The organism is Anabaena sphaerica FACHB-251 (genome assembly GCF_014696825.1).
In the GTDB taxonomy this organism is placed as follows: Bacteria; Cyanobacteriota; Cyanobacteriia; order Cyanobacteriales; family Nostocaceae; genus RDYJ01.
Genome location: NZ_JACJQU010000005.1, coordinates 1 through 57,671, shown reverse-complemented (window position 1 = coordinate 57,671; position 57,671 = coordinate 1). Strand labels below are relative to the sequence as shown.

The window sequence follows — 57,671 nt, the reverse complement described above, 5'->3', positions numbered from 1 at the left end:
TTATGGTGGTGGCATGGCTGTATTTCACGATGCTACAATAGATGATCAAAGGCTGGATCTTTATAGTCTAGAAATTAGCCATTGGTGGCAAATCATACCCTTACTCCCAGCCATGCGCCAAGGCAGACATATACATTGGCGGGAAGTCCGCGCTATGCAAGGACAGGAAATTGAAGTATATACTCGCAGAGCTTATCCTATTAATACAGATGGAGAAATCACTACTTATACTCCGGCTGTATTCCGTGTCATACCCAGGGCTATAGGTGTTTTAGTGCCACCAGTGTAATGTTGTAAAGTGGTAATTCTGGAAAATCCCATGAAAATACATTTGAGATTTTCTCAAGAGATTAAGTTTTTACTGCAACGTTTAACCAAACAGCCGCTAACTCTGGGTGATGTTCTAGCGGAAACTTCAGAACGGGGTTTTAGTTTGGTGATCGCATTATTGGTTTTACCATTTTTGTTCCCCATGCCACCTGGGTTAACAGGTCCGTTTGGGGTTGCTTGTTTACTGTTGTCTTTACAAATGCTTTTGGGCAAGCGATCGCCTTGGCTACCCAAAAAAATCGCTACTTATGAATTTCCTCGCCCCTTTGCTGAGGTGATCTTACAAAACCTGCGACGAGTAACCAGATTATTGGAAAAAATCACCCGTCCCCGCTTGACGAAAATAGCTTCTCATGCTCTGACTTGGCGATGCAATGGGCTTTGTATCTCTTGGTTAACAATATTACTAATTTCACCAGTCCCTTTTACCAATCCTATCCCCACCATTGGTATTTTGCTTTTTGCCGTTGCCAGTATTGAATCTGACGGCTTGCTGATATGCTTTTGCTATGTAATTACAGTCTTGATTACCTTCTTATTTGCGTTTATTGGTTATGCAGTCTGGTCAGCCCCCAATTTACTCTCATAAGACCTCGCGGTAAGTGGGAAACGCAGCGAGAATTAGACTCTGGGTAACTCCCTAATCTAATTCTGTCAGCAGAATCTCAGCGGCTTTAGCCCTGAGAGTGTCAATATTCAAAATTTAGGGAAATCTAAAATTTTTCCAAAAAAATATCCCATTCCTCTGCGAGATCCTCTATAATGAAATACCCAGCCTAAAAAGCTGAGGGTTAACAGCTAGTTAGTGTTTTTTGTATCGGAGATGAATCAGTGAAGGTCAAGTTACCATCTCTTGATTCGTCCTAATTCTCACTCAATCCAGATAAAGTTCTATTTGCTAGAGAACTTTTTTACTCACAAAAATACACAATTAAGCAATTAAACAGTGCTAAAATAAAACCCCCAGCCACAGGCTGAGGGTAATGATCTAAATTAAGGTGCATCTACTATTTTCTTATCCGTCTCGGTTCTGGCTATATCCGGAAAGTTTCGGTTATGCAAATATTTTTTTGTATATAATCGAAAAATGTTTTAATGAAACCCCCAGTTCCACCTGAGGGCAGTTAATCAATTAAGGTTTATATATTTCCGCCTGGGTGTCTGTTAAATCAGGAAGAATTTATTTATTAATAGCGATCGCTTTTTTGGAAATAATCTCTAAGAGGATGTTTGAAAAGTTTTTGGCGAATATAATATGGCTGATGCCTCCGGCACGCTACCGCGAACGCCACGCTGGCGCGAACACTACTACACAAACTAAGTCCACCTCCGTGGACTAATGAAAAATAAAGGTTTTGAACCCACGCAGGTGGGTTTTGTCTGTGTAGGCGCGATTTCTAATCGCTCACGGTAGCATGAATTTAGACTTTTCAAACACCCTCTAAGCGATTAGCGGTGTTTAACTGGCTTCTACAGGTATGTGGCAGCTGTCGGTCTACTTTTCCAGTTCCTGCTTCTTTAGCTGACTGGATGCAAAAATGCCATGTCTAGGACTAAACAACAAAGCTAAGACAAATAAACCCGACACTACCAACACAATCGCCGGTCCAGAAGGTAAATTATAAAAATAGCTGAGATACATTCCGCTAATACTAGAAATTACACCAATCACCGCCCCTAAAATCATCACTTCATGTAAGCGTTTTACCAATAAATATGCAGTTGCTCCGGGGGTAATTAAAAGTGATAATACTAAAATCACTCCTACAGCTTTCATGCTGGCAACAATTGTTAAAGCAATCAACAACATTAAGCCAAAGTTTAACCGATTGACTGGTAAACCTGCAGCTTGTGCGCCTAATGGATCAAAGGTGTAAAATAACAGTTCTTTGTATAATAAAAAAACGATTATTAAAACTATAGCAGCAATAATTGCAGTGTCCCGCACTTCGTCAGCAGTTACGCCGAGAATGTTACCAAAAAGAAAGTGATTGAGGTCGATTTTATTATCTTTTTGAATAACTGTAATTAGAGTGACACCAAGGGCAAAAAAGGCAGAGAATACTATCCCCATTGCTGCATCTTCTTTGATGGGGGAACGGGTTTTAATAAATGCTATGGCTATGGTACTCAAGATCCCGGCAATAAAAGCCCCAACAAAAATATTAGCGCCGATCATGAAGGCTATAGCCAGTCCTGGTAATACGGAATGGCTAATAGCATCACCTAGTAATGCTAGGCGTTGTACCATTAAGTAGCTGCCTACTACGGCGCACAATAAGCCTACTAATATGGCGATGATTAAGGAACGTTGCATGAAGCCATATTGCAATGGTTCAATTAGTTGATTAAGCATAGGGGACTAGGGACTGGGGACTGGGGACTGGGGACTGGGGACTGGGGACTGGGGAGGAGATTTTTCTTTCCCTATTGCTTCCAATAACTAATGACTAATGACTAATGACTAATTACTAAGCCGCAAAGTACATAACTTTTCCTCCGTAAGCACGATGCAGGTTTTTTTCTATAAGGACTTGTTGCCGGGAACCTGTGGCTATTAGTTCACAATTGAGTAAAATTAAATCATCGAAATGAGCGATTGATTCGCCTAAGTCGTGATTAACTATTAAGACAATTTTTTTGGCCGCCGCTAGTTCGTGGAAGACTTCAAAAATTATTGTTTGGGTTTTTTGATCTATTCCTACAAAGGGTTCGTCAAAACAGAAAATGTCTGCTTGGTGGGTTAACGCACGGGCTAAAAATACTCTCTGTTGTTGTCCTCCAGAAAGTTCTCCAATGGGGCGATCGCTATATTCTCTCATACCTACTCGTTCTAAGGCCTCTTTTGCTATTTGGCGGCTAACTGTGGAGAAACTACGCAACCAACCTGTTTTTTTTACACGCCCCATCATCACTACATCCCAAACTGTGGCTGGGTAATTCCAGTCAATTTGGCTTCTTTGTGGCACATAGGCAACTTTTTCTAGTTGCTGCATTAAAGGTTTATTCTCGTATAAGACATTACCACTAGTCAAAGGGACTAATCCCAAAATGGCTTTCATTAGTGTACTTTTACCAGCACCATTGGGTCCAAAAATTCCCGTTAGTCTTCCTGGTTTAATTATGCAGTTCACATCCCGCAAAGCTTCTTGTGTGCGATAGTGTACGCCTAAATGGGAGATGCTAATGGCTGCTGAGGAATTCATATCAATAGATATTCTCGCTTGTGCAGGTATCTTCTGTGCATATTTACGTAATAGACTAGGTTTTTGGTAGAAAGAAATATTTTGCATACCCGTAGTTAAAATATCGATTCTTTGAGCTTACTATAAAAATGAGAAAATAATGAAAAAATCTATAATTTGACGTAATCTTTCGGATACATGAAACTAATATTTGGTATCAATAGGTAGCAATGAGATGAAGAAAACCAAGATTTGTCGGTTGTGTCTGGGAATATTTTTACCTTTGGCTTTATTTGCTTGTACTCCTCCAGAGCCTCAACCCCAGGGAAATGGGAAGCCGCAAGTTGTAGCAACTAGCACTATTATTGCTGATTTAGCCCAAGAGGTTGGTGGAGAAGAAATTAATTTAAATGGAATTCTCCAACCTGGTGCAGATCCTCACGTTTATGAACCTGTACCCGCAGATAGTCGAGTTTTGGAAACAGCAGATTTAATTTTATATAACGGTTACAACTTGGAACCGGGTCTTATTAAGTTAATGAATGCTACTGGAGGGAAGGCGCGAAATTTAGCGGTGGGGGAAGTCGTCAAACCTTTAAAGTTAGAAAAAAGTAAAGGGCAAATTGTCCCAGATCCTCACGTTTGGGGAAGTGCGGAAAATGCTATATCTATGGTAAATACAATTAGAGATTCATTAATTGAGTTATCACCAGAAGACAAAGATAAATTTAATCAAAATGCCGCAGAACTGACAAAGGAATTACAGCAATTAAATATCTGGATTAAACAACAAATTCAAACTATTCCTCCAGATAAACGCAAACTGATCACTACCCATGATGCTTTTCAATATTATGCTAATGCCTATGGGATGGAAATTTCCGGAACTTTAATTGGGATTAGCACTGAAGAACAACCAAGCGCCCAAACTGTGAAACAATTAGTTGATGCAATTAAGAAAATAGGTGTCCCGGCAATCTTTGCTGAAACTACAATTAATCCAGCTTTAATTAAAACTGTTGCCCAAGAAGCTGGGGTGAAACTCTCACCAGATCCACTTTACTCGGATTCTATTGGTGCAAAGGGAAGTGCTGGAGATACTTACATGAAAATGATGGAAGCAAACACACGCTCTATTGTTGAAGCTTTAGGTGGGAGATATACACCTTTTCAACCTCAGAAGTAAAGTTCATCCTCAAACTCTCTCCTAAGAAAGAACTACTTACGCCTTTGATTATTTAGATTGATACTAGTGTCAGAATTCATGAATTCTTACATAGTAGTTTTTTATTTGGGATATGACCATGACTGATAATCATCAAGATAATCAAATTAATCAACCAGTAAGCAAAGATAGCTTTTCTAAAGAAGAAGCAAATGTTAAAGAAAGGAACTTAACCGCTAATCCTGGTGATAGAATTGCTGATGAACCGCAATCAATTGAAGAAAAATCCCAACAAGTTGCTGTAGATGTCCCTGATATTACAGGTGATCATATTACAGTTCCCACTTACTTTGTAGTGGAAACTCCTGATGGTGAGAAAAAAGCACTTCATCATGTCAAAGATGCGGAAGAGATTTCTGATGTTATTCGTCAAGCACGAGTGAATGAGAAAGGTGAACGCATTTGGTGGTAAAGCAGGGATGAATCTAAGAGATTTTTGACCAGTCTATTTCTAGCAAATTACCAAGTTATCTGTTTAGACTAAGAGTTGGGCGCGGAGAATTTACAGTACATTTCATGATTGTCATGATTGTCATGTACACCAGGACAGCAGCAACGCCAAATTTTCGATATAAATAGATATGTAATCTATTGTTTCTGTCACCTTGTCTCAACTGCAAGAAACCCATTTAAACCGCGCCCGTGCTAGTCTTAGACAAGCGATATCTTGGTATGGATATCTCCGCAAGTCAGGACAGCTATCATCTAAACCAGAATTAGCTCTTTTGGTAAAACCAGAAATAGAACTTTTAACCGCTACACTCAACAAGCTAGACTCTAATGTGGTGAGAATCGCGGCTTTTGGCTTGGTGAGTCGTGGTAAGTCTGCGGTTTTGAATTCCTTGTTAGGGGAAAAAATTCTCCAAACTGGACCCCTGAATGGTGTAACTCAATGGCCGCGATCACTACGTTGGAAGCCAGGGGGAAAAGTAATAGTAGAATTAATTGACACTCCCGGTTTAGATGAAATTGAGGGGGCATCACGGGCGCAAATGGCGCGAGATGTGGCGCATCAAGCTGATTTAATTTTGTTTGTGGTTTCTGGAGATATCACTAGAACCGAGTATCAAGCGTTGCTAGAGTTGCGTCAAGCTCAAAAACCTTTGATTTTGGTATTTAATAAAATCGATTTGTACCCAGATACAGATAGAACTGCAATTTACAAAAATTTACGACAATTGGGTGCAGGAAATCCCCAAGCTAAACCGTTGTTACCAGATGAAATTGTGATGGTTGCGGCTGAACCTGCACCAATGGAAGTAAGAATAGAATACCCGGATGGGAATGTGAGTTATGAGTGGGAAACACCACCACCGCAGGTTGAGGAACTGAAGCAAACTATTCTGAATATATTGAATAGAGAGGGGCGATCGCTCTTAGCTTTAAATGCACTGATTCAAGCGCGGGAAGCTGAAGAAATTATAGCTGAAAAAACCATAGATTTACGCCAAAAAGAAGCGGAAGATATTATTTGGCAATTTACAAAATATAAAGCTCTCGCTATGGGGTTAAATCCTATCGCTTTTTTAGATATTATTGGTGGTTTAATTACTGATTTAGCTTTAATTCGTTCCTTGGCTAGATTATACTCTTTACCGATGACTAGCTATGAAGCTACAAATTTATTAAAAACTATTTTATTTAGTTCTGGTGGTTTATTATTGGGGGAATTAGGCAGTAGTTTTGTATTAGGTTTAGGTAAAACTACAGCTGCTATAGCTAGTGGTGATAATCCTCTCAATATTACTACTTTTGCTGGGAGTGCGATCGCTCAAGCTGGTATTGCTGGTTATGGGTCTTATACTGTTGGTAAAGCTGCACAGATATATTTAGAAAAAGGCTGTACTTGGGGACAGTTAGGCGCTAGTACGGTTATTCAAGAGATTTTGTCCCAAGTTGATAAAAATACAATTTTATATCGGTTACAGGAAGAATTAGGGGGTAAATAAAGTTTATGCGGAGCCAGTGCGTTCGGTCACCAGACTTGTCCTTGGTTTTACTCCCCCATTTTCCTTAACCGAGCAGTGTTACCTTTTTAACAGGTGATTCCATAACACTAACTTTTAGTTTCCTGTAAATTTTCTATCTTCTGTTGACGTACTTGTTAATATCAATAGTCTGTGGTTTCCAAGTCAGACCCTGACAACGCGGACCATTTGGTGTCCAAGTGAGCTTATCTAAGCAAATTTGCCGTCCATCCTTACCCCAAGCATGATAGGCATATACTCGGTTTGAGTATCAGGTCCCAAAACGATTGAGTTGCGGCCAGGTCCTTTAACATAACCGGGAAGCGATCGCAACACCCGTGGGCCAGCTTCATTACCCGCATCAGAATAGGTCCCCATCACACTATCGGCAACTCCATAATCGACACCGTAATTTTCAGTTTCCCAGCACCCACCGCTATAAAAGCAATAGTAGCGTCCCTCATGTTTGCGGACACAGGGACCTTCCAAAGTATGCCAATCAAAAACTTGACCGTACATCATGCGGTTGTCTAGAAACCGCTGCCAATCACAACGCGATCGCAAAACAACTGTTTCCACACCAGTCAGCTTTGTCATATCTTGGAGTCGGTCTACAACCAGCGCCGTTCCCGCACGCATACCTCCCTCTGTATCTAGGAAATCACGAGCATAAAACAAATACCACTGTCCATCGTCATCGCGGAACGGATGCGGATCAATCGCAAAAGGGCAATTATTCAGGTCTGTCAGTGGTTCACCAACATCCTCATACGGACCTAGCAGCAGTAGTGGGATGAATCCCGTCCCAGAACAAAAATTTGTCAGGATGATCACAGTTATTCAGGCTATATAGGCAAGCATTAGTTACATTAGTAAAACCAAATTTGCTTGGGTTTTGCATCGATTCTTGGTAAAGGGAATGGACATCAAAATTAATGATTTGAGTATCAGAATTTAGCTTCTGTTTCAGTATATTAATTTCCTTAGCCAAGCCCAGGTTATGTGCGTTAGTGACAGAAGTTAGGGTAGTGGAATTTACAGTATTGCGTGTGGCTTGACAGAATCTCAAGCACGGGAAAAATTTGGTGAATCGGTGCAGTGTTACAGTGAGAAATTTAAACCACTTTTTTATAGCCTGAATGGGCAAGATGAAAAAAGTTTGATTAAATTAGTAATAGACGGTAAATCAGATCGCATTTTAGGCGTTCATATGCTGGGTTAATCGGCATCAGAAATTATTCAAAGTATTGCTGTAGCTATAAAATTAGGTGCTACTAAAAAGAACTTGAATAACAATATTGGTATTCATCCATCGAGTGCCGAAGAGATTTTTTCTTTATAAACCGTGTAGAGAAGTTGCATACAACGGCTCTACACTGTGGCCTAATTAACTCAAAACTATTGCAATTCCCCATAAGTATTCATACTTAATTGTGGCAGTATTTACATCTAAAAGTCAAATTAAATGAAAAAAGTAGAATTAAAATCATTTTTAGATACTTTGATCAAAATTGCTAGTTGGCAATAGGTATTACATTAATTATTGAGCAAGTTTAATATAATACATTATTTAGATCAAGGTACATCTGCAAATACCCATGTTTTCGATATACTCATTATAATTAGGTTTCAAAATGTTCTTACATATTTTCTTGTGACTGGACAAATATTGTGTTTATTTGTGTCATAATGTCACGAGCCAGGAGTCCATAAATAATATTTTCATGCCGCCGGCACTAACTGTGATGGAGGTGATTTCCGGCTGCTACTTAAAATTAGTCTAATGCGAGGAAATCACACTCCATTCATTGACGCTAAAAAGAATAAATCAGTCCAGAAATCACAGGATTTCTGCAAATAGACTAGTACAGCACACAAAAATAACTACACAGTTAGAAACTGACAAAAAGTAGATTATATAAGCATTACAGGCTTCTAACTCCTGCCTTGTGCTTTCTAGATTCTTACACTAGTACCGTAGGGTGAAAGTCAAAAGTCATGCATTCAAAATTCAAAACTAATACAGGTAATCTGTTGAGGAATTTGGAATAGCTGGTTTATTTACGCCGACCTGTACTAGTACATCACGGAGGACATCAAAATACCGTTAAAAACAGCGCAAAAGCCCGGAATATAATTCTTTTGACTTTTGGCTTCTGCGAAGCGGTTCTAGGTTGTTTTCAACCAAAAATAGAAAAAAAAAATTTGTTTTTTTGTAGTTAAGGAAGAGGTTTTATATGAAAGCGTTAGCTATCGAGAATTTTGAAGTTAAATTCACCTCTGAGAGTGATAATAAGCAGATTTTGAGTTTCCAAGATCCAGCATATCCACGTCCGCATCTGCGGCGATCGCACTGGCAAAGTCTGGACGGACAGTGGAAATTCGCTTATGACGATGAAGGTAATTGCTCCCAACCCAGCGACCTTAGCCAATGGACTCATCATATCGAAGTCCCCTTTGCTCCTGAATCTACCAAAAGTGGGATTGGTGATACAGGATTTCATGCCAACTGCTGGTATGAGCGAGAATTTGCAACACCAACAGGAGAAGGGCGATTTCTGCTGCATTTTGGTGCTGTAGATTATCGAGCGCGGGTTTGGGTAAACGACCAATATCTGGCTGAACATGAAGGCGGCCATACCCCATTTAGCATTGATATTACCCACGTTTTGAATGACAGTGGCACAACTAAAATCACAGTTTGGGCGCAAGATGATCCTCACGACTTGGCAAAACCCCGTGGTAAGCAAGATTGGCAGTTAGAACCCCACAGTATTTGGTATCCACGCACTACTGGTATTTGGCAGACTGTGTGGGTTGAGCGTGTAGGGACAACATATATAGATCACATCCGCTGGACTCCTGACTTTGAGCGGTGGGAAATCGGCTGTTGTGCGGCGCTGGCAGGGGATATACCTGTTTGTGGCATTCAAATGAAGGTGAAATTGAGCGTTGGCGGTAAGGTGTTAGCTAACGATACCTACGAAGTGTTCGACGGAGAAGTTAGCCGCCGCATTGCTTTAGCTGATCCTGGTATTGATGACTACCGGAATGAATTACTGTGGAGTCCAGAAAGACCAACTTTGATTGATGCGGAAATTCAGTTGGTATATAACAACCAAGTGCTAGATAAAGTAAAATCTTATACGGCATTGCGGACGGTGAGTATTCAGCGCGATCGCTTTATGCTCAATGGTCGTCCTTATTATTTACGACTGGTTTTAGACCAAGGTTACTGGCCTGATTCCCTCATGACCGCCCCCGATGATGATGCTTTGCGGCGTGATGTGGAACTAGCTAAAGCGATGGGTTTCAACGGAGTTCGCAAACATCAAAAAATCGAAGATCCCCGATTTTTATATTGGGCAGATGTTTTAGGCTTGTTAGTATGGGAAGAGATGCCCAGTGCCTATCGCTTTACCCATAAAGCCGTAGAACGTATGACCCATGAGTGGACTGAGGTAATCAACCGTGATATTAACCATCCGTGTATTGTCGCCTGGGTTCCCTTTAATGAATCCTGGGGCGTTCCCAACTTAGTTGAAACTGCTGCCCATAGAAACTACGTTTTGGCAATGTATTATTTGACCAAAACCCTTGATCCTTCCCGTCCGGTAATTGGTAATGATGGCTGGGAAAGTACAGATACAGACATTCTGGCTATTCATGACTACGACACTCAGCCCCAGCAATTGGTTCATCGCTATGGACCAGAAGTAAAATTATCAGATTTGTTTGAGCGTAAGCGTCCTGGTGGACGTATCCTCACCCTGGACAACTATCCGCACCAGGGGCAACCGGTCATGCTGACAGAGTTTGGTGGCATTGCTTATGCACCTGCTACCCAGCCTAAAGCAGATAAAGCTTGGGGATATGAGCGTTGCTGGAATATCTCCGAGCTAGAAATGAAGTACACTGCCCTCCTCGAAACTGTGAATAACATCGAGATGTTCAGTGGCTTCTGTTACACACAATTCACAGATACCTTCCAAGAAGCTAACGGTTTATTGTACGGCGATCGCACTCCCAAATTTCCCATTGCAGCGATCCGTGCTGCTACTCTTTCAGGACAAGGATTATGTACTCCCACAGCTTGTTAAAGCCGGATGGACGGCAGATGACTTTGTATAGTCGTTGCCCCATTTCTGATCAGATTACAGCCACTAGCCCCAGTGATGAGCCAGTGCGGGCAAATCCCCACCTGCGTTGGCATCCCCTCCGGGGTGAATGGGTGGCTTATGCCAGTCATCGTCAAGGACGGACTTTCTTACCACCCCCAGAATATAACCCCCTTGCTCCTAGCCGAAACCCTAATTTTCCCACGGAAATACCTGTTGGTAAGTATGATGTGGCAGTATTTGAGAACCGTTTTCCCTCGATGGTGACAACGGCAAAAAATCCGCCTGATTGCATTGTAGAAACAGCACCAGCCAATGGCGCGTGTGAGGTGGTGGTTTTTACTCAGGATGCCCGTGCTTCCTTGTCATCCTTGACACTGGATCACCTGGATTTAATTTTGCAAGTTTGGGGCGATCGCACGGAGGTTTTGGGCAAAAATCCCCAAATTCAATATGTGTTGCCATTTGAAAATAAAGGTGTGGAAGTAGGTGTGACTTTACACCACCCTCATGGGCAAATTTACGCTTATCCGTTTGTTCCACCTGTGCCAGCGCAGATGTTAGAACAGCAGCAGCGGTATTATCAGGAACATAAACGCGGGTTGTTAGCAGATTTGATTGAGAAAGAAATTGCTGACAAGCAACGAATAATTTATGAAGATGAAGATGCGATCGCATTCGTTCCCGTCTGTGCGCGTTACCCTTATGAAGTTTGGGTAGCACCAAAACAAGCAGTAGCCACTTTTTCAGACTTAAGCTTAGAACAACGTTGGGGACTTGCCAAAGCTTTAAAAACTGTCACTCTCAAATATGACGGCTTGTGGAATCGTCCTTTCCCTTATTTAATGGCTTGGTTTCAAGCACCAACGGATGGTTTACCTCATCCAGAAGCACATTTACACGCCCAGTTTTATCCACCATACCGCACGAGCGATCGCTTGAAGTATTTGGCAGGAACAGAACTTGCAGCGGGGATGTTTGCTAATGATGCTTTACCAGAGGAGAAAGCCAAGGAATTACAAGCAGTGAATGTAAATCTGCGAATGCCAGTTTCGGCATAAACAGACTGGATGTAGGGGTGTAAGGGTGTAGGGGTTCCTCGTTTCCTCGTTCCCAGTCTCTGACTGGGAATGCTCTCACAGAGGCTCTGACTCTGTTGTCACTTTAGATCAGATGGTAGGAAATTTTGATCAAATGTGAGTTGTTAGCATTAGTTATTAAAAAACTAACTAGCTGTTAACCCTGCTAAACCTTACTCTCTATAGCTTCCTGAACCGGGTTGCTTGCAGCCAACTTTCTCCCGTAGGTAATAGCAATAAACCCTGTGACATTCATAAACAAACTGTAAATTGCTGCTGGTACAGCCATATCAGGATTGTTGAGTAGTCCGGCTGTAATTGCTATAGCTAGTGTACCATTTTGAATACCCACCTCAATGGCAATGCAGATTTGCTGAGGAATATTTAGGTTAAATAGTTTGCTAACATAAAACCCCGCCAACATTGCGATAGTATTCAAAAGCACTACACCTACTCCCACTTGGACAATAAAGCCAGGGAGATTATTCCACTCACGAATAATGAGCAAGAGAATAATTATCGCCAGAAAAGCAACTGCTAGGCGGTTAGTCACTTTTTCCAACCGACGCGCAACTTCTGGAAATATCTGTCTTACCCCCATTCCCAACCCGATAGGCAAAAGCGTCATCAGAAAAACTTGTAGTATAGTTGCACCAATGGGTAGAGCGATCGCCGCAGTTTGCCCGATAAAGTGCTGGTATGCAAGGTTGCCGAACAATGGAATTGTAAATACTGTAATTACACTGCTAAAAGCCGTCAGCGTGACTGAGAGTGCAACATCACCTTTAGCGAGGAATGTAATGACATTGGAGGATACTCCACCTGGACACAGCGCCACTATCATTAATCCCATAGCAATGTTTGGCTGCATGGGTACAACTTTAGCAATGATAAAACCAATCACAGGTAAAAAAAACAACTGATTAATCAAGCCAATGGCAACCGCTTTGGGATACTTCTTTACACGCTGGAAATCTTCTGGTGCAAGAGATAACCCCATTCCCAGCATAATGATAGCCAAAGCTACAGGTAAAACAACCGCACTCAAAAAGCTTGCTTGCATAATCTTTGTATTAATTAAACACAAAGATGATATCAGACTGTCTATACAGGAGTTGCAACCGCTACAAAATTGCAGGCTTGAGGGAGCGATCGCTTGTAGTATTTGGCAGCAACAAAACTTGCGGCGCAGATGTTTGCCAAGGAAGCTTTAGGATGCTTACTATTAGCGAAGCGACGCGTTAGCACGGCTAAATTCATTGGAATCCCTTTGAAGCAAAAATCCCCCGGTTTCTTTCTAGCCGTGGGGAGTATCAACAGAGGATAAAGCGAAGGAATTGCAAGCTGTGAATGTCGATCTCCAAGTCTAACTAACGCAAGGTCAAGCCATCTCATCTGGTAGAGGTAGCAAGGAGAAGTGATACTTATGCTAAAGATAGGGATTTTTCCCTAGAGTTGGAAATATCCAGAAGCCAAATTATAAAGATGAAAGTAATTATGACTGAGCTAAACTTAGAGCCAGGAAAGATTTATGAATTTGCTGATATAGACAATTTTCGAGTATTCTTGCGGTTAAAATACCTAAATACAGTTTTTAACCCAGTCAATAAAGAAATACAACTACATTTTGAGAAGTTGGACTCTTCTGTTGATAAACACAAAGATATTTATTTGAGTCAAAGTGATATCTACCAACAGGTAGGCGGCATAAACGAAGCTAGTGAGTATCAGATTAGGTATGAGTATTAATTAATCTGCAAATGAATTTAAAACCGCAGATGGATGTAGACAAATTCGATAACTATCTTGTTCCCAGCCTCAGACTGGAAATACAATCACAGACGCTCTGCCTTTAGTGACAGCAAAGGCAGAGCCTTCTAGAATTCATTCCCATACAGAATGTAGAAGAAAGGGTGAAACCCAGATTAAAGATAGCTATTATGCGACACTGATCTTGAGAATTTGAAACTGGCTTTCGTTCCTAAAGAGACGATAGCTTTAGCGAATGGGATCGTTTTTATTTTCCAGTGTATTCAAAATGGTACACAGTCTAAAGCTCAAAAGTGGGAACTAAAATACGTCCGGTGTTACCTAGATGGTTGTATTCTTCAACGGCTTTTGTGGCAATATCTCTTCCTTCACCTGATGCAACTAAAGCCACGCAAGCTCCACCAAAACCTGCTCCTGTCAGCCTTGCACCAAATACTCCTGGCGTTCTCTGCAAAATTTCTACCAAAGTATCCAGCGCAGGAACGGAAACTTCGTAATCATCCCGTAAACTAGCATGGGATGCGTTCATCAACTCTCCAAACCGCTCAGGTGAGACTCCCTGTAAAGCTTCCAAGACGCGGTTATTTTCTGTAATTACATGACGAGCGCGATCGCATAACGGTTTAGGTAATATTTCGGTTTCCTTAGCATCAGTAATATCTCGCAGTGCTGTCACTCCCAACAAATGGGCAGCCTCTTCACACTCAGCCCGACGTTGGTTATAGCCACTACTAGCAAGGGTACGCGGCACACCGCTATCTATAACTACAATCTCGGCTTCAGATGGAAAAGGTACAAGCTGGCGTTCTAGGGTACGAGTATCTAAAAATAAAATATGTTTGCTATCCGCCAAACTAGCAGCCATTTGATCCATAATGCCGCATTGGACACCAGCATAGTGAATTTCTGCTTGTTGTGCGAGTTGGGCAATTTCCACATCATTGAGAGGGAGATCAAGAAGTTGACGTATTCCTCTCAGTGTTGCTACTTCTAAAGCCGCACTGCTAGATAAACCCGAACCTATAGGCACGGTTGATTTCACATACACCAATAAGGGTGGTATTGTGTATCCTGCTGTTTTCAAAACTTCAATACAACCAAAAATATAGCTGGAAAACCCCGATGGTGAATGGTGCGTATCTAATATAGTGACTCGCTCGTTTAAATTTTCTGAGTAAAAATGGTGTTCGCTATCTCTACTCATGCCCAGTAACACTGTTGTGCTTTGAGGAATGGCAGTTGGCAGCACAAAACCATCATTATAGTCGGTATGTTCACCCAGTAAATTTACCCTACCAGGCGCACTGGCTTCTGTTTCGGGTATTGTATTAAATATTTCTTCAAAATTCATAATCTTTTGTTTGTTTTTGTTTCGCGCAATCTCTCTTAGAGATCCCGCAGGGTAGACGCAAAGGAGCAAAGGAAGAACTAGATTTATTCAGGGTTTGCTATGAACACCGGAAAATTACTGGAATTCTCGGAGATGTCTATTTAACTAAAGGCATAGCCCGCAATCTCCCTTCTACCTCTACACTGGGAAAATTCGGGTCAAAAGTCAAATTCTCTAACTTCCCATCCTCAAGAATTACAAAAGTATCTTCCACTTTTGCCCCGGCTAAACTTGGGTTCCAAGCAACAGCCATCCCTGCTGCTAAAGTTTCAGTAGCAGTTGGAGTCGCAACAATTTCTCTATTTTCAGATAGGGTTTGCCTCATTAGTTCCAGCTTGGCTGAGACTTCTTCGTTCATAGGGGATAAACACAGATAGATACAGATAATTATCAAGTTTCTCTGTGTCTGTCTGCGTCTGTCTGGGGTTGTGAATTGAGGTTTCCTGGTAGCCTTTCAAGTAGAGATATTCCAGCGGAATGTCTCTACTTGTTTCAGAGGTTGTTTGAAAAGTATTAGATGAAACCAATAATCTTCAGCAACCTAACCCCCCTTCCCTACGAGGGAATGGAGGTTTCAAAGCCTCTCCCCGCGTCGGGGAGAGGTTTGGAGAGGGGTTTATTTATACATTCAAAACTTTTAAAACATCCTCTCAGAGTAAGAGTGAATCAAGGAATACAGATCTTTTTATGTGAAAGTAATAAAGTTAATGAGACTGCTACAAAACTCATTTTCAATAATGTTCTTATCATAACATTTTCACTTTATTCAACTCAAATTAACCATTACATCCAATGGAAAATAATCATAAATCTCGACAAAAAACCACCCTTGTCACAGGTTCAGCGCATGGAATTGGCTACCAATTAGCATATATTTTTGCTCGGCATAGTTACAATCTTGTTTTAGTAGATAAAGATGCAGAAACACTGGCGCTAATTGCTGAGGAATTTAGCAAAAAGTTTGGTATTTATGTTAAAACTTTAGTTAAGGATTTATCTATATCAACATCTCCAGAAGAAATATTTACCGAATTACAGCAAGCGGGAATTAAGATTGATGTATTAGTTAATAATGCTGGATTCGGTACTTATGGAGTATTTAGCGAAACTGACCTGACAACAGAACTAAAAATGTTACAGGTAAACATAGTTAGTCTCACGCACTTAACTAAATTATTCCTCAAGGATATGATCAGCCAAGGCTATGGAAAAATATTAAATGTTGCTTCAGTTGCGGCTTTTCAACCTGGTCCGTTAATGGCCGTTTATTTTGCAACTAAAGCTTATGTGTTATCATTTTCTGAAGCGATCGCTAATGAATTAGAAGGTACAGGAGTAACTGTAACTACCCTTTGTCCAGGACCAACAGCATCAGAATTTCAAAAAGCAGCAGCAATGGAAGAAGCCAAAATTGCCCATGTGAATAGAATGATGAAAACTGAAACAGTGGCTAAAATTGGCTATGATAGTTTAATGGCAAATAAAACTATTGCAATTCCTGGTTTGAGAAATAAAATATTAGCTAAATCCGTCAGATTTGCACCCAGAAACATAGTTACCAAAGTCGTGAGAAATATGCACGAACTGAGGAAATAATATCAGGAGTCAGGAGGAAGAATACTTGCTTGTTTCAGAAATATAGAGGAGCAGGTTTTTCAATAAATAATCAAACATTATTTAGATTTTCCTCTTGTAATAACCAAAAACCACTGAAAGTCATCCCCGAATCATCAGGTTGCACCAATAAAAAATGCAAACCTTTACTTAATTGTTTGCGCTGTTCATAGACCTTAGCTGCTGCTGTAACTTCTGCATCTTCAAAAGTTGCCAAAATCCATCTATCCACCAAACCAGCTTCTAAAATCAAACCATTAGGCGCACCTGTGATATAATTTAAACTGACAGGATTGGCTTCTTGTAACCATCTTGCTAAACGCAGAGATTGTCTACCCCCATAAATTATTACACCGGGAACGGGAACAGTTGACGCTAAACCCAGATTAATTGGTAGCAGAAATTCTGGTATTTGCAAAACAGGAATCGGACGTTCTGCAAACTCATCCACAATATCACCTGCGGGAATATTTGCAAAGCGCCATTCTTCACCCCAGAGATTTTCTGGTAAAGGTGTTGGAGGTGGTTTATCAATGACTGTAGGATATTGCTTTTCTTCCAACCATTGTTTTAACGCCAAAGTGTGACGGGTAGCTTCAACATTAATACCTAAGTTATTTCCCGCAGCGGTAATTAAACTCAAAGACTGAGGACGAAAAACCTGAATGACATCAGGTAACTTTTCCTTAGCTGCTAATTTAAACTGTTCTGTCAGCCAATTTGAATTTGCTTGTGACTGGGGACAGGTAGCGACATACTCAAAGCTGCGAATTGCATCACAAATCAACAACTCCCATAATACCTGTCCGGTTGCATCCTTTTGAGGACTGCGATAAAAATCAACTTGCCAAATTAGACTCATTATTAATATTGATGTTTTTTTTGGGTCAATTTAATTTTTACCATAAAACTGGGTAAATTAAGTAATTATAAATCACGTATTTTCATGAATCACAGATCAATTTGGCGATTTTGTCTATTCCTGTAAGTATTAAGTCATGAAATTAAAAACAATACTTAAGACAGATAAATAAATCCACAATAACTAGATTATAGATAGATAAATTTGCACGTCTTAACTGACTAAAATGATGTTTAAATTAATTGGAGTTTACTCATGAGTACAAAAAGTAACAAACAACAAAAAAAATCTGAACAGCAACAAAGTACACCAGCAGCTTCTGGTGGTTATCAAACTCCCCTTGATTCAGATATTCGCAAAACTGGTGATGCAGAACAAAGTGGTGCTAAAGAAACTGCTAAACCAGAAGCACCTGGTGAGGATAATGTAGCGGGTAGTCCTAATCAGGGTAATCCATCTCGTTAAGGTAATCATTTAATTATTGTGTCCCCATCTCTAGCGTTAAGCAGGTGGGGATGCCGTTGTTTGGATTAAATTTAGCATTTATTAAATTGAATTGTGCTTACTATTTTGAATTTAGTTTTTTTCGTTCAGCTAGTCTTTATTTTCTGTCATGATTATTACTTACAATATTGCTAATTTGCGTGCTATATCCAAGAAACTGTTTGTAAATTTTCAACTTCCTGAAAATGAGCATCGCGTGTAACTAAAATTAGATTATATTGAAGACTTATTGCGGCAATCCAAATATCATTTTCAGGTAAGGGACGACCTTTCAAACGTAGCTGATTTTTGATTTCACCGTATATTCGAGATGTTTCTGTATTACATTCAAGCACAGTATTTTTAGCGATAAATTCTTCAATACGTTCTATATTCTCTTTTGAACGTCCCGATTTTCTAGCACCATAAAACAATTCCCCTACTGCAATACTGGGAATGAAAACTTCAGTTGCTTGTGAAAGTTTGTTCTTGACTGCTATTTCATCAGCGAAGAAAGCAATAATGATATTAGTATCGAGCAAGTATCTACCATTCATCAAAGTCAACCTTTTCACAATCTTGTTTTATTGCTTCACTCATTAGCTGTAAATCTTCTTTGGGTATTGAACCTGCAAACTTTAGTAATTCTTTACCGGGAACACCTTTGATGTTTGAATTTGTCAAATTGCGGGCAAATTCTAGGACTTGATATTGCAAGTCTTGAGGCATGATTTTTAATTGTTCAATAATTTGGTCAGTAACAGATACATTCATAATATTTCTTCCTTGAATTTTGAAATACTGTTGGTCTGACTTTTGCGGTGTAACCCAGATCAACAAGCCAAACTTCTCCACGTCTAGGGGTACTCATAATCTGTTTCTTGTTGATCTAATTCTAAAAAAATTTCTTCAGCATTCCACACTAAATCGTCATCGGATAAAGGTGGAAAGTCTAAATTTGTAACCCGTTTCAAAATCTCCATAGCTATTTCTAGTCTTTCTGATTCTGGTAAACTATCAAATGTGCTTAATAATTCTTTCACTAAAGTAGTCATGGATCTTTTCTCCATACACTTTTATAGCATAACATGACTATAATATTTTTGTGATACAATTGTGAATATATTTACTCAATCACATACAACGGGCAAAGCTGTTAAAACCCAAATAGTCAAAATCGGAGATTCGCAAGGTGTTTTTATTCCTAAAACACTGTTAGAACAAAGCGGAACTCCTTCAGAATTAGAAATAGAAGTTCAAGGAAATCATTTCATTATTCGCCCAGTTAAACAAGTAAGAAAGGGTTGGGAAAAAGCATTTATAGAAATGGCAGAAAACGGCGATGATGTTTTATTATGATTGAATAATATTTAATAAGCTGCTTTTACTATGCTCGTCTTCTTTATTCACGGTGTCAGTACAAAAAAGTCTACCTATGCTGATGTACTTATAAAAAATATCAAAAAGGATGTTCGTAAAACAAAAGTTGATACTTCACTATATTTTTATTCAAGTTTTTGGGGAAATTTATTCAACCACAAGAAACATCAACTTATTGATTATATAGATAAAGATTATTCAAGAGCTTGTCAGCAACATCCAGAATATAAATCTTGGCACGATGATATTTACAGATATAGGTCTAGAAGAAAGGAATTAATTAGTAATTTTCTAGGAGATTTTTTAATTTATCAAAATCCTAAACGTGGTCAAATTATTCGTAAACAGATTTTTGAGGAATTTAATCAATTTATCCAAGACCACCTTGAAGAAACTCAAATTCATTTCATTGCTCATTCTTTAGGTAGTTTAATTCTTTGGGATATTCTTTTTTCAGATGTTATTTCTAATGATGACACCGTTTTACAGTTTCGAGATAAACTAAACAAACTAGATTTAGTCAGCATTACTACATTAGGTTCTCCTTTGTTGTTCCTCAAAGAGATGCTAGATATTGATTTTTCTATTATAGATAAATCTAGTAGTAAAAATTATGGTAATGCTTATAAACTCAGATGGGTAAATATTATCCATTCATCTGATTTAATTGCTTATCCTTTAAAAGCTGCTATAGAAAAGGAAATAAGTTGTGATTTATTATTTTGTGACCAGTATGTTTGGCAAGATGCAAATGGAACTGAACTAACTTTAAGAAATATGGGTCAATCAGATATGGCAATGGTTATCGCTGCTGAAGATGCCCATTCTTCATATTTTGCTGATAATTTAGATGGGGCGATAACAGCACGTATTATTAGTTATAATTTAATTGGAGAGACAAACAAACTTTTAGAGAGGTGTGTTACTACAAAATTAAAATAAATATTTACTGAAAGATTTTAAAGTCGCCACTACATTAAAACTTAAAATGTATTATTTTTGTGTAATTTATTAACTGCTAGGTACTGATTAATCAGTTCGGGATTTCTGTAAGAGAATGAATTATTGTCAATTTTAGCTTTCCTCTTTATACTTATAAATGAGGGCATCTTTTTCAGTTTTGTTTGTCGTGTAAAATTAAGAGTTTTATATCTAATTTGTCCTTCTTCAGTCTCTCTATAATCAAAAATAGTATTTTCATGTTTATAAAGTTGAATTTTCTTGTTTCTTTCATACAATTGCTTTAAATGTGATTCAGTGGTTATGGAATTAAATCCTATTATTGAGTACGAATTTATAATTTGAAATGAATTCATAATTGCTATATCATTAACATTGTCAATATGAGTTATTAATTGGTTTTTTTGCCCATATTTATATACATGAGAATCATATAAACACAGTGTAATACTTGGTGACAATGGCAGAAAAATCTGAAACCCTTTTGCAGTAATGCCAGTAACAGATGGATGGTCTAAATCTCTGTATAGCCAATTGTAAGCAAAAACAGGATGGTCTGATATGCAAAATTCTAAGTTGGTTTCATTCTTGATAATTTGAAAGCTTAAATCTTTGATCAGTATAGAATTTATGACTCCTTCTAGAGTAATATCTGAGACTAGCTGAGGAAATTCAAAATAACCGTTATTAGCCTCATTTGGATCATACCCATTTAAGCTAAGTAATTGTCTTACTATTCCCTGATTTAAATTTGTATTAATAAATTCGTTTGCTTTCTCTAATGCGCTTGGTGTTCGTTGCAGTAGAGATGAAATAAATACCATTATTAATGACTTATTATCTTCATTTTCTAAACTCTTAAAGTTTCCATTAATAATTTGCTCAAATAATATTGATGTTGGTGTTTCAATCTCACTTAAAAATTTTTCAATTGAATTATCTTGATCATAGAAGAAATTTTGTGAAAACACTTTTGCAATGTTCTGATTATGTCTAACACTACAGTTTTTTGTATCAAAAATATTGATTCTAAATATTCCTTTCTTTGCCTTCCAGCCAAAGTTCCTTAAAAGGAATTGAGGTACATAATGTTGATTTATAGTTATATTTCCCATATAGTTTAAGAATAAGCTTTAAAAAACTTCATTAGATAATCATAAACTCAAGTTATCCTAACTCAAATCTCTTCCTTCCTTTGCGCCTTTGCGGCTTTGCGTGAGCTTTTCATATCCTCCCCCTAAAACAAAAGACGCAGAAAACGACTCTCTGCGCCTCTGCGTCTCTGCGTGAAAAAAAACCTAAACCATCTCAGAAGTCTGCACAGTAGGCTGAGGTTGAGGCTGGAACATAAATAGCGAATAAACCACATCACGGCGGATATTCACCATCATATCCAAGAACAACTCATAACCCTCACTCTTATACTCAATCAGCGGGTCTTTTTGACCATAACCACGCAAACCAACCGACTCACGCAAAGCATCCATTTGTTGCAGATGTTCTCGCCACAAAGTATCTATGCGTTGAAGAATAAAGAACCGTTCAGCTTGACGCATCAAACCCGGTTGAATTTGGTCGATTTGCGCTTCCTTCATATCATAGGCAATACGCGCTTGTTCATGGAGGAAAGCCTTAATTTCCGGTACTCCCATATCCTCCAACTGACTAGACTGCATATCAGCCAATAGGTAAACAAACTCCTTCACCTTATCCACCAACTTTTCTAACTCCCATTCTTCCGAAGGTAAATCAGGGTTGATGTAATAATCAACGATGTCGTCCATCGTTTTTTCAGCGTATTTAATTACCTGTTCCTTCAAATCTTGACCTTCCAACACCCGCCGACGTTCCGCATAGATAGCACGACGTTGGTTATTCATCACCTCGTCATACTCAAACACCTGTTTACGGATGTCGTAGTAATAAGTCTCGACCTTTTTCTGTGCGCCTTCCAAACTGCGAGTTAACATACCCGACTCAATAGGCATATCTTCCTCTACTTGGAACGCATTCATTAAACCTGCAACGCGATCGCCCCCAAAGATCCGCAATAGGTTATCCTCTAAACTGAGGAAGAACCTTGTCGTTCCGGGGTCGCCTTGTCTTCCCGCCCGTCCGCGTAACTGGTTATCAATCCGCCGTGATTCATGGCGTTCTGTACCAATCACGTGTAAACCGCCTCTGCTTACCACATCATCATGTTCACTGCTGGTAAACTCTTCATACTCCTGCTTAATCCGCTGGTAAGCTGACCGTAACTTCTGAATTACAGGATCATCTGTAGGCGCTTTTTCCGCTGCTACAGCGATCTTGTCTTCCGCTTCCAACTCCGGTAAACTGCGTTCACCGTACTCCTTCACCGCCACTTCCACAGCTTCTTTTAATAGCTGTTCAGTCTCCTTTGACAACTGAGTGGGGAAAATTTCCGGGGAAGCCCGCCAAGTTTTCACCTTTTTACCAGGAACAAAACCCTGTCCACCACCATGACCAGTTGGTAGTCCCGAAGCCCTTTGCATACCAAAGGTATCTTCATCTTCTGGACTAACGATACGGGGCATAAAATATTCCCGCAACTTCAACCGCGCCATATATTCGGAGTTACCACCCAGGATGATGTCTGTACCCCGTCCCGCCATGTTGGTGGCGATAGTTACAGCACCTCTGCGTCCCGCTTGGGCGACAATTTCCGCTTCCCGTTCTACGTTTTCCGGTCTAGCGTTAAGTAACTCGTGGGGAATATTTATTTCCTTGAGGAGTCGGCTAAGAAGTTCGGATTTTTCGACACTGGTTGTACCCACTAACACAGGTCTACCATTTTCGTGCATTTCCGCACATTCTCTAGCGATCGCTTGCCATTTTCCAGGTTCGGTCTTAAACACCATATCAGACAAGTCTTCCCGTCTTCTCACCCGGTTGGTAGGAATAATCGTCACTTCGAGTTTGTAAATCTTCTCAAACTCCACTTCTTCCGTCTTTGCTGTTCCTGTCATCCCCCCCAACTTGGGATACAGCAAAAACAGGTTTTGATAGGTAATAGTTGCCAAAGTTTGAGTTTCTGGCTGAATGTCTACGTGTTCCTTTGCTTCAATAGCTTGGTGTAAACCATCACTCCAGCGTCGTCCCGGTAGTACCCGACCTGTAAATTCATCCACAATCACAACTTCATCATTGCGGACAATATAATTTACATCCTTGAGGAACAACTCCTTAGCCTTAATCGCATTAAAGACAAAATGCGCCCAAGGATTTTCCGGGTCAAATAAATCTGTCACACCCAACAGATTTTCTGCTTCTGCAAAACCTTCATCAGTTAAGAGAACATTACGATCCTTTTCATTAACTTCGTAATGTTCATCTTTTTTGAGTGTGAAGGCAATTTCTGCCGCTTGCAGGTATTTTTCTGTCGGTCTTTCCACCTGACCAGAAATAATTAACGGAGTCCGGGCTTCATCAACTAAAATCGAATCTACTTCGTCAATAACACAATAATTAAACGGACGTTGCACCACCTCAGCCATAGAGGTAGCCATATTATCCCGTAGGTAGTCAAAACCAATTTCACTGTTAGTTACATAAGTAATATCACAGTCATAGTTTTTCTTGCGTTCCGTCGGACTCATGGTGGCTTGAATCAGCCCCACACTTAAACCCAAGAACCGATGCACCTGACCCATCCATTCTGCGTCCCGACGTGCCAGGTAATCATTAACGGTGATAACGTGAACACCTTTACCTGTCAGGGCATTTAAATAACTCGGTAAGGTAGCCACCAAGGTTTTACCTTCACCAGTTTTCATTTCGGCAATTTGTCCAGAGTGGAGAATCACCCCACCTAATAATTGCACATCAAAGTGTCTCAAACCTAACACACGCCGTCCTGATTCCCTGACAACAGCAAAAGCCTCTGGTAAAATATCATCCAGACTTTCACCTTTAGCCAGTCGTTGTCTAAATTCAGCGGTTTTACCTTTTAACTCATCATCAGAGAGTGCTTTAATGTCTTCCTCTAAGAGGTTAATTTCTGTAATGTAAGGCTGGTATTTTTTAAGTTTACGAGCGTTGGGATCGCCCAACAGAAATTTTAGCATGGCAGTTTATGGAACTAAATCAAGGGGGATGGGAATTAAAGGTTTAGCTAATAGCTATATAATTATAGACACTTAACTCAACCCAGCCGTTTTGGTTGTGGATGGGTAGAAAATGAGAATTAACTCAACAACGCAATGAAAATTAACCGATCACCTGAGTATGTGATTGGTTTTAACTTATATTTTAAAGTTAAACTTCCTTAATAGTATCATTTTGCCACCAGAACAGGTGACTGGGGACTGGGGACTAGGGAGATGAGGAGATGGGGAGAAAATTCTTTACCTGTTCCCTGTTCCCTGTTCCCTGTTCCCTTGTTTCCAATTACCAATTTATTTTTCCCACTCTGGTGTCAGGCTGCGGAAATTATAATCATTCGCACCATGATGGCAACTAACACAACTGTCCATTTTCAAAGGGTTTGGTAATTCTACACCAGGATGCAAAGCTCGGAAATAACGGGATCTATTGAGACGATAGGGTGTTTCTTCGTCTTGAAGTTGCACACGGGAGAAGGTAGAAATATAGTTCCACACTAAAATGCGTTGTGGATTGACTAAAGGCTTAATCTGTGTACCATAATGCTGGGAGTCTTCCAGAAGATTTTTCCAAGTTTGGGTGGGAAATACTGCCGGCGGTAAGGCAATATGGCAACTTGAGCAGTTTTCCCTGTATAATTCTTGTCCTAATTGGTATTGTGCGGGTACTACATCAACAGTGCCAACTGAGGAAGAGGGGTTAGCTGCTTGGGTGCTGGTGGCTAAACCTAGTATAAATCCTATAGCTACACTCCAACCGAAAATAATCAGCATGACTATCAGGAGTTGGCGTTTGAGTTTTTTGTGGGATGATTTGTGTTTTAATAAACTAGCCATTAGTTTAATTTCTGAAATTTAGGTATCTGGTATTTCCTATACTTTATATACATTTTATAACAGTTGTTTGCGTAATTGATAATTTATTATCAGTGTTTATTTTTTTAATTTACTTAGCTTAAATTAATTGTTGTTCAATAAGTTCAATTAATTCCAGAATATTACGAGAGTCACTAGCTTCTACATTAGATTCTTCTATTATATGAACATGATGTGGAAAATTAGGTAAATTTGGAAAATGTTGCACATTATCCCAGCGTTTTCTTAAATTTTGCTTTTCTTCATCCATCCACTGATAACGATAACCCAGGGTGACAAAATGTCCGTTAATAATAGTAAAGGATTCTGCTATTTCTAAAAAATCATTATTTACTAAAGTTAATCTAGCTCTAAAATATCCCCGTTCAAATAAAGTTTTTTCTTCCACGATTGAGATTTTGATAATGATGCGACTTGTTGCCAGCTTAATTTTAACCGTATTAATATAATCTTGTAATTCCATCGGTTAACTATGCTATTATTTTAAATTAAATTATTATTGTGAATATGTTGTTGAGCATTTGCCCACATTTCATAAAATACACTCCATTCAAAAAAATCTATTTCATCTCCTAATTTTCCTGCTTGAAATTTTTGATAGAATTCGCTAGAAGGCATTTTATATTTTGTCTCAAATTTCTTTAACCTTTGTTCTAAATCTGAGATATCTTGTTGTGTTGAATTGACCGATAGTGAAGATGATTTGACATGATTAACTTTACTTTCTAAAAGCTGTCTTTCTGCTGGAGATAAAGAGAGGATGATTTGAGCGATAGATTCAACTAATTGGGTATTCATAATGTAATTTTTACTGTTGAGTAATTTACAGCAGGTTAATTTTGAAAACTCTTATTTTACAAAGCTTGTTGGTTATTGTACCTAATAGATATGCAAAGTGCTATATTTCTTCATTATATTTTATTTATCCAAATTTAACTAGCAGTTAGGAAATTAGGTTAATACAGATTTGGGCAATTCTATTTTTTTACACGATGTGTTATTTACAGTTTTTATAATTTCTTTCAAAAAGTTCAATCCCATAATATTCTTCTACAAACTCTATCGCTAATGCTTGCCAACTTGAATCAAATCTAGGGTAAAATTTAGGAGTGCAAACATAAGCTTCTAGAATTAACTCGGCGTAGTTTCTATTTAATTTAAAGTTAAATAAACTAATAGTGTTTGTTAATTGCTTAATAGCTTCTTCCCTGTTCTTATGTATAGCTCTTGCTTCTGTACTGGTTGCATTTAATTTGAACTCTACGAAACAAAAATAACTGTCATCAAAAAATACAAAATCGCAATGAGAAGCACCAAATCCTAGAAGTCCCTGTTTACCATCTATAGGAATAAAAGCAACCCTCGTAGCATTGCTGACAGTAAATAATTTATTGCCATCAAATCCTTCTACAATAGTTTCAGTACCTTTAAATTTAATAGTAAATGTATTATCATCGAAGTCAATACTGGCAATGATAAAAGATTGTCCTTTATAGTCTGTGACTGAAAACTCTTCTCTCAATTCTATTTGTAGAATATCAGGGAACTTATGGAAAGTATTTGATAGAAGTTCTTTAATATCTTCAAATTTGCTCATCTTCTTTTAAAAGTTCTAGCGTGGATACTGTACAAAGTCTGAAAATCACCACCCAACATTTCGGAAACAGTATCCAAGTAATTTTGTTGAATAGTACCTTTCTCAGTATTAAAAATTGATTCACAATAATTCGTTGTTTCTGAAACAGATTGATTACCTAATGAATAAGCTGAAAAATCATTAGCTTTTAACCAACAATCTTTAGGGATTATTTCTGCTACTTCAGCTTCTGCTGCGGGATTTTTTTCAACCACTCTGTTGGCAAATAGGAGATTATTGAAAACTGTAAGTACATAAGGACTATGGGTGGTAATTATAAGTTGATTATCATCATTTTGATTAATCATGAAAGATAATAACTCAATCAGTCGCTTTTGGGCAACAGGAAATAAATGTGCTTCTGGTTCTTCTATTATTCTTAATACCTTGGCATCATTTAGAATATTCAGGAAAATATCTTGTAAAATCCTGATAGACTCTTGCTGTCCTGATGAAGCATTAGCAATATGAACATACTCTCCTTTTTGAGTATTAAATACAATTTTTTCTCCCCAATTATCAATCCTGTATTCACCTTTTAGGATTTCATATATTCGGTTTTTGATTCCATATAATTTTTGTTTTATATTTTCGTCGTCTGCATAAGTTTCAATTAACCCCTCAAAATTGCCATTGCCAAATTTCTTTAATTGCTCTGTAATTTTTCCAACTCTTTCTATAAATTTTAACATTAAGGTTTCATCTATGGTTTGTTCCTTCTGTCGAAACGATTTTTTTCTATTTCCCTCTACACTGTTCTGAAGACTGGCAAATAAATATTTGCCAAATAAATCAGAATAACTTACTGTCGCATTCCTACCAGCAATTACAAATAATTGATCTGTATGATAGCTTTCAAATAATTCATTTAATAATATAGAAAGCCTTTTAGCATAGTAAATTTTATTTTGCTCATAAGTCAATTGATCATAAATATTATTATTTGTATTTAGACCCTGTTGAAAAAGCTTTTTCATCCTACTCGCAGAAGATTTAAAATCTTCATTCAAAAAATTTTGATTCAAAAATTCAGCATAAAGTTTTTTCCGACGATCAAGGCTTAATTTTAAATATTTATCATTTTCAACACTATAATAAAATTCTATTTCAAAATCAGGCAGATGAAATGTAGAACCGAAAAAATCGTAAAATTTTTCTCTTATAGGAAATATCAGGTCAGAAGTAATATCAAAATAATCCTTTTGTGTATCCTGATAAATTTGACTAAACAAATCATCTCTTAGTGATTGAAAAAAGTAAATTAGCTTGGCAATTGTGCTTTTACCGCTTGCTTGTTCACCAATTAAAACTAATACTTTTTTAATTTCAATCTCTGCATATTCAATAGCAGCGAAATTTTTAATAATAATTTTCTGCATGATTATAAACTATCGTTTTATCTAATAAATTTATTATAGTTGTAACAGGCGCAAGATGTGACTATACAAAAACCCACTTTTACCTCTGTCACCTGTCACCTGTCACCTGTCACCTGTCACCTTTAAGGAATAGCAACCGATCGCAATATTCGATCAACTATAGTTTTAGCATTCCTTCCCCCTCTAGGAATTAAACGATGGCTTAAAACATAAGGTGCTAAAAACTTCACATCATCGGGTATAACATAATTTCTACCCAAGATAAAAGCTAATGCTTGAGCAGCTTTTTGTAATGCCACAGTACCACGAGGACTAGCGCCGAGAGTAATTTCCTCATCCTGTCGGGTTGTCCGTACTAATTCCAAAATATATTGTTGTAAAGATGTTTCCACTTTTACCTGTGAGCAGAGTTGGCGTAACTGGGCTATTTCTGCCAAAGTAATACAAGGCTGTAAATCAGTAACTTGCAAACCCTCTTGGAGATTTTGCAGCATTTGTAGTTCTTCTGACTCGGAAGGATAGCCTAAACTCAAGGAGAGCATAAACCGATCCATCTGTGCTTCTGGTAAAGGAAATGTACCTTGGTATTCGATGGGGTTTTGAGTAGCAATTACAAAGAAAGGTTGAGGAACTGAACGCGATACACCATCAACTGTTACCTGATGTTCTTCCATCACTTCCAACAAAGCTGACTGAGTACGGGGGGTAGCGCGGTTAATTTCGTCAGTTAGTAGCACATTGGCAAATACAGGACCCGGCATAAAAGAAAATTCGCCGCTTTTGGGGTTCCAAATGTTAGTACCAGTGATGTCTGTTGGTAGTAAATCGGGGGTACATTGTAACCTTTGAAATTTGCCATCTACAGAGCGTGCTAAAGATTTAGCCAGCAGGGTTTTACCAACACCAGGCACATCTTCTAACAAGGCATGACCACCACCAAGCAAAGCAACTAATACTAAGCGTACTGCTTCATTTTTACCGACAATGGTACGAGCCAGATTTTGTGTTAAAGCGTCAATTTTTTCTCTCATGCTCACTGGGGATTAGGGATTGGGGACTGGGGACTGGGGATTGGGGAGGAAAAGATTTTTCCCAATCACCAATCACCAATATATACAGTGTTCCCAGGTAATCATCCAAATTCAGTATGCACTCTTGAAAAATTCTCTAGCTACGGTGCAGTCAAGTTGAATTTGGGTTTTCAGGGCTTCTAGCTCAGGAAATTTTTGTTCGGGGCGTAAAAATTTTACTAACTGCACAATTAGTTGTTTACCGTACAAATCACCAGACCAATCCAACAAATGCACTTCTACTGCTGCATAAGTCCCGTTGACAGTGGGGCGGTTGCCAATATTCATCACGCCTAAGTTTTGAATAGGAGAAGTATCTGGCGTTCCATTGTGAATGAAAACCCGTACAGCGTAGACCCCTTGACGGGGTAAAAATTTGTCTTTTGCTAGTTGCAGGTTGGCCGTAGGAAAGCCAATAGTTCTACCTAATTTTTGTCCAGGTATAACCACACCAGTAAGGTTGTAAGGCCTTCCTAGTAGGCGGTTGGCTCTAGGAATATCGCCTGCTTCTAAAGTTTGGCGAATCAATGAAGTGCTAATACGACTGTCATCTGTGGGATCAGTGTTGATGCAATCAGTTTTATTAGGTAAACCGCCTGTATCAGTTTCGATGGGAACAATGGTTACGGGTATATTGAACTTGGCAGCGAGTATTTGCAAATCCTTAGCAGTACCCATGCGTTTTTTACCAAAACAGAAATCTTCTCCAACGCTGATTTTTTGACATTGCAGTTGTTGGACAAGAATTTTTTCTACGAAATCTTGGGGTGATAGGGCAGATAGTTCTTTGTCGAAGGGTAATAATACCAGTTGTTCTACCCCAAGCGATCGCAATTGTTCAACCTTTTCATCCAGCGGTGTTAACAAAGCGCGGGGTTGTCCGGTAAAAAACTCCTGTGGATGGGGATCAAAGGTGACAACTGTGGAGTATGTATGTTCTGGGGATGATGGCAAAGTTGATGATTGAGTAGGATGATAAGGAAAGTCTTCTGGTAATCTTTCCCCATTTCCCCATCTCCCCATCTCCCTATCTCCCCGCCCATCTTCACTCCCTGCTGTATGCAAAACTGGTTGAATAACTCTCTGATGACCAAGATGAACACCATCAAATTTGCCAAGAGCAACAGCGGTTGGTGTTAGTAGCCGTTCAGTCGAAGCAGCAACCCACACAGAACATCCATTTTGAGACAAATTGAGCATCTTGGATTTTGGGATTTTAGGTTTATTGTAGCTATCAGCGTTTGCCAACCTCAGTCCTTCAGCCTTCTGAGAGGCTCAGAGAGGCTTTTTTGTCAGCAGGTAAAGTTAAAAAGCTAATTTACCAGTTCCACCTCACCAACAGACAGGCTATGGCGCTGTAAGCTTCTCTGATCACCAATCTAATCTAAAATCACAGATGTCTAGTCACTGGCTTTTAGAAGATAGTCCGGGATGCTAGAAACTGTTAAAGAAACACTTGTCACTTATGTTTCTTGAGAGACTTTTCCGGAAACACCTCTACAATTAAAATAATCAGCGCAACTTCACGGGCGCTTACTCCAAAAATTTATATGCTTTGAAAGCAGTGAGGAATTTTATCTTTTGCGTTGCGGTAGATTTATTCGCATTTTTTCCGGTGTCCAGACGGACGATTGTTATGTCTTAATGACAGGAAAGGATTCGGATACAGGCTCTAAGACAGGAACCTCAAGCACTAATCCCTCCCGTGCCATGATCGCACCAGAAAATTTTTCATAGGCTTGTTTGCCGACATTATCTAAAAAATCATCGTTGTGGGCGGGATCATGGTGGTAAATTGCCAGGGTTTTGACGTTGGCTGCTTGGGCTATTTTGACAGCTTCTTGCCAAGTAGAATGTCCCCAACCAATTTTTGGTGATTTGGCTGAATAGTATTCGTCGTCAGTGTAGGTGGAATCGTAAATCAAGATATCGGCATTGCGTGATAGCCACAGGATATTTTCATCCAACCTATCGGGAAAATGTTCTGTATCGGTGATGTAGACAGCAGAACCACCACGCCAGTTAACTCGATATCCTACGGCTTCACCTGGATGGTTTAAATGTGCCGTTTCTATGATAATGTCGTCGATGTGAATTGGTTGCCCCGCTGCAACAGTGTAAAAACTCAATTTAGCCTGCATAATCTGTAAGGGTACAGGAAAATTGGGATGAAGCATCTGATCATTGAGACGTTGCTCAATAGTTGATCCATCCGGGGCGATCGCACCGTAGATATTAAATTTATTACCTTTGATAAAAGCCGGGGTAAAGAATGGAAACCCCTGCATATGGTCCCAGTGGGAGTGAGTGAAGAAGATATGACCCTCTACAGGCATTTGGGACAATAAAGATTGTCCCAAAACGTGAACTCCCGTACCACAATCAAAAATCAAATGTTTACCGCCCACTTGCATGGCAACGCAAGGGGTATTACCTCCATAACGGACGGTGTGTGGACCTGGACAGGGGATGCTACCCCTAACGCCCCAAAACTGCACTGTAAATTGATTCTCTATCCTAGACATGGGTGTTGGTTGCTGGACTGAGCGGGCGATAAATCAAAAAAAAATGCTGCTTATTTTTCTAGTTTATGCTGTCTTACCATCTTGATTATAAAAGGCAAAATAGTAAAAAAGCATACTTTACTATATTCCGTGTGAAGTAATGGGATGTATAACTCTACAATGCACCATATTTTATGTGTATTCAGTTATCCCAATATAGCTCCTAAATTTATAGCGTAAATTGTGCGGACATGGTTTGAATTTAGACTAAAGTCTTAATAAATACAGAAAAATTTACGGGAATTTAAATTTCCATGTAGACAATTTATGCAGTCCGTTGGCATAAGTAAGATTGTATTGCAAAGGAGTGATACTGATGAAGTTTTTACGGATAACTTCTACGTCGATGGGAATATTTGGGGGTACATTTAACCCTGGCGGTGGTTCCACATCTTCTAAAACTTCTCCAGTTAACCAGTAATAAGTTTTTCCACGGGGGTCAACTCGCTTGTCGAAAACATCAACATAACGACGCACTCCCTGACGGGTAAGAGTGACACCAGCAATTTCTTGCCAGGAAATCGGGGGAATGTTGACGTTAAGTAACATTAACTCTGGTATGGGTTCTGTTGCCAGGTGGTCAACTAGGAGTTTGGCAAATTTTGCAGCTGGTTCAAAGTCTTTGTGAGTATGACTGGTCAGACTGAAGGCAATGCTGGGAATCCCTTCAATCATACCTTCCATTGCGGCTGATACAGTTCCAGAGTAAAGAATTTCTGTCCCTAAATTGGCACCTTGGTTAATTCCAGATAATACCAAGTCAGGAGGAGAATCTAGTAAAGCCCACAAAGCCAATTTTACACAATCGGAGGGTGTACCGTCACAAGCCCAAGCATTGATAGCAGGATGAAAAAGGGCTTCAACCATTTCAGCGCGAATTGGTTGATGTAGTGTTAATCCGTGTCCCGTTGCCGATCGCTCTCGATCTGGACAAACTACACTCACATCATGGCCTGCTTCGGCTAGGGTGTTGGCTAAGGTGCGGATACCCAAAGCGGAAATGCCGTCATCGTTGCTAATTAGTAATTTCATCTGTCATTGGTCATTAGTCTTTGGTCATTAGTTGGTGGTTATTGGTCATTAATAATTAGTTCTGAGTCTGTTGTCAGTGTTTTTGGTCACACAGGCAAGAAAAACATTTGTCATGCTTGATCAGCTTCTAAACTGGTAAACAGAGGAGATGTTTTAACTTTTGCCGTTGACTCGTTAATGGCACATTGCTAAGGTTAATTGTCCTTCGTCAGTTGTTGGTTGTTTGTATTTTGCCACTGACCACTAACCACTGACTACTGACCCCTGACTCATAACTAATAACGAATGACTAGCAATTTAGAGGATCAACTTTTAGCATTGCGGCAGGAAGGAGAAACAGCGATCGCATCTGCTGATACCCTGGAACGCCTGGAAGAACTGCGAGTTAACTATTTGGGCAAAAAAGGGCAATTAGGGGCGCTGTTACGCAGCATGGGACAAATGAGTGCGGAGGAACGTCCCAAAATTGGCGCGATCGCCAATACAGTTAAAGAAGCTTTACAAAACAGTCTTGACCAGCAACGCACCGCTTTAGAATCTGCTCAAATTCAAGCACAGCTAGAGGCTGAAACTTTAGATGTGACAATGCCGGGTATTTATCGCCCCCAAGGTCGTATTCATCCCCTCAATGGTATCATTGATCAAGCTTTAGATATCTTTGTCGGTATGGGCTACACCGTAGCACAAGGGTCAGAGATGGAAACAGATTACTACAATTTTGAGGCTCTTAACACTCCTCAAGACCATCCAGCCCGTGATATGCAGGATACTTTCTATTTACCAGATGGTAATTTGCTGCGGACTCATACCTCCTCGGTGCAAATTCGCTACATGGAGAAAGAAGAACCACCGATTAAAATTGTCGCTCCTGGTCGAGTTTACCGAAGAGATGATGTAGATGCAACTCACTCGGCTGTTTTCCATCAAATTGAATTGTTAGCTGTTGATGAGGGGCTAACTTTTACAGATTTGAAAGGTACTGTGAAGATATTTTTGCAAGCGATGTTTGGTGATTTACCAATTCGTTTCCGCGCTAGTTATTTTCCTTTTACTGAACCTTCTGCTGAGGTAGATTTACAGTGGAATGGACGCTGGTTAGAGGTGATGGGTTGCGGTATGGTTGACCCAAATGTACTTAAATCTGTGGGTTATGATCCAGAGATTTATAGTGGTTTTGCAGCCGGTTTTGGTGTAGAACGTTTTGCGATGGTTTTACATCAAATAGATGATATTCGCCGTTTGTATAATAGCGATTTGCGCTTTTTACAGCAGTTTTAATGTAGGGGCGGGGTTTCCCCGCTCTTGATAATTTTAAATAGACCACAGATGACAAGACAATGTATAGAATTATAATATTTGGTAATTCTGGTTCTGGAAAAAGCACGCTTGCCAAGAAATTGGCAGAAGAGTTAAATATTCCTATTCTTGATTTGGATACTATTGTCTGGGAACCAAATCAAATTGCCATCAGACGTGATCAGGAAGATGTGGCTAATGATCTGCGAGATTTCATAGAAAATAATACTGCTTGGATAATTGAAGGTTGTTACAGTACGCTAATTAAAATTGCTGTTGAATTTGCCTCTGAAATCTATTTTCTCAATCCCGGTATTGTTCAATGTCTTGAAAATAACCAAAATCGCCCTTGGGAACCGCACAAATTTAAATCACCGCAAGCACAAGCAGAAACTTTTGATTTTTTAAACAGTTGGATTCAACAATACACAGAGCGTGATGATGAATTTGGTTATTCGTCCCATCGCGCCATATTTGAGGAATTTAAGGGTAAAAAGCATGAAATTACGGAATAATAATTATATTTTAAATTTAATAATCAAACTCTTTAGCAATTGTTTCTACAGGTAAAAAAAGAGATAATGCCCGATCTAAAAAAGGAATAAACTCATGTTTAAGATAAAATTCCTTAGCTTGTAAATCTATAGCATCAACTCTCACTGCAAAAATACCAATTTCTTGAGCAGCGCGAACAATTCGATATAACGCATCGGCTAAAAGTTCTCCCCCTAAACCTTGTCCCTTTACAGAATTATCCACAGCCAATTTACCAATTAAAGTAGCAGGAATCGGATAAGCAGGCATCCTTTTTTGGTAAGATTCAGGCAAAGACTCATACTCAATAATACTCGCGCTAAGTGTATAGTAACCATCAACTTTGATTCCACCTGATTCTCTCAGAGCAACAAAGGTTTTAGCAATGCCTTTTTGATGGTTTTGTCGAGCATATTTTTTTAGGTAATCATTGAGAACTTTATAACCACAGTCAAAGGAATCCTTTTTATATTTCTTCTCAATAGGTAAAAAATTCCATCTCCCTTCACTATTTGTCATATTTATCCCTAAACTTTTTCAGAGTGCTTTTTAGTTTTCCCTTGAGTTCTGGGGGATTTTCCATGATAGACATAAATAAGTCCCTATCCCGACTTGATAAAACCAGCCTTTCATGGGCATCTATTTCTTGTCTAGCAATGGGAAGCAAATAAGAAAGGGTATAAGCACTCAAGGAAACTCCTTTAAGGGCTGCGGCTTGTTCTAAGAGTTCTTTTTGCTCTTGTGTAACCCTCAAATCAACTCTACTGTCTTTGGGTGAAGTGGTTTCCAACATCTTGGCGATTTAGCGAACATCCTAAATTCAGATTATAGCATTTTAGGCGTACAATGTACACACAAATCAAATTCGACAATTATCACAATGTCCACAACGCCAATTTTCAGCTTCTTTACCAAAACCAAAAGCATTTAACAAAAACTGCCAACGACACTTTTTAGTATTCAGATATTCACCCATTTGTTTAGCAGCTTGTAATTGCATTTTTGGCTGATTTACCGACTTTGCAGAAATCGCATAATGAAAAGGATCAAGCCATTGCAATTGTCCACTACTATGAAGTAAAGAAAGCGCCGTTGCACCATCAGGAAATTGTTTAATTACAGATGTTACTTCTCCCTGTTTTGGTAACTTTTTCGCTAATTGTTGGGCTTTTTGTTGTTGGTTAAACATTTGTTGTTCAAAAAACTGCTGTCTTTGCTTATCTTCAGCATCTAAAAATCCCGTCGGTTCACTAATTAAAGTTAATGCTTCCGCTGGTTTTCCATCTCTTCCCGCACGTCCAATTTCCTGCACATATTCCGATAATAAATGTGGTGCATGAAAATGAATCACCCATCTAACATTACTTTTATTTATCCCCATTCCAAAAGCACAGGTACAAACTACAAACGGCATTTTTCCATTTAACCAACTAGCTTCTACTGCGCGTCTTTCTGTTGCACCTAAACCCGCATGATAACTAGCAGTATTATACCCTAATTCTGTTAACAATGCTGCTAATTCTTCACTATCTTTTCGGGTTCTCACATAAATCAACCCTGCTTGATTTTGGTGATTTTGAATAAACTTTAATAATTGTTGTTTTCTGCCTTTTGGAGTCCAAGCAATTTTAACACTAAGATGTAAATTATTACGGTAAGGATTGAGTTTATAACTATCAGGTTTTTGTAATTGTAAAACATCAGCAATTATCTTTTGTGCTGAAGGATCAGCAGTGGCTGTAAAAGCAGCTATACTAATTTTTGTACCTGGTGGTTTTGATTTTAATAACGCTGGACGAACTGCTCCCAAACGTCGATAAGCTGGACGAAATGTATCACCCCATTGTACTAAACAATGAGCTTCATCAAGGATAATTCCATTGATTTGTAATTGGGGATGAGATAATCTTTCCCACACTGGAGAACTTAATAAAGTTTCTGGTGATAAATATAATAATCTTAATTGTTGTTTTTCTAAAGCTTGCAAAGTTGCACGACGTTGAGAAGTTGGTAATTCACTATGTAAAAGTGCTGCTTTTTGATTTCGTTGTTTGAGTTCTTCTACTTGGTTTTCCATCAATGCAACCAAGGGAGAAATTACTAAAGTTAATCCGGTTTTTAATAGTGCAGGAAGTTGAAAACAAATTGATTTTCCCCCTCCTGTGGGCATAATAATTAATGCGTCTTTTTGGGATAATAAAGTTCTGACAATTTCTCCCTGTGGTGGACGAAAATCTTCATATCCCCAGATTTGTTTTAATGCGGTGCGGATTTCGGTTAATGATGTATTATTGGGTTGATTCATGTTAAATAATGAAAAAAGTTTTATGCAGAAATTTGATTAATGCCTATTTGATAAATTACCTGCTATCGTACTGAATTTGCAGCAGCCACAGCTATTTTTTCCCAATCACTATCTAATAGTAAAATAGTTAAAAGCGACTTTAATACATACCGATTAGATATAAATTCTTCAACATTATATAATTCATCTTGCTTAAGAATTTCTTGCAGTGCTGATAAAGCCGCAGGTTCAGGTAATTGTAATCTTTGAATTAATCGTTTTTGTGCTACTTCTAAAGCTGTTTTTTCCCCTATACCCAAATTCCATTCTTTTAGGAGTAACCGCAGTTCTCGGTTGAGTGATACGCGCAACTGTGTCATTCTTGCGAACATTCCAGGATTTTGTAACAAAGCGGGAATTGCTAAACCCCAATCTAAACCTGCTGTCACGTCGCAGTCGGTTTCATCTTCAATTTGAATTGCTACTTGAAGGGATGCTGGGTTAAAAAGTAAATCAATAGCTGCTGCTACATTTTGGTTATTATTCATAATTACTCCCTGCATCATTTTTGTAGTCGTAACATACCATATTCAAAGTAGGTAAGATTATCGTATTCTTCATCAATACCAAGATTGAGCATATTTTGGTTTTCATAAAATCGTTCCGCAGCTGGAAGTGAATGCAGCCCAATTCTTCCACCATAACCTAACTCTACACTTCTGAGTCGTGCATATCTCAATAATGCAGTACCTACACCTTTGTATCGTGGTGGACGTTGGATTTCTTTACGATTCCAAGGTGCAGAGGTAATGTATTGGATATATACTAATTTTTGTCCCATTGCCAAGCGTGATCCATGCAGTTGGGTTTCTACCATCATTAACCCTTGAGTATAATCTTCACATTCAAGTGCATAACCTTCTTCGTTGTCTTGTTTGGTAATATATCCCAGTTTAAACAACCAGTCCCAAAATTTATCTTCTGCTTGAACAACCCGCAATTGTTCGCGCCATAAGTTTTCATAATCATCAATGTGCTTTTGAGACAATTCAACAATATTAGCGTTAACAGGTGAGTTGTCTATACCTCGATTTAATTGAATTTGTAAACGCACTAATACACCTTGTCCGAGTTTTCTATAAGTTGAGTTGATTGCTGAATGTGGTTTTGTAGGGTGCAGAAGGGTATAACCCTTTATCCGCAATGCTTTTGGTGTTTTCTATCGTCACTGAAAAAATAACATTTTTAGATAGAAATCTTATCAACCTATATCATATACGCTTATCTGTGTTTAATCGGCATATCTAATACATATCCTAGTAGTAATTTGGTATGCAATAAATATTATTTTAGTATTACCCAAAAACATAAAAATGACATATAATAGGTGATATCAATTCAATAAGAGAATATGACAGATGTAGGTTGGGTTAAGGAATGAAAACCAAAATTTCAAAACCCTATGTATACGTTGGGTTTCACTTTGTTCAACCCAACCTACAGATTTGTCACATTCTGTTATTGAATTGGTATCAATATATATTTCTCTTATTTCAGTGACTTCTTGGAAGGAAAACATGGGTACCACAAATTTCACGCTACAAGGCAAAAAATTAGACACGGGGCAGGATTCAGTCGTTTCAGGAGAAAACCAAAGCCCCAGTGTGCAAGACTCTCCCAACTCTACCTCTGGAAAGCGAATATCAGTTTTAATGACTGATGAAGCTGCCGAGCTACTGCAATACCTAGCCGAAACGCAAGGTATATCTAAAAGCGAAGCTCTTAGAAAAGCTATAGCGACTGAAGCCTATTTTCTGAAAGAAAGAAAAAATGGATCTCAGATTCTGCTTCAGAAACCTAATGAGAAGATTAGGGAGGTGATTTTCAGGTAAGCACAGGGTAGATGTGGGGAGAGTAAAACCCATTTAGCTATACCTGAGAGCCATAAAATGACTGTTAACAATCTCGAAAAACAAGCACCTGCTAACCAAGTGTTAACACCTGTTGATACTCAAGATAATAAAAATACTTCTCTACTTCCTGATGAGTTAGTGGTAGTAAGTACAGTAGGTGATGAACCTGTTTCACGAGAAATAGGCGAGGAAGCATTCCTCAAACTTGTGTTAGCTCACAAAAAAGAAGACAACAAAGCCAGACTACTGTTTTTCCTGGCCGGGATATTTGCGTCCAGCTTAGTTGCTCTGATTTCTATATCCTACATTGCTTTGGACAAATCCGATAGCGTGAGGAGTTTTGTTAAAGACATTATTCCGATTGTAATCACACCACAAGCAACGCTGTTAGGAAGTGCATTTAGTGGCTATATGTTGCTAACACGGGATAAAGCTAAGAAAGATGATTAAAGATAATTAAAAATAGTGAACAACCTCTACTAAATTAACTGATGTAGGGGTTTTTCTTTGGGAAAGTTTTTAGTTTAAAATTGAGATAGCAGTAAGCAGAAATATTAGATAAAACCAAAATAAATGTTTTTCATGAAGCACAAAATATAACATGGAAGAACTACTCGAACTCAGACAACTTCTAGAACAGGGTAAAATTCCTGAAGCTTTACTGTTAGTGGATGAATTAGAAGAAATGAGCCTCAGTGATAAAATCAATAAAATTGATAGTTATGGCGTAATTCTACTCATCCATTTAATCAAACAAAAAGCCGAAAAACGTTCTACCCGTTCTTGGGAAATATCTATTGAAAATGCAGTGCGGGAAATCAATAAAATTAATAAACGCCGCAAATCTGGAGGTGTTTACTTGAATCAAACAGAATTAATGGAAATTCTCCAACAAGGATATCAAGTAGCACTGAAAAGAGCAGCTTTAGAAGCTTATGAAGGATGTTATGAAACTGAAGAATTAGCAGCTATGGTACAAGAACAAGAAATATTAACTCATGCTTTGGAATTGCTAAAAGTGGGTTAGCTAAAATTTATAACTAACCCACCTTTTATCTATGCAGTTACTTCTTCCTTAGCTGTTTGCTGTAAAGCTGCATACAGCCTATTCAGTGCATTCACATAAGCCTGAGCCGATGCCACAATGATGTCGGTATTGGCTGCATGACCGGAAAATACACGAGATTCATAACGCAAACGAATTGTGACCTCGCCTAAAGCATCAATTCCCCCTGTTACCGATTGCACAGAAAACTCAATCAACTCATTCGGTACATTGACGACTCGGTTGATGGCTTTATAAACTGCATCTACTGGACCTGTACCTATAGCCGCATCGGTTAATTCTTCCCCGTCAGGAGTGCGGAGAGTGACTGTAGCGGTGGGTTGGGCGTTGCTACCGCAGGAAACCTGCACCAACTCTACTTTAAATAAATCCGGTGCTTGTTGGATTTCGTCGTTAACAATCGCCTCTAAATCCCAATCAGAGATTTCTTTCTTTTTATCCGCTACTTCTTTAAAACGAACAAAGGCTTTATTGAGGTCATTGTCTGACAATTCAAAGCCCAACTCTTTCAAACGAGTGCGGAAGGCGTTTCTACCGGAATGTTTACCCAATACGATTTGATTGTCTGTTAAACCAATCAATTGGGCATCCATAATCTCATAAGTTAGCTTATTTTTTAACACTCCATCTTGATGAATCCCAGACTCGTGGGCAAAAGCATTAGCACCGACTATGGCTTTATTAGGTTGTACCAACATTCCTGTCAAGTTGGAAACCAAACGGGAGGTTTTATAAATTTGCTTGGTGTCAATATTAGTTAATGATTCTTCAGAATCAGCAGGTCTGCCAAAGAAGGGGTTAAAATATTGCCGTCTAACGTGCAAGGCCATTACCAATTCTTCTAGTGCGGCATTTCCGGCTCTTTCACCAATGCCATTGATGGTACATTCTAGCTGTCGTGCGCCGTTTTTCACAGCTTCCAAGAAGTTGGCCACAGCTAAACCTAAATCATTATGACCATGGACGGAAATAATGGCTTTGTCGATGTTAGGGACGTTTTCTGTAATGCCTTTAATTATTGCCCCAAATTCGCTGGGGGTAGTGTAACCTACGGTGTCAGGAATATTAACAGTTGTTGCACCAGCAGCGATCGCTCTTTCCAAAACTTGATACAAAAATTCAGGATCTGAACGTCCTGCATCTTCGGGAGAAAATTCTACATCATCGGTGAAGCTTTTGGCATAAGCGACCATTTCTTCAGCGATGGCAATCACTTCCGGCCTGGTTTTTTTCAGCTTATATTGCAGGTGAATATCAGAAGTGGCAATAAATGTATGAATTCTCCCCCGCGCTGCTGGTTTGATGGCTTCTGCTGCGGCTTTGATATCATCGTGTCTAGCTCTGGCCAAACTACAAATAATCGGTCCATTTTCTAAGCCCACAGTTTGGGCAATTTTGCTAACTGCTTCAAAATCACCCGGACTAGCAAAGGCAAAACCAGCTTCAATTACATCTACACCTAAACGGGCTAATTGTTTGGCAATAATTAGCTTTTCGTCTATGTTTAAGGTTGCTCCTGGACACTGTTCTCCATCTCGCAGTGTCGTATCAAAGATGATAATTCTGTCTGCTTGATTGCTCATTGGTTTTGGGTTGTTTAGTTTTGACTGTGGGCTTAAAATACCTTGAACTTTATTTTTTAACTCTTGGCTTTGTAAATAATTGTTAATTTTACTAAGCTTCAGTTTTTTCTATTTTCTCTCTAATATCGTTCAAGTCTATATATCTATCCGTAGCGTTACGTAGCTCTCTGGCTATCATTCCTTCTGTTGATACAACTGTAATATGCGTATTTTTGGAACGTAATAGCTCGATCGCTCTTTCAAAATCTCCATCACCACTAAATAAAACAACTCGGTCGTACTGGTCTACTGTATTAAACATATCAACAACAATTTCAATATCTAAATTCGCTTTTTGTGAGTAACGACCAGAGACATCATCATAGTATTCTTTGAGAATTTTAGTCCGTACTGTATATCCCAAACTAATGAGTGCATCTCGAAAACCGCGTTGATCTTGTGGGTCTTTTAAGCCTGTGTACCAAAAAGCATTAATTAATGTTGTCTCAGACTGTTCATTCTTAAAGTATTCTAACACTCGTCGCGGGTCAAAAAACCAGCCATTTTTTTGTTGAGCATAGAACATATTGTTTCCGTCTACGAAAATAGACAGACGATTCATTGGCGAACCCATAGAAATTTACACCTAAATAATAGATAAGAATGTAAGATGGAACAATAGATTATAGCAATTCTTAATTGTCAAGGTCGCTAATATCTATAAAAGTAGTTTTCATGTATAGCTTTTATCTTACCTCTTGTAAAGCATAAAATTGGCTAAAACATTAAATTTGAGATTCTGGGAACTGAAACTGTTGAACCTCCGACTCTTGCAAATACATCTGGTGATCAAAATCTACCAATAAAATTGACTTAGTAACAGCATTGTGATCTGTATATCCGTCAAGTTTACTCCTAAAGTGGTATAGCATAGGCTTTTGGTTAGAATTTAGGCAGATGTCCATCAATAGATTTTCTCATCAATGCTAGGGCTTTTGTTTGATAAATATCAATTCATTAGCATCTGTTAATGATTAAACTATTTTAAACCTATTTAGATGCTTTAATTATAGACAGATCAAATTTTCCTCTGCTGCTGCCCCCTTAGGTTTAGTGGAATCATAGGAATAGAATATAATCTCACCGTAACCAATTGCAAAGGTATAGCAGTTTCACTCAATAAAAAAGTTTTCCGTGGAGACAGGGTGTAGGAGGTAAGGAGCAGGGAAGATATTTTGGGATTTTTTGGTCTTATCAAAGCATATTTTAGATAAATATTGCCTTTTAAACGCTGTATTCTTTACTTTTGAGGCTCTAAGTAACTCAATAATCCATGCACAAATCCTAGTCTTTTCCCGCACCTGACACGCGATACCCAACCTCAACAGAGAAGCCTGTGATTTCCAGGGTTTTAGTTCATGCTTGTGCAACAATCATTGATGGTAATTTAGTTAAACACAAAGTTAGGCTGTACTTATATAAGGAGTGCTTGGGGGCAAATGCAGCGATGCACGTTTGGTAGTAGTTCCAGCATATTTGACAAATGTACAAGATTTTCTTTTAAGTTTGATTTCAAAATGTATATTATTGCTAAAAGTGTGTGTAAATAAATAGCAGTGTTGTACTTAAATTGTTGTACTTAAATTAACGAGTAACACAATATGGCAGAAGAACCTACATCCAGCGTAACTAAAAAATCACTCTCTGCTGCCAAAGACCAGTTAAGTAAATTTACCAAAGAAAATTTCACAGCATCCTTACATCAGTCTAAAGTGATGGTGCGCTTAGGTCATCTGCTCACCGGATCTTCGGCAATATTAGCAGCCCTGCTGAGTGCTTCTGATGGAAGTAGGGTGCAACTGTTAGAAAATCAAGCCCTAACTGCCTTTTTTCAAATTCGCGGGTCAAAGGTGGCTCCAGAAGAGATTGTGATTTTGGCAATTGATGATCAGTCTATCTCAATTCCTCAACAGTATTATAAGACAGATTCTCAACAGTACAGCTACTTACAACCACTAAAATCTTATCCTTATCAGCGTGCGGCTTATGCCCAGGTGATCACTAAGTTGATGGACGCTGGCGCGCGTTCAGTGGCTTTAGATATAGTTTTCGATACGCCAAGTAGCTATGGTGAGGCTGATGATCGCCGATTGCAGGAAGTGTTACAAAAATATGGCAATAAAGTTACTTTGGCCGCAGTCTACGAAAATTCCAACACTCGTCATGGAACAGTCGATCAACTAAAGGAACCGCAGCAAAGGTTCCGCAACGCTTCCGTGTCCATCGGTGCAGTAAATTTTGCCCTAGAAGTGGATGGTAAGATTCACCGCTTGGGTAGTGAATATTCACCCTCTTTAGCTCAAAAAAATACTTTAATACCCTCATTTGGGGAAGCGGTATTAGCAGCCGCACAAATCAAGTATCCTCAACCTAAAGGCGATCGCATTTATTTTTGGGGAACTGGAGCAACATTTCCAACCATTCCTTTGTTGGATGTTTTTGAGCCAGCAAACTGGAACAATTATTTACAGCAAGGAAAATTTTTCCAAAATAAAATTGTCCTCATTGGCGCTACATCGACGTTAATCAATGATTTTCATCCGGTAGCAATTTCTCCAAATGAACGCATGGCAGGAGTGGAAATTCATGCTAATGCGATCGCTACTTTGATGGCAAATAAATCTATCGCTACAGCAATTAAAAATCCAGTATTGCGGGGTTTATTTGTGCTGATTCTAATAGGTGGTACGGCTGTGATCATAACCAGGAAAAAACAGGGTATCCAGAGATTGCTGTTAAGTATCGCTTTAGCTAGTGTGTGGGGAGTAATCAGTTATAGTAGCTTTATCTATGCTTACTTGATGTTCCCAACAACAGTACCAATGATCGCGATCGCTCTGACTGGGCTATATTATTTAGGCACTGAAGTAGCTAAGGAAAAAATTAACAAACAAAAATTATTACTCATATTTCAGAAACACAAATCTTCGGCTGTTGTGCAGGAGATTATCAGTCAACATGATGAACTACAAGACTTTATTCAACAAAGAGATTTAGAATTGAATGGTAAAATCCTGGGCGGACGCTACAAAATTATTAAAGTTCTTGGTGCAGGTGGATTTAGTGAAACCTATATTGCTGAAGATATACAGCGTCCGGATCAACCACAATGTGTTGTCAAACAGCTAAAACCAGCCACTGTTAAACCAGAGGGTTTAGCACTTGCTAGGCGTTTATTTAGTGCAGAGGCAAAAACCCTAGAAAAATTAGGAACCCATTCCCAAATTCCTCAACTTTTAGCTTATTTTGAAGAAGATGAAGAATTTTATTTAGTACAAGAATATATACTTGGTCATCCGCTGAGTAAAGAATTAATATCAGGTAAATCTCTCAGCGAAAGTTCAGCTATTTCTCTGTTAAAAGAACTGTTAATAATATTAAGATTTGTCCATGAAAATGGCGTAATTCACAGAGATATTAAACCTGCTAATATCATCCGTCGTCATTCAGATTGGAAACTGGTATTAATTGATTTTGGTGCTGTTAAAGAAGTTAGCACCCAAATCATGGATAATCTGGAATCAACCGCTTTTACTATTGGTATTGGTACAAAAGGTTACGCACCTAACGAGCAATGTTTTGGTCGTCCTCGATATAATAGTGATATTTATGCTGTAGGGATGATTGGCATTAAAGCTGTGACTGGTATTTCTCCCCATGAGTTAAAAAGAGATCGTGATGGAGAAGTGAAATGGATGGATGAAGCAATAGTCAGCGACGAGTTAGCAGCAATTATTAATAAAATGGTTTTGGAGGATTATAAACAGCGATATAATTCTGCATTGGATGTTTTAGAGGCACTAGATAATTTACCAACTCCTCAAGATGCAAGTTTTAGTTCAGAAAAGAACTATTCCCTCAATGATTTATCTGTAGTTGATGCTGATTCTCCCACCTCACCTTGGCCGGGAGATTTGTGAGGGATATAAAATGTAGGTTGGGTTAACGACAGTGTAACCCAACAAAAGGTTTGGTAGGCAATTCTAAAGTAAATGTTTAGAAAATTGTTTTACCAGATTCATCGACCTGTAAAGGTTTGAGGTTGTAAACTTGCCATTTATTTTTTTGTATATGTAAAAAAAGCAAAGTTGATGAACCACAAAAATATGGTTTACTCCTGATTTTATATAAATCTTTACGCAAAATACCAAAGTGATGCTCTATTTGATCCGTTGTAAAGTTATATGATTCTACTGTGGGAAGAGTAGATTCCCAACCTTTAGAGGTTTTTTTGAGTAACTCTAGTTGAATAGCTTCTGGTTGTTGATGATTTTGACGCATTTGAATTTTTCCTTATCTTTATCGGTTGTCTTGCTATTCACTAGTTTGCTTTATCGTTTAAAATCTGAATAGTTGTAGTTGTGCAACTAGTTGAACGTGCAACCGTTGAACAAGGTTGAACATAAAGGAATATCCAAAGTGGTAAAAAGAGCTAAAAAGAACAAAGAAGCTGGAGAGGCTTTTAAGAAATTACTCAAAGATAAAAATTTTAGCCAATACAAACTAGAACAAGTAACTGGTATAGACAAAAGTGTTATCAGCAAAATTGTTAATGGTTATACTGCTGAACCTAAATTAGAGACTCTGGAAAAAATAGCTATTGCGTTAGGGGTAGGACTACCTCAACTAACAGAAATATTCACTTCATCAAATACGAACTCGTCTTACTCCACCACAAACCCGCAACCCCAAGAATTAGTTTCTGAGGTTTTAAAATTTAAAGATCCTGATTTTTTAGGACGTGATCAAGATATTGAAAAACTCAATAACCTAGTTAATAAAGGTGCAAAAGTTATCTTGATTAAAGCTGAGGGTGGTATTGGTAAAACAACCTTGGCTGAAAAATGGTTTAAAATTCAAGGTTTAGAATATCTAAAACTGAGTGTAGGTACGACATCTCAAAACCTCCAATCAGTAGAAGAATGGGTAAGATTGAAGTTATTAGAATATAAAGTTAATCCAGCAAATAATTTTATGACAATGCTGGAACAATTTAAAACACAATTAAAGAAACAAAAAATCGGTATTTTTATTGATAACCTTGAACCTGCGCTTAAAAATGGTGAATTCATAGAAACACATAGACTTTATGTAGATTTATTAGGAGTTCTAATTGATAAAAATATTCAAGCTATTACATTAATTACCAGTCGTGAGCAAATCTATGATCATAAAATTTCCAGTTCTCCAAATTTTCATAATTATGATTTAGAGGGATTAAACCAAGAAACATGGCAAGAATATTTTGAAAATAAAGAAATAAAAATACATAGTGATTCTCTAGATGCAATATGGCGAAATTATGGCGGTAATGCTGTGTCCATGTCACTGCTTGCTGCGGATATTTTAAAGGAATCACAAGGAGATTTAAAAGCTTACTGGAAATCTAACAGTCAGGATTTATTAAGACATCCTTCTGTAGAACAGCTTGTACAATCGCAGTTTGATAAACTCAAAAATGATCACTTTCAGGCTTATAGATTGTTGTGTCGTTTTGGTGGCTACCCTGAACAGAATATCATTTTATCAAAAACATGGTTGTTTTACTTGCTTTGGGATGTTCCAAATAATAGAAGACAAAGAATAATTGATGAACTAATATCCCGCTCTTTGCTTAAACAAAATTGTTATAACTATTTCCTAGTTCCTGTAATTCGTTCTGCTGCTATAGATAATTTTTCTCAACTAAAAGAATTAGAAGCTGAAAATTTGATTTTCTTGAAAAATCAATTTGACAACCTTGTTCATTCTGAAAAGTATCAGAAATTTTTAAGATGGATCAACAATAAATCTTTAGAAAAAGAAAAACTTAAAAATAAACCTGCGGTAAGAGCTTTATTTTTTGAAATAGATTTTATTCTACAAAATACTTTATCAAAGAGTAATACTATAAATAACAATCTTCTATTACAACTACAACTTGCTATATCTATTGATAAACAATTTAAATTTGGTTTAGAAATGATTGGAAATTTCGACTATAATTATCATGCTGATTACTTTGATTATTGGGATTATTATGATGATATAATTATCACCCCGAATCAATATCTTGATGCTTATCAAAAATTTAATATTGCTTATGTAGTAGTAGAATTACAGGAACTCATTTGGTCTATTTGCTACGAAAACTTTAATCGCTATATTCATGCTTTTTCTTTGGAAGGCGGAATAATAGATAGGCTAAAAGAACTGATAAAGCAGATACCTAATAAAAATAGTATTTTGTGGTATCAACAATTAAGAAATTTACTTATTAAATATCGAGATATTGCTCATGATTGGAATTTTACTGACGAGGAAAAATCTACTCTAATACACTACTATAATGTCAATATATTACTAGTAAGATGCTTACAAAGCGATTGTAACGCCTCCCCGGAAGTGCGATCGCACATCGAAGACACCCTACTTTTACCCATCGAAGAAATAGAAAAACACCCATTCAACAACTAACTCTCCTCCTCCTCTCTGCGCCTCTGCGTCTCTGCGTGAAACAAAATCCTTAAAAACGGCGGGTGCGGGGTTTGAACCCGCTAACCTCTTTCGAGATATCAACCAATAACCCTAAATTCATCGGCCTAAAAAGACAAGTTGCGAATAAGGGAAACCCGCCAAGAAAGATAAAGGATAAACTTGTATTTATCCCTCATCAAACAATTTACAGCAACACTTACAAATCGTCATTAGCTAACATCTGAATAATGCGAGGAATACTCGGATCAAAACCTGCCAAATCCCAAGATAAAGGATCTTGAGGATCTACTAAAGAAATACGGTATGGTGTTAAAGTCACATAAACCGCCTTCACATCAGGATTAACCTTTTTCCGGTATTCCTTCAAAGCTTGGCTAGGATGCTTATTACCCGCCCAGCTTTCCGAGTCAGTCCAAAAGCAGACCACATCAGCCTTAAACTTATTCTCAATCATCCAGTCATAAGCTACACTCGCATCAGTTCCGCCAAAGTTTTGGTTACTGGTTTTACGAACCGCAGAACTAAAACTATCCTTCGCAGTAATTTCCAAATCTTTAAACTTAGTTGAAAAACCGCGAATTTCATAGTTTTTCTCAGCTTTTGCTGTTACCAAAGCCATTGTCGTGGCAATTTCACAGCAACTCAAACCCATATCTGCAACCCAGCTACTCATAGAACCGGAAATGTCTACGGCGTGCATAAACACTTTACCAGTCGGTTCTACCACCTCAAAAGACAGTTCAACCGCTTTTTCCAAAATGTCCACAATGCGGGAAACAGGTTTCCAAGTTTTTTGGCTACGTCCTAAACTACCTCCAGACTGATAGGTTTTGAGTGCTTTCAAAACATCAATAGGATGAATTCGACCTTTTCGCAGATGTTCTTGGTTATTGAGAACTGCTTCCACACGCTGCAAATTTGCGCCTTCATCAGCCCGCAAAACCTCCAATTGAGTCAAAGAACCTAAATTCCGCAACATAGCCCCAATTGGCATTTCTTGAAAGAGCAAATTCCAAGCTTGCTTATCCATTTTGCCCACAGGTGCAGCCATTTCATGGGTTAAGCGTCCTTGAGAAATAGCTGTATGAGTTTCGCTAGGATTCCGTTTTAACCATTCATACCACCAAATCTGCGCTAAAGCATCTGATGGTATATCTGCTGGTAACTCATCCCAACCTTTGACAACCCACTCAAATAATTGACGGTGATTGTCTGTAGGTGGGTAAACGTGAAACAACCGCAAAGCGTCACGGTGAGTAAAACCTTGACGTTGTTGATATTTCAAAAGTTGATAAGCCAAACCTTTGACATCTTCCCGTGATAGCCAAGTTTTACCAGCTTCGCGGATTACTTTACCAAAACCTCGCAAAGATTTGGTGTAGTTCAACCATTCATAAAAATGGCTACCTGTGCGGACAACTTGGGGGAAAATTTCACCAAATGCTTTTTTAGCTTCTGGTGTTTCACCCATTGATAGTAATACCAAAGCTAGAATAGGCGCACTGTTATTTATTGCGCGGCCATCACTAGCATAGAGAATTTCTTCGGCTACTCGTCCAGGATTTTCCGCAACTGCTTGGGTGACAACATTAGCAAATTCTTCTGTTAATTCTTGTTTACCAGCGTAGTATGTGCTTTTTGCTGTACCTATCAACAAACACCGACGCAGCATTTTCCAAATACCAGCATCGAACATATAGCCGCCACTACGTCCTTTTATCATCTCTTTTTCCCGTCCGGGAATAGGTTGATTTTGAGGTGTAGCTGTTTTCTTTTTAGTAAAGAAGTTGTAATTCATGGCTTCTTCTCCCGGCCTTTTCAGGCAATTTTGAGATTCCACAAAGTAAATTAATACGTTGTGTCAGACTTGATACATTGCTAACTATGAAATAATTTTTGATATTTCAAGTTTTGCCTAAAACTAAGATTAATTTTTTTAATTTTTCTGCCCATGATTGATACCTTATTTCATGCCTACACACCTCTATTTATCTGGATAGGTTTAGGACTTGTATTATCTCGCTTCACCGCAGAAAATTTTCTCAAGTTGTTAGGTCAGGGACTTTACTGGGTGGGAGTTCCTCTACAACTTTTAGTATTAGCGCGTCATACAAACTCATTTGAGGGTGGACTTATCCCCGGAATAGCGATCGCAGTTTTGCTTCTGAGTTTAGTTTTAGCATTGTTAACTTGGTGGGCTTGGCAATGGTTTATAACTAATAAAATGCAATCACAAATCAAAACTGTGGATGTTCCAGTATCGGTAATTAAAGCTAGTTTAGGCAGCTTTATTCTGGCAACAATTTTAGGCAATACTGGTTTTGTCGGACTGACCCTCACACAAGTGCTAACTAGCCCAGAAAATACTGGTTTTGCAGTGTTGTTTAGTGTGACTAATAATGTATTCGGTACTTATGGAATTGCGGTTTTAATCGCCAGTTATTTTGGTCAGAGAGAAACAGAAAACCATTGGTGGGTGCAGTTGCGAGATATAGTCACAGTACCCAGTCTATGGACATTTTTGATTGGTTTAAATACCCAGTTTATCGAATTACCAACAGTGATTGAGTCAGGTTTAGAACAAGCTGTTTGGGTAGTAATTGCTTTAGCTTTGTTACTGGTTGGTTTGCGACTAGGAAAGATGAGATCATGGGGAAGTTTAGCGATCGCTTCAATTGCCAGCGCGGTTAAAGTCTTTATTGTACCTTTGCTGGTAGGATTAGGAGCAACCTATTTAGGTATAATAGGGGAACAGCGTTTAGTGCTGGTGCTAATGTCTGGCACACCTACAGGGCTTTCTGTACTGATTTTGGCGGAAGTTTATGATCTGGATCGGGATTTGTTATCTAGTAGTATTGCTTTGACTTTTGTGGGGTTATTTTTAGCACTCCCCCTTTGGCTAGTTTGGTTTAGCTAAATCTACTTATTTAGGTTCTTCGGTACTTGTTATGCTAAATTACCAATTGGGTATAAAGGGAACAGGGAACAGGGAACAGGGAACAGGGAACAGGGAACACGGGGAAGAGACAATATTTTTCCATAATGTTAAAAATTATGGTTTAGTTCCTATACATACTAAGCTTCCTGAGATTTTTTTGTCTAAATTTTGCATATTAGGTACGGAAGAACCCTTATTTACCTGATTTCAATCATCAATTACCTTGTTTCAAATCTAAGATCCAAAATCTAAAACAAATTGGGTGGCAGAGCAGGATTTGTTCGCGTAGCGTGCCGTAGGCATACCTGCAACTTCCCGCTTAAAAGGCGATAATCCTCATTCTTCGGCCTTTTCAGGCAAGGTATGAAAAAGGATATTTTAGGGGTTCTACCATTTGAACTACCTGCCACATGATGAATTTTGGATTTTAGATTGGATTTAGGCTTGGTGTAGTGGAGTGGGACTTGAACCCACAATCCCCAGAACCCGATAACCCTCAACTTTTCGGCCTTTTCAGGCAAGTTGATAAATTAAGGATTTAATCTGGTGCGTTAACCAATTTCGCTACCCACTACATAAGAAGTCAAAAGTCAAAAGTAAGATTTTAGAAATTAAAGTTTTTAATCCAAAATCTAAAATCGTTTTGAGTGTAGCGGAGCAGGAATTTAGCCTGCATCTCCGGGATTTTAACCAAGGGTATTTTAATTTACAAGATTACGATAACCCTCGATAGGTCGGCCTAAAAAGGCAAGGTGGGCGCTCTAGCAGTTGAGCTATCCGCTACGTTGAAAGCTAACTCCTTTGGGAATGTCGCTTGTATTATTAATGTAATATATGTAGTTTCAGGTGTCAAGGCTCTGGAGAAAAAATTTTCTCCGTTATCCGTTTACCTTTACCTATTACCTGTGTAAGTTCCTTTTGCCAAAAAAATTGCCGCCATTTTGCCAAGGGATACAAACAAATGTCCAAATTTTTGCCAAGATAGAAATATTATTTTGTAAAAGTTCACTTGGCAAAAATCAGCATGAGTGAAAAAACCATAGAAAATTACGGGAAGAGTTTTCTCGTTCTAATTTTGCCGATATCGTTTTTGATTGTTTTCGTTGTCAATACCTGGAAAATTTTACTGCTATTCTTGTTGCTGTTGATGGGTTTCAACCTTTGGCAGCAATATAGATGGGAAAAGTGGTGTGAGCAAGTTAACCCACTTTTCTATCAGTTGATTCGGGCAAACCAGGGAAAGATTACACCGATAGATTTGGCACTCAAGGGTAATTTTTCCGGGAATGAGGCAAAACGTTACTTGGAAGGCAAAGCCAAGGAATTTGGTGCTAGTGTACTAGACGCGGAAAGTGAGAGTCCTTCCTACTACTTTATAACTGCCAGTATTCTCGGCGACATACTTGATAGTAGTGATTCAGTAGAAAAACTTCCATCTCGACCTGTGACTACAGAAGCGCGATCGCTGTTAGCTCCACCTCCACCAACTCCACAACAGGAGAAAAAACAGGAGGAAGCAAAACCAGAATCATTACCTGAAGCCACAGATGAAGCCACCCATGAGAAACCACAAAAACCTCTGGAAGAACAGTTAGTTTTTGGTTCTTTGATCCAATCTGAACTAGCAAAACGTTTGGGTGTTTATTCCAGCACGGTTTACAAACGTCGTAATGACCCAGATTTTTCTGAGTGGTGTCGAAGCCGTGATCCAGATGGAATTGCTTGGTCTTATTCTCGTAAGTCTAGGGAGTTTTTCCCCATTGAGGAATAAGGTGTGGAGACTGGGGACTGGGGACTGGGGACTGGGGACTGGGGACTGGGGACTGGGGACTGGGGACTGGGGACTGGGGACTGGGGACTGGGTAGAAGATTTTGCCCAATCACCAATCACCAATCACCAATCACCTATTACCAATCCCTACAGCTTCACTGATGGAATTTAAGCCGTTTTCTTCGAGTTTGGTCAACAAACCGGTAAGGATGCGGCGTACCATCATTGGTCCTTCATAAATCCAGCCTGTATAAACTTGGATGAGACTAGCACCAGCTGTAATTTTTTCCCAGGCATCTTCAGCGGTAAAAATGCCACCTACACCTATGATGGGTATCTCTCCTTGGGTTTGTTGGTAAATAAACTGGATGACTTCGGTAGAACGTTGGCGCAATGGCGCACCGCTAATTCCTCCAGCTTCTTCTTGGGGTGTTTTACCAGTTTTTTCAATGATTTGGGTTTTTAGTCCCTCACGGCTAATGGTGGTGTTGGTGGCAATAATACCCGCCAATTTATAGGTTTTGGCCAGATTAATAATGTCAGCGATCGCTTCCCATTCCAAATCAGGTGCTATCTTGACAAACAAAGGCTTTTGTGTTTTATTTTCTATTTGCAATACATCCAAAATTTGACTGAGCATAGACGCGTCTTGGAGCGATCGCAATCCTGGTGTATTGGGAGAAGAAACATTAACAACAAAATAATCACCTAAATCCTTCAGTAAGCGAAAGCTTTCTAGATAATCCGCTGCCGCTGCTTCCAAGGGTGTAATTTTAGACTTACCCAAATTTATGCCTATGGGTATTGACTGAGATGGTTCTTGATTCAGCAGTGTTAATCTCGTTGCCATTGCGATCGCACCGGAATTATTAAAGCCCATGCGGTTAAGGGCAGCTTTATCTAAAGGTAAGCGAAACAAACGCGGACGAGGATTGCCTGGTTGTCTATGATAAGTAACAGTACCCAATTCAGCAAAACCAAAGCCAAAACCAGGCCAGATACTGGCACCAACTCCATCCTTATCAAACCCCGCAGCCAAACCTAATGGGTTAGGAAAATGTAACCCAAACAAATTTTGTTCTAGACGTGTATCATAGAGGCACAAAGACTGTTGTAGTCGAGAGTTCAACCATCTAGCAAGCTGATTATTGCTTGCTTTTGACAGCCAGTTCAAACTACTAATTGTCTGTTGGTGTAACCACTCTGGATCTGTTTTCACCAGAGTAAATAAAAAAGGAATAATTACTGCTTTATAAATATCCAAATTGGGTTAATATCTACCAATTATTACAATTGTTACCAGATACCAAATCCAGGATTAATCCGAATTCTTTTCAGGGCATCTTTAATAATATTACTACAACCTATGTCCACGGATAATCAGATGGGGCAGCCAAAAAAGCCAATAGCCGCTGAACAACAAATCCTGTCCCTGGGTAAAATACTCCAGACCCTTAGAGATGAAGATGATGTTCAAGTTCTGATCACAACTACTATTGGTTATTTGAAAAAACAGTTTGACTACCAATTTATTTGGCTTGGTCTTTACGACAGTGTGAGTAAAAAAATACATGGTCAGGGTGGCATAACTCCTGATGGAGAGACAAGTTATTTAAAAAGATCAGTTTTACTTAATCCAGGAAATTTAATATGCCAAGTAGTGACTGAACTCTGTCCTGTAGGCGTTGCTAATTTACGGGGAGAAGTTCGCGCACCAGAATGGCAGGAAGTTGCAGCCAAATATAATATCCAGGGAACAATTATTTTACCAATTCGCTATAAAGACAACTGTTTGGGTGTAGTTTTACTGGGTTCACAACGCTGGGGATATTTACTGACTGGAGACGCAAGAGCAAAACTGCTGATAGTCATAGGTGAACTGGGGGTAGTGCTTGATCAAAATCAAAAGCAAAGACATTCGCAGGAAAACTCTAACAACTCAACCACCGAGTCATTATTAGAACTCCTCGAAAATTTACGCTCCCTCACCCTCCTCGATAAAAAACTAGCAGCAGCGGTGGAGGCCATCGATCAATTTGTCTCTCCCTCCCGCACAAATATCTACTGGTTTGAAAGGGAAGGAAACTACTTTTGGAGTCGGATGAGCAGCCAACTGGTGAAGATAGGTCGGGAATGGAATGACCAGCGGTCTTCAGTAGGTATAACAGCACATGAGTTGAGTGATGTTTATTATGCTTTAGCAGTGAACCAACTAGTTTGGCTCACTGAATCTGGTAGCTCCCTGAAAAGTCATATCCAAGATAAGCTGTTACAACGCCTGGGCGTGCGATCGCTTCTAGCAGCGCCTATTATCTGGCAAAAAGACTTACTGGGCTTTATCTCTGTGGAAACTAGTGAACCACGAATTTGGAGTCAAGCTGATAAAAGTTTCGTTCAAGGTGCGGCTGGCTTACTTTCCTTGGTTATTCCCACCGAAAACCTAGAAAATACTATCGGACAAATTCAACAAAATCACCAACTGACTAACAAATTTTCTCAAGCTATACACAAAAAGCAAGATTTACAACAAATTTTACATCCTTGTGCAGTAGAACTTTTAGAGCGTCTTGCAGCAACGCGCTTTTTACTTTTAGAGTACGACCAGGGACGAGATATCTATCAAGTTATTTACCAAGGCGTGTTGCATAATCGCCGATTTTTTAAATTTACGCCCACTCCTCTCTCAGAGATGGATTTTAATCTATTGCAAAATGCCAAAGATGCGATAGAAATTGCCACCTTAGAGCATGATCTACGTTTATTTAGTTGGCATCCCCAATTGTTAGACAATGGTGTGCGATCGCTGTTGATTTGCAACTGCATTCAAGGTGATAAGCCGGAAGTGTTGCTGGTTATTACTCATGAGAGCAGTCACTCTTGGACAACTCTGCAAAAAGAATTATGCTGGGTTGTTAGTCAGTGTCTTGGTGTCATAGTCCGTAACCACCAGCTAAATGCTATCAGTGAAGAACAGCAAAAAATTGCCCAACTATTTAAAGAATACCCAAATACACTCATCAAATCTGAAAGTGAGAATACTGAATCAATTGCTCTCAAACAGATAGCAGATGTTTTGGAATGTCCCCTGTCTATCGTCTTAACCTGGAATCTTGGTGAAGAGCGGGCGAAAGTTATTCGCGGTGTAATTAACAATCATCACTTTGGTATTGTTGCAGATGTGCCAATTTTCGTTGAGAGAGATATTCTCATTGAGTTAGCATTGGCACATAGTAGTTACGTTATTTTCAAGGCTTATGATGTACCACCAGAAACCAAAAAATGGTTAACCATTCCTGAAAATGGTCAAGTTTTGGTCATGGCATTACGTACCACCGACGATTCTCAACCCACAGGTGTAGTTTTGCTGGCAGATTATGAAGGGGCATATTGGTCAGAACTCAACCTCAATGCAACTGTTACCCTAATTTCTCAGTTAGCTTGGTGGCAAAGTCAAAATAAAATTACCCAAAGGCTTACGGATAAGACTGAAGTATTACGAGATCTCAATTGGTACAAACATCGGCGCTTAGAGGAAATCCATAGAATGTCAGCGTCAGTGCTGACTCAGATTCGGGATTTGGGTATTCCCAGTAATGAACTGAAGCAAATGCGTTACAAGCTTTTGTTGCGGCAGTTAAATTATATTACCAACTCTATGACAGGAGTCATCAAACAGGAGCAATGGCAGTTGCATCTAAGTTGGGAAACTATGTCAGTTGCCAGTTTATTGAAGCGAACTATTGAACGAGTAGATAATTTCGCCAAGCAGCAACAACTGTGGATAGGTGTACATGGTTTGACACAACCAACGGAAGAGGCAGAATCACCCAAAAGTACCTCATTATCTGGAGAACTTATTACGGCCGCTGGTTCCTTTCCATTGGCTACAGCTGGCGACATTGTGAAAATTGAATTAGTAATCTACGAATTGTTGCTTAGTGCTTGTACCCGTTCACCAATTGGTGACAGAGTTGATATCTGGTGTCAGCGTTTAGATGAGACATTACTGGAAGTCTCAATTACAGATAATGGCACCATTGATCCACAGCTATTGGCACTGCTCAATGAAAATACATGGAAAGATGTCCTCACATCCACACACCTCAATCAACCACCAGGCTTGCATTTTTTGATTTGTCAAAACTTAATCAAACAGTTGGGAGGTCAATTGCAGATATATCAAGTACCAGATAATCGAGTCGTCAGTCGTTTAATATTGCCTCTAGCGCCTCATAATTTTGAGGGAAATACTTTGGGCAATACTTTAGGTAATACCTTTGGAAATACCTCACCATTTAGCCAGTAAGAAATACAGGTGACAGGTGACAGAGTTGAAAGTCTGTTTGTGTCTAAATTTTATCATCAGTTTATCAGAAATCTACAATCTAAAATCCGTATGGGACGTACTGTTTCTAAATCTGACTTGCCTGAAAAAATCTGTATAGTCTGTCAACGTCCCTTCACTTGGCGGAAAAAATGGCAAGATTGTTGGGATGAAGTTAAATATTGCTCAGAACGTTGTCGTCGTCGTCGTTCTGAAGCTAAAGGGGATTGCTGACTGGGGATGGGGGACTGGGAGGTTAGTAGCTAGTTACTGTTTTCTTAACTAACACTAACAAATACTCACATTTGCTCAAAATTTCCGCTCATCTGCTCTTGATGACAGAATCACAGTAAAATACTTGTATGCTACTAGGATTCAAGACCCAACTCAAAGTCAACAAGC

General features: G+C 38.9%; 55 protein-coding genes, 1 tRNA gene and 1 pseudogene (1 of these 57 running past the window's edge). 24 read left to right on the top strand and 33 right to left on the bottom strand.

The window, feature by feature from the left end; translation table 11 throughout:
- Positions 1–289 carry the 3' portion of a lipid kinase gene (locus H6G06_RS11005; RefSeq protein ID WP_190559986.1) on the top strand. 587 nt of this gene lie to the left of the window's left edge, so the window shows 289 of its 876 coding nt (coding positions 588–876); the start codon falls outside the window, past its left edge; its stop codon occupies positions 287–289.
- A gap of 30 nt (positions 290–319) precedes the next feature.
- Complete coding sequence (locus H6G06_RS11000) at positions 320–919, top strand: exopolysaccharide biosynthesis protein (protein WP_190559984.1); 600 nt, start codon at positions 320–322, stop codon at positions 917–919.
- A gap of 906 nt (positions 920–1,825) precedes the next feature.
- On the opposite strand, the gene H6G06_RS10995 is transcribed toward H6G06_RS11000, so the two are convergent.
- Together H6G06_RS10995 and H6G06_RS10990 are read right to left on the bottom strand one after the other, a co-directional pair.
- A complete protein-coding gene (locus H6G06_RS10995; RefSeq protein ID WP_190559982.1) occupies positions 1,826–2,686 on the bottom strand; it encodes a metal ABC transporter permease in 861 nt (286 codons plus the stop codon).
- 115 nt (positions 2,687–2,801) lie between these two features.
- Positions 2,802–3,623: a metal ABC transporter ATP-binding protein gene (locus H6G06_RS10990; RefSeq protein WP_190559980.1), complete on the bottom strand. Its 822-nt coding sequence runs from the start codon at positions 3,621–3,623 to the stop codon at positions 2,802–2,804.
- A gap of 127 nt (positions 3,624–3,750) precedes the next feature.
- Between H6G06_RS10990 and H6G06_RS10985 the strand changes: the two genes are divergently transcribed.
- The 3 genes from H6G06_RS10985 (at position 3,751) to H6G06_RS10975 (ending at position 6,689) form a co-directional block, all read left to right on the top strand.
- Positions 3,751–4,701: a metal ABC transporter substrate-binding protein gene (locus tag H6G06_RS10985; protein ID WP_190559978.1), complete on the top strand. Its 951-nt coding sequence runs from the start codon at positions 3,751–3,753 to the stop codon at positions 4,699–4,701.
- A gap of 118 nt (positions 4,702–4,819) precedes the next feature.
- Positions 4,820–5,152, top strand: coding sequence for a hypothetical protein (locus H6G06_RS10980; RefSeq protein WP_190559976.1), 333 nt, complete (start codon positions 4,820–4,822; stop codon positions 5,150–5,152).
- Between the two features lie 193 nt (positions 5,153–5,345).
- Positions 5,346–6,689, top strand: coding sequence for a GTP-binding protein (locus tag H6G06_RS10975; RefSeq protein ID WP_190559973.1), 1,344 nt, complete (start codon positions 5,346–5,348; stop codon positions 6,687–6,689).
- A gap of 228 nt (positions 6,690–6,917) precedes the next feature.
- On the opposite strand, the gene H6G06_RS10970 is transcribed toward H6G06_RS10975, so the two are convergent.
- Positions 6,918–7,541, bottom strand: coding sequence for a family 43 glycosylhydrolase (locus H6G06_RS10970; protein ID WP_338422933.1), 624 nt, complete (start codon positions 7,539–7,541; stop codon positions 6,918–6,920).
- Between the two features lie 259 nt (positions 7,542–7,800).
- Here H6G06_RS10970 and H6G06_RS10965 point away from each other — a divergent pair.
- The 3 genes and pseudogenes from H6G06_RS10965 to galT all read left to right on the top strand — a co-directional run bounded on the left by H6G06_RS10965 (position 7,801) and on the right by galT (position 11,886).
- A pseudogene (locus tag H6G06_RS10965) lies at positions 7,801–8,049 on the top strand (hypothetical protein).
- 895 nt (positions 8,050–8,944) lie between these two features.
- Positions 8,945–10,807, top strand: coding sequence for a glycoside hydrolase family 2 protein (locus tag H6G06_RS10960; protein ID WP_190559971.1), 1,863 nt, complete (start codon positions 8,945–8,947; stop codon positions 10,805–10,807).
- Complete coding sequence (galT, locus tag H6G06_RS10955; RefSeq protein ID WP_190559969.1) at positions 10,786–11,886, top strand: galactose-1-phosphate uridylyltransferase; 1,101 nt, start codon at positions 10,786–10,788, stop codon at positions 11,884–11,886. The genes H6G06_RS10960 and galT overlap by 22 nt, the downstream gene beginning before the upstream one ends.
- Positions 11,887–12,070: 184 nt before the next feature.
- Here galT and H6G06_RS10950 read toward each other — a convergent pair whose 3' ends face one another.
- The gene (locus H6G06_RS10950) at positions 12,071–12,967 is read right to left on the bottom strand and encodes a bile acid:sodium symporter family protein (RefSeq protein WP_190559967.1); all 897 of its coding nucleotides are present in this window, start codon (positions 12,965–12,967) and stop codon (positions 12,071–12,073) included.
- A gap of 41 nt (positions 12,968–13,008) precedes the next feature.
- Positions 13,009–13,164: a hypothetical protein gene (locus tag H6G06_RS10945; protein ID WP_190559966.1), complete on the bottom strand. Its 156-nt coding sequence runs from the start codon at positions 13,162–13,164 to the stop codon at positions 13,009–13,011.
- Positions 13,165–13,401: 237 nt separating this feature from the next.
- Here H6G06_RS10945 and H6G06_RS10940 point away from each other — a divergent pair, with 237 nt between their 5' ends.
- The gene (locus H6G06_RS10940) at positions 13,402–13,653 is read left to right on the top strand and encodes a hypothetical protein (RefSeq protein WP_190559964.1); all 252 of its coding nucleotides are present in this window, start codon (positions 13,402–13,404) and stop codon (positions 13,651–13,653) included.
- Positions 13,654–13,954: 301 nt separating this feature from the next.
- Here the strand turns inward: H6G06_RS10940 and galK are convergent, their stop codons facing one another.
- Complete coding sequence (gene galK / locus H6G06_RS10935) at positions 13,955–15,025, bottom strand: galactokinase (RefSeq protein ID WP_190559962.1); 1,071 nt, start codon at positions 15,023–15,025, stop codon at positions 13,955–13,957.
- A 136-nt stretch (positions 15,026–15,161) separates the two neighbouring features.
- Positions 15,162–15,422, bottom strand: coding sequence for a hypothetical protein (locus H6G06_RS10930; protein WP_242039661.1), 261 nt, complete (start codon positions 15,420–15,422; stop codon positions 15,162–15,164).
- Between the two features lie 434 nt (positions 15,423–15,856).
- On the opposite strand from H6G06_RS10930, the gene H6G06_RS10925 reads away from it, so the two are divergent.
- Complete coding sequence (locus H6G06_RS10925; protein ID WP_190559960.1) at positions 15,857–16,660, top strand: SDR family NAD(P)-dependent oxidoreductase; 804 nt, start codon at positions 15,857–15,859, stop codon at positions 16,658–16,660.
- Between the two features lie 70 nt (positions 16,661–16,730).
- On the opposite strand, the gene H6G06_RS10920 is transcribed toward H6G06_RS10925, so the two are convergent.
- Positions 16,731–17,540, bottom strand: coding sequence for a Tab2/Atab2 family RNA-binding protein (locus H6G06_RS10920; protein ID WP_190559958.1), 810 nt, complete (start codon positions 17,538–17,540; stop codon positions 16,731–16,733).
- A 255-nt stretch (positions 17,541–17,795) separates the two neighbouring features.
- On the opposite strand from H6G06_RS10920, the gene H6G06_RS10915 reads away from it, so the two are divergent.
- A complete protein-coding gene (locus tag H6G06_RS10915) occupies positions 17,796–18,005 on the top strand; it encodes a hypothetical protein (RefSeq protein WP_190559956.1) in 210 nt (69 codons plus the stop codon).
- Positions 18,006–18,187: 182 nt separating this feature from the next.
- On the opposite strand, the gene H6G06_RS10910 is transcribed toward H6G06_RS10915, so the two are convergent.
- The 3 genes from H6G06_RS10910 to H6G06_RS10900 form a co-directional block, all read right to left on the bottom strand.
- On the bottom strand, positions 18,188–18,598 hold the full coding sequence (locus H6G06_RS10910; protein ID WP_338422932.1) for a type II toxin-antitoxin system VapC family toxin: 411 nt from the start codon (positions 18,596–18,598) through the stop codon (positions 18,188–18,190).
- The gene (locus H6G06_RS10905) at positions 18,570–18,797 is read right to left on the bottom strand and encodes a hypothetical protein (RefSeq protein ID WP_190559954.1); all 228 of its coding nucleotides are present in this window, start codon (positions 18,795–18,797) and stop codon (positions 18,570–18,572) included. The genes H6G06_RS10910 and H6G06_RS10905 overlap by 29 nt, the downstream gene beginning before the upstream one ends.
- An 83-nt stretch (positions 18,798–18,880) precedes the next feature.
- Positions 18,881–19,078 (bottom strand): hypothetical protein, encoded by a 198-nt coding sequence (locus H6G06_RS10900; RefSeq protein WP_190559952.1) that lies wholly within the window; start codon positions 19,076–19,078, stop codon positions 18,881–18,883.
- A 61-nt stretch (positions 19,079–19,139) separates the two neighbouring features.
- Here H6G06_RS10900 and H6G06_RS10895 point away from each other — a divergent pair, with 61 nt between their 5' ends.
- Positions 19,140–19,382 (top strand): AbrB/MazE/SpoVT family DNA-binding domain-containing protein, encoded by a 243-nt coding sequence (locus tag H6G06_RS10895; protein WP_242039660.1) that lies wholly within the window; start codon positions 19,140–19,142, stop codon positions 19,380–19,382.
- Between the two features lie 30 nt (positions 19,383–19,412).
- Positions 19,413–20,345: an alpha/beta hydrolase gene (locus H6G06_RS10890; protein ID WP_190559950.1), complete on the top strand. Its 933-nt coding sequence runs from the start codon at positions 19,413–19,415 to the stop codon at positions 20,343–20,345.
- A 41-nt stretch (positions 20,346–20,386) separates the two neighbouring features.
- Here the strand turns inward: H6G06_RS10890 and H6G06_RS10885 are convergent, their stop codons facing one another.
- The 11 genes from H6G06_RS10885 to surE form a co-directional block, all read right to left on the bottom strand.
- Positions 20,387–21,478, bottom strand: a complete 1,092-nt coding sequence (locus H6G06_RS10885) for a DUF4238 domain-containing protein (protein ID WP_190559948.1) — start codon at positions 21,476–21,478, stop codon at positions 20,387–20,389.
- 183 nt (positions 21,479–21,661) lie between these two features.
- Entirely contained in the window at positions 21,662–24,451 is a 2,790-nt protein-coding gene (gene secA, locus H6G06_RS10880) for a preprotein translocase subunit SecA (RefSeq protein WP_190559946.1), read from the bottom strand.
- A gap of 330 nt (positions 24,452–24,781) precedes the next feature.
- Positions 24,782–25,324, bottom strand: a complete 543-nt coding sequence (locus tag H6G06_RS10875; RefSeq protein WP_190559944.1) for a cytochrome C — start codon at positions 25,322–25,324, stop codon at positions 24,782–24,784.
- A gap of 118 nt (positions 25,325–25,442) precedes the next feature.
- Positions 25,443–25,826 carry a toxin-antitoxin system TumE family protein gene (locus H6G06_RS10870; protein ID WP_190559942.1) on the bottom strand — a complete coding sequence of 128 codons (384 nt, stop codon included), beginning with the start codon at positions 25,824–25,826 and terminating at the stop codon, positions 25,443–25,445.
- A gap of 20 nt (positions 25,827–25,846) precedes the next feature.
- On the bottom strand, positions 25,847–26,161 hold the full coding sequence (locus tag H6G06_RS10865; RefSeq protein WP_190559940.1) for a hypothetical protein: 315 nt from the start codon (positions 26,159–26,161) through the stop codon (positions 25,847–25,849).
- A gap of 199 nt (positions 26,162–26,360) precedes the next feature.
- A complete protein-coding gene (locus H6G06_RS10860) occupies positions 26,361–26,960 on the bottom strand; it encodes a hypothetical protein (RefSeq protein ID WP_190559938.1) in 600 nt (199 codons plus the stop codon).
- Positions 26,957–28,378: an AAA family ATPase gene (locus H6G06_RS10855; RefSeq protein ID WP_190559936.1), complete on the bottom strand. Its 1,422-nt coding sequence runs from the start codon at positions 28,376–28,378 to the stop codon at positions 26,957–26,959. The genes H6G06_RS10860 and H6G06_RS10855 overlap by 4 nt, the downstream gene beginning before the upstream one ends.
- A 122-nt stretch (positions 28,379–28,500) precedes the next feature.
- On the bottom strand, positions 28,501–29,409 hold the full coding sequence (locus H6G06_RS10850) for an AAA family ATPase (protein ID WP_190559934.1): 909 nt from the start codon (positions 29,407–29,409) through the stop codon (positions 28,501–28,503).
- Between the two features lie 111 nt (positions 29,410–29,520).
- A complete protein-coding gene (locus H6G06_RS10845; protein WP_190559932.1) occupies positions 29,521–30,648 on the bottom strand; it encodes a bifunctional riboflavin kinase/FAD synthetase in 1,128 nt (375 codons plus the stop codon).
- Between the two features lie 434 nt (positions 30,649–31,082).
- The gene (locus tag H6G06_RS10840; protein WP_190559930.1) at positions 31,083–31,973 is read right to left on the bottom strand and encodes an MBL fold metallo-hydrolase; all 891 of its coding nucleotides are present in this window, start codon (positions 31,971–31,973) and stop codon (positions 31,083–31,085) included.
- A gap of 273 nt (positions 31,974–32,246) precedes the next feature.
- On the bottom strand, positions 32,247–33,044 hold the full coding sequence (surE, locus tag H6G06_RS10835) for a 5'/3'-nucleotidase SurE (RefSeq protein ID WP_190559928.1): 798 nt from the start codon (positions 33,042–33,044) through the stop codon (positions 32,247–32,249).
- A 285-nt stretch (positions 33,045–33,329) separates the two neighbouring features.
- Here surE and pheS point away from each other — a divergent pair, with 285 nt between their 5' ends.
- Together pheS and H6G06_RS10825 are read left to right on the top strand one after the other, a co-directional pair.
- The gene (gene pheS, locus H6G06_RS10830; RefSeq protein ID WP_190559926.1) at positions 33,330–34,322 is read left to right on the top strand and encodes a phenylalanine--tRNA ligase subunit alpha; all 993 of its coding nucleotides are present in this window, start codon (positions 33,330–33,332) and stop codon (positions 34,320–34,322) included.
- A 59-nt stretch (positions 34,323–34,381) separates the two neighbouring features.
- Positions 34,382–34,855, top strand: coding sequence for a shikimate kinase (locus H6G06_RS10825; protein WP_190559908.1), 474 nt, complete (start codon positions 34,382–34,384; stop codon positions 34,853–34,855).
- A gap of 16 nt (positions 34,856–34,871) precedes the next feature.
- Here the strand turns inward: H6G06_RS10825 and H6G06_RS10820 are convergent, their stop codons facing one another.
- The 5 genes from H6G06_RS10820 to H6G06_RS10800 all read right to left on the bottom strand — a co-directional run bounded on the left by H6G06_RS10820 (position 34,872) and on the right by H6G06_RS10800 (position 38,272).
- Positions 34,872–35,393 (bottom strand): GNAT family N-acetyltransferase, encoded by a 522-nt coding sequence (locus H6G06_RS10820; RefSeq protein WP_190559906.1) that lies wholly within the window; start codon positions 35,391–35,393, stop codon positions 34,872–34,874.
- Complete coding sequence (locus H6G06_RS10815) at positions 35,383–35,667, bottom strand: type II toxin-antitoxin system TacA family antitoxin (RefSeq protein ID WP_190559905.1); 285 nt, start codon at positions 35,665–35,667, stop codon at positions 35,383–35,385. The genes H6G06_RS10820 and H6G06_RS10815 overlap by 11 nt, the downstream gene beginning before the upstream one ends.
- Before the next feature lie 66 nt (positions 35,668–35,733).
- Positions 35,734–37,179 carry a RecQ family ATP-dependent DNA helicase gene (locus H6G06_RS10810; protein ID WP_190559903.1) on the bottom strand — a complete coding sequence of 482 codons (1,446 nt, stop codon included), beginning with the start codon at positions 37,177–37,179 and terminating at the stop codon, positions 35,734–35,736.
- A gap of 62 nt (positions 37,180–37,241) precedes the next feature.
- The gene (locus H6G06_RS10805) at positions 37,242–37,706 is read right to left on the bottom strand and encodes a hypothetical protein (RefSeq protein ID WP_242039659.1); all 465 of its coding nucleotides are present in this window, start codon (positions 37,704–37,706) and stop codon (positions 37,242–37,244) included.
- A gap of 14 nt (positions 37,707–37,720) precedes the next feature.
- Complete coding sequence (locus tag H6G06_RS10800; protein ID WP_190559901.1) at positions 37,721–38,272, bottom strand: GNAT family N-acetyltransferase; 552 nt, start codon at positions 38,270–38,272, stop codon at positions 37,721–37,723.
- 391 nt (positions 38,273–38,663) lie between these two features.
- Between H6G06_RS10800 and H6G06_RS10795 the strand changes: the two genes are divergently transcribed.
- The 3 genes from H6G06_RS10795 to H6G06_RS10785 all read left to right on the top strand — a co-directional run bounded on the left by H6G06_RS10795 (position 38,664) and on the right by H6G06_RS10785 (position 40,098).
- Positions 38,664–39,050 carry a ribbon-helix-helix domain-containing protein gene (locus tag H6G06_RS10795; protein ID WP_242039658.1) on the top strand — a complete coding sequence of 129 codons (387 nt, stop codon included), beginning with the start codon at positions 38,664–38,666 and terminating at the stop codon, positions 39,048–39,050.
- 57 nt (positions 39,051–39,107) lie between these two features.
- The gene (locus H6G06_RS10790; RefSeq protein WP_190559898.1) at positions 39,108–39,521 is read left to right on the top strand and encodes a hypothetical protein; all 414 of its coding nucleotides are present in this window, start codon (positions 39,108–39,110) and stop codon (positions 39,519–39,521) included.
- Between the two features lie 151 nt (positions 39,522–39,672).
- A complete protein-coding gene (locus tag H6G06_RS10785) occupies positions 39,673–40,098 on the top strand; it encodes a DUF29 family protein (protein WP_190559896.1) in 426 nt (141 codons plus the stop codon).
- 29 nt (positions 40,099–40,127) lie between these two features.
- On the opposite strand, the gene H6G06_RS10780 is transcribed toward H6G06_RS10785, so the two are convergent.
- A complete protein-coding gene (locus H6G06_RS10780) occupies positions 40,128–41,720 on the bottom strand; it encodes a 2-isopropylmalate synthase (RefSeq protein ID WP_190559894.1) in 1,593 nt (530 codons plus the stop codon).
- 91 nt (positions 41,721–41,811) lie between these two features.
- A complete protein-coding gene (locus tag H6G06_RS10775; protein ID WP_190559892.1) occupies positions 41,812–42,333 on the bottom strand; it encodes a LabA-like NYN domain-containing protein in 522 nt (173 codons plus the stop codon).
- Positions 42,334–43,360: 1,027 nt separating this feature from the next.
- Here H6G06_RS10775 and H6G06_RS10770 point away from each other — a divergent pair.
- On the top strand, positions 43,361–45,679 hold the full coding sequence (locus tag H6G06_RS10770; RefSeq protein WP_190559890.1) for a serine/threonine-protein kinase: 2,319 nt from the start codon (positions 43,361–43,363) through the stop codon (positions 45,677–45,679).
- A gap of 76 nt (positions 45,680–45,755) precedes the next feature.
- On the opposite strand, the gene H6G06_RS10765 is transcribed toward H6G06_RS10770, so the two are convergent.
- Entirely contained in the window at positions 45,756–46,040 is a 285-nt protein-coding gene (locus H6G06_RS10765; RefSeq protein ID WP_190559888.1) for a hypothetical protein, read from the bottom strand.
- Between the two features lie 105 nt (positions 46,041–46,145).
- Here H6G06_RS10765 and H6G06_RS10760 point away from each other — a divergent pair, with 105 nt between their 5' ends.
- Complete coding sequence (locus H6G06_RS10760) at positions 46,146–48,215, top strand: helix-turn-helix domain-containing protein (protein WP_190559886.1); 2,070 nt, start codon at positions 46,146–46,148, stop codon at positions 48,213–48,215.
- Positions 48,216–48,432: 217 nt separating this feature from the next.
- On the opposite strand, the gene H6G06_RS10755 is transcribed toward H6G06_RS10760, so the two are convergent.
- Positions 48,433–50,034: a TROVE domain-containing protein gene (locus H6G06_RS10755; protein WP_190559884.1), complete on the bottom strand. Its 1,602-nt coding sequence runs from the start codon at positions 50,032–50,034 to the stop codon at positions 48,433–48,435.
- Positions 50,035–50,187: 153 nt separating this feature from the next.
- Here H6G06_RS10755 and H6G06_RS10750 point away from each other — a divergent pair, with 153 nt between their 5' ends.
- A complete protein-coding gene (locus H6G06_RS10750; protein WP_190559882.1) occupies positions 50,188–51,153 on the top strand; it encodes an AEC family transporter in 966 nt (321 codons plus the stop codon).
- A gap of 466 nt (positions 51,154–51,619) precedes the next feature.
- Here the strand turns inward: H6G06_RS10750 and H6G06_RS10745 are convergent.
- Positions 51,620–51,749: transfer RNA gene (locus H6G06_RS10745), tRNA-OTHER, on the bottom strand.
- Positions 51,750–52,198: 449 nt separating this feature from the next.
- Here H6G06_RS10745 and H6G06_RS10740 point away from each other — a divergent pair.
- Entirely contained in the window at positions 52,199–52,945 is a 747-nt protein-coding gene (locus tag H6G06_RS10740; RefSeq protein WP_190559880.1) for a hypothetical protein, read from the top strand.
- Positions 52,946–53,075: 130 nt separating this feature from the next.
- Here H6G06_RS10740 and H6G06_RS10735 read toward each other — a convergent pair whose 3' ends face one another.
- The gene (locus tag H6G06_RS10735) at positions 53,076–54,209 is read right to left on the bottom strand and encodes a quinone-dependent dihydroorotate dehydrogenase (RefSeq protein ID WP_190559878.1); all 1,134 of its coding nucleotides are present in this window, start codon (positions 54,207–54,209) and stop codon (positions 53,076–53,078) included.
- Positions 54,210–54,311: 102 nt separating this feature from the next.
- Here H6G06_RS10735 and H6G06_RS10730 point away from each other — a divergent pair, with 102 nt between their 5' ends.
- Entirely contained in the window at positions 54,312–57,251 is a 2,940-nt protein-coding gene (locus H6G06_RS10730) for a GAF domain-containing protein (protein WP_242039657.1), read from the top strand.
- Between the two features lie 90 nt (positions 57,252–57,341).
- A complete protein-coding gene (locus H6G06_RS10725; protein WP_190559876.1) occupies positions 57,342–57,503 on the top strand; it encodes a DUF2256 domain-containing protein in 162 nt (53 codons plus the stop codon).
- Positions 57,504–57,671: the final 168 nt, after the last annotated feature.

Bases quoted from the DNA above. Each gene is read 5' to 3' on its own strand.
- H6G06_RS10980 (WP_190559976.1), top strand. From the start codon at position 4,820: ATGACTGATAATCATCAAGATAATCAAATTAATCAACCAGTAAGCAAA.
- H6G06_RS10885 (WP_190559948.1), bottom strand. From the start codon at position 21,478: ATGGGAAATATAACTATAAATCAACATTATGTACCTCAATTCCTTTTA.
- H6G06_RS10740 (WP_190559880.1), top strand. From the start codon at position 52,199: ATGAGTGAAAAAACCATAGAAAATTACGGGAAGAGTTTTCTCGTTCTA.
- H6G06_RS10810 (WP_190559903.1), bottom strand. From the start codon at position 37,179: ATGAATCAACCCAATAATACATCATTAACCGAAATCCGCACCGCATTA.
- H6G06_RS10730 (WP_242039657.1), top strand. From the start codon at position 54,312: ATGTCCACGGATAATCAGATGGGGCAGCCAAAAAAGCCAATAGCCGCT.
- H6G06_RS10770 (WP_190559890.1), top strand. From the start codon at position 43,361: ATGGCAGAAGAACCTACATCCAGCGTAACTAAAAAATCACTCTCTGCT.
- pheS (WP_190559926.1), top strand. From the start codon at position 33,330: ATGACTAGCAATTTAGAGGATCAACTTTTAGCATTGCGGCAGGAAGGA.
- H6G06_RS10750 (WP_190559882.1), top strand. From the start codon at position 50,188: ATGATTGATACCTTATTTCATGCCTACACACCTCTATTTATCTGGATA.
- H6G06_RS10940 (WP_190559964.1), top strand. From the start codon at position 13,402: ATGACTGAGCTAAACTTAGAGCCAGGAAAGATTTATGAATTTGCTGAT.
- H6G06_RS10985 (WP_190559978.1), top strand. From the start codon at position 3,751: ATGAAGAAAACCAAGATTTGTCGGTTGTGTCTGGGAATATTTTTACCT.
- H6G06_RS10995 (WP_190559982.1), bottom strand. From the start codon at position 2,686: ATGCTTAATCAACTAATTGAACCATTGCAATATGGCTTCATGCAACGT.
- H6G06_RS10825 (WP_190559908.1), top strand. From the start codon at position 34,382: ATGTATAGAATTATAATATTTGGTAATTCTGGTTCTGGAAAAAGCACG.
- H6G06_RS10815 (WP_190559905.1), bottom strand. From the start codon at position 35,667: ATGTTGGAAACCACTTCACCCAAAGACAGTAGAGTTGATTTGAGGGTT.
- surE (WP_190559928.1), bottom strand. From the start codon at position 33,044: ATGAAATTACTAATTAGCAACGATGACGGCATTTCCGCTTTGGGTATC.
- H6G06_RS10945 (WP_190559966.1), bottom strand. From the start codon at position 13,164: ATGAATTTAGCCGTGCTAACGCGTCGCTTCGCTAATAGTAAGCATCCT.
- H6G06_RS10900 (WP_190559952.1), bottom strand. From the start codon at position 19,078: ATGACTACTTTAGTGAAAGAATTATTAAGCACATTTGATAGTTTACCA.
- H6G06_RS10905 (WP_190559954.1), bottom strand. From the start codon at position 18,797: ATGAATGTATCTGTTACTGACCAAATTATTGAACAATTAAAAATCATG.
- secA (WP_190559946.1), bottom strand. From the start codon at position 24,451: ATGCTAAAATTTCTGTTGGGCGATCCCAACGCTCGTAAACTTAAAAAA.
- H6G06_RS10845 (WP_190559932.1), bottom strand. From the start codon at position 30,648: ATGCTCAATTTGTCTCAAAATGGATGTTCTGTGTGGGTTGCTGCTTCG.
- H6G06_RS10930 (WP_242039661.1), bottom strand. From the start codon at position 15,422: ATGAACGAAGAAGTCTCAGCCAAGCTGGAACTAATGAGGCAAACCCTA.
- H6G06_RS10890 (WP_190559950.1), top strand. From the start codon at position 19,413: ATGCTCGTCTTCTTTATTCACGGTGTCAGTACAAAAAAGTCTACCTAT.
- H6G06_RS10755 (WP_190559884.1), bottom strand. From the start codon at position 50,034: ATGAATTACAACTTCTTTACTAAAAAGAAAACAGCTACACCTCAAAAT.
- H6G06_RS10775 (WP_190559892.1), bottom strand. From the start codon at position 42,333: ATGGGTTCGCCAATGAATCGTCTGTCTATTTTCGTAGACGGAAACAAT.
- H6G06_RS10860 (WP_190559938.1), bottom strand. From the start codon at position 26,960: ATGAGCAAATTTGAAGATATTAAAGAACTTCTATCAAATACTTTCCAT.
- H6G06_RS10765 (WP_190559888.1), bottom strand. From the start codon at position 46,040: ATGCGTCAAAATCATCAACAACCAGAAGCTATTCAACTAGAGTTACTC.
- H6G06_RS11000 (WP_190559984.1), top strand. From the start codon at position 320: ATGAAAATACATTTGAGATTTTCTCAAGAGATTAAGTTTTTACTGCAA.
- galK (WP_190559962.1), bottom strand. From the start codon at position 15,025: ATGAATTTTGAAGAAATATTTAATACAATACCCGAAACAGAAGCCAGT.
- H6G06_RS10805 (WP_242039659.1), bottom strand. From the start codon at position 37,706: ATGAATAATAACCAAAATGTAGCAGCAGCTATTGATTTACTTTTTAAC.
- H6G06_RS10785 (WP_190559896.1), top strand. From the start codon at position 39,673: ATGGAAGAACTACTCGAACTCAGACAACTTCTAGAACAGGGTAAAATT.
- H6G06_RS10850 (WP_190559934.1), bottom strand. From the start codon at position 29,409: ATGAGAGAAAAAATTGACGCTTTAACACAAAATCTGGCTCGTACCATT.
- H6G06_RS10840 (WP_190559930.1), bottom strand. From the start codon at position 31,973: ATGTCTAGGATAGAGAATCAATTTACAGTGCAGTTTTGGGGCGTTAGG.
- H6G06_RS10925 (WP_190559960.1), top strand. From the start codon at position 15,857: ATGGAAAATAATCATAAATCTCGACAAAAAACCACCCTTGTCACAGGT.
- H6G06_RS10915 (WP_190559956.1), top strand. From the start codon at position 17,796: ATGAGTACAAAAAGTAACAAACAACAAAAAAAATCTGAACAGCAACAA.
- H6G06_RS10855 (WP_190559936.1), bottom strand. From the start codon at position 28,378: ATGCAGAAAATTATTATTAAAAATTTCGCTGCTATTGAATATGCAGAG.
- H6G06_RS10820 (WP_190559906.1), bottom strand. From the start codon at position 35,393: ATGACAAATAGTGAAGGGAGATGGAATTTTTTACCTATTGAGAAGAAA.
- H6G06_RS10950 (WP_190559967.1), bottom strand. From the start codon at position 12,967: ATGCAAGCAAGCTTTTTGAGTGCGGTTGTTTTACCTGTAGCTTTGGCT.
- galT (WP_190559969.1), top strand. From the start codon at position 10,786: ATGTACTCCCACAGCTTGTTAAAGCCGGATGGACGGCAGATGACTTTG.
- H6G06_RS10990 (WP_190559980.1), bottom strand. From the start codon at position 3,623: ATGCAAAATATTTCTTTCTACCAAAAACCTAGTCTATTACGTAAATAT.
- H6G06_RS10780 (WP_190559894.1), bottom strand. From the start codon at position 41,720: ATGAGCAATCAAGCAGACAGAATTATCATCTTTGATACGACACTGCGA.
- H6G06_RS10725 (WP_190559876.1), top strand. From the start codon at position 57,342: ATGGGACGTACTGTTTCTAAATCTGACTTGCCTGAAAAAATCTGTATA.
- H6G06_RS10920 (WP_190559958.1), bottom strand. From the start codon at position 17,540: ATGAGTCTAATTTGGCAAGTTGATTTTTATCGCAGTCCTCAAAAGGAT.
- H6G06_RS10875 (WP_190559944.1), bottom strand. From the start codon at position 25,324: ATGGCTAGTTTATTAAAACACAAATCATCCCACAAAAAACTCAAACGC.
- H6G06_RS10790 (WP_190559898.1), top strand. From the start codon at position 39,108: ATGACTGTTAACAATCTCGAAAAACAAGCACCTGCTAACCAAGTGTTA.
- H6G06_RS10960 (WP_190559971.1), top strand. From the start codon at position 8,945: ATGAAAGCGTTAGCTATCGAGAATTTTGAAGTTAAATTCACCTCTGAG.
- H6G06_RS10865 (WP_190559940.1), bottom strand. From the start codon at position 26,161: ATGAATACCCAATTAGTTGAATCTATCGCTCAAATCATCCTCTCTTTA.
- H6G06_RS10870 (WP_190559942.1), bottom strand. From the start codon at position 25,826: ATGGAATTACAAGATTATATTAATACGGTTAAAATTAAGCTGGCAACA.